Origin of the sequence: Gordonia sp. DT30 (assembly GCF_049844915.1) — a bacterium.
Classification (GTDB): domain Bacteria; phylum Actinomycetota; class Actinomycetes; order Mycobacteriales; family Mycobacteriaceae; genus Gordonia.
Genome location: NZ_JBNCLY010000016.1, coordinates 57,125 through 114,412, shown reverse-complemented (window position 1 = coordinate 114,412; position 57,288 = coordinate 57,125). Strand labels below are relative to the sequence as shown.

General features: G+C 67.2%; 51 protein-coding genes (1 of these 51 running past the window's edge). 21 read left to right on the top strand and 30 right to left on the bottom strand.

The genetic code is table 11. The features are described 5' to 3' along the window. Window positions 1–252: 252 nt before the first annotated feature. The 7 genes from ACLQ3C_RS15535 to ACLQ3C_RS15505 form a co-directional block, all read right to left on the bottom strand. Window positions 253–1,941, bottom strand: coding sequence for an AMP-binding protein (locus tag ACLQ3C_RS15535; protein WP_425705983.1), 1,689 nt, complete (start codon window positions 1,939–1,941; stop codon window positions 253–255). 67 nt (window positions 1,942–2,008) lie between these two features. Beyond that, window positions 2,009–3,181, bottom strand: a complete 1,173-nt coding sequence (locus tag ACLQ3C_RS15530; protein ID WP_425705982.1) for a lipid-transfer protein — start codon at window positions 3,179–3,181, stop codon at window positions 2,009–2,011. Continuing rightward, window positions 3,181–3,603 (bottom strand): MaoC family dehydratase, encoded by a 423-nt coding sequence (locus ACLQ3C_RS15525; protein WP_425705981.1) that lies wholly within the window; start codon window positions 3,601–3,603, stop codon window positions 3,181–3,183. Before ACLQ3C_RS15525 ends, ACLQ3C_RS15530 begins: the two co-directional genes overlap by 1 nt. Then, window positions 3,600–4,619, bottom strand: coding sequence for a bifunctional MaoC family dehydratase N-terminal/OB-fold nucleic acid binding domain-containing protein (locus tag ACLQ3C_RS15520; RefSeq protein ID WP_425705980.1), 1,020 nt, complete (start codon window positions 4,617–4,619; stop codon window positions 3,600–3,602). The genes ACLQ3C_RS15525 and ACLQ3C_RS15520 overlap by 4 nt, the downstream gene beginning before the upstream one ends. After that, window positions 4,616–5,779, bottom strand: coding sequence for an acyl-CoA dehydrogenase family protein (locus tag ACLQ3C_RS15515; RefSeq protein ID WP_425705979.1), 1,164 nt, complete (start codon window positions 5,777–5,779; stop codon window positions 4,616–4,618). Before ACLQ3C_RS15515 ends, ACLQ3C_RS15520 begins: the two co-directional genes overlap by 4 nt. Next, window positions 5,769–6,854, bottom strand: coding sequence for an acyl-CoA dehydrogenase family protein (locus ACLQ3C_RS15510; protein ID WP_425705978.1), 1,086 nt, complete (start codon window positions 6,852–6,854; stop codon window positions 5,769–5,771). Before ACLQ3C_RS15510 ends, ACLQ3C_RS15515 begins: the two co-directional genes overlap by 11 nt. A 106-nt stretch (window positions 6,855–6,960) precedes the next feature. Then, window positions 6,961–9,129: an acyl-CoA dehydrogenase family protein gene (locus tag ACLQ3C_RS15505; RefSeq protein WP_425705977.1), complete on the bottom strand. Its 2,169-nt coding sequence runs from the start codon at window positions 9,127–9,129 to the stop codon at window positions 6,961–6,963. A gap of 127 nt (window positions 9,130–9,256) precedes the next feature. Between ACLQ3C_RS15505 and kstR the strand changes: the two genes are divergently transcribed. After that, window positions 9,257–9,898, top strand: a complete 642-nt coding sequence (kstR, locus tag ACLQ3C_RS15500) for a cholesterol catabolism transcriptional regulator KstR (RefSeq protein ID WP_425705976.1) — start codon at window positions 9,257–9,259, stop codon at window positions 9,896–9,898. Next, a complete protein-coding gene (locus ACLQ3C_RS15495) occupies window positions 9,895–10,047 on the top strand; it encodes a DUF1059 domain-containing protein (protein ID WP_425705975.1) in 153 nt (50 codons plus the stop codon). The genes kstR and ACLQ3C_RS15495 overlap by 4 nt, the downstream gene beginning before the upstream one ends. Before the next feature lie 62 nt (window positions 10,048–10,109). On the opposite strand, the gene ACLQ3C_RS15490 is transcribed toward ACLQ3C_RS15495, so the two are convergent. The 4 genes from ACLQ3C_RS15490 to ACLQ3C_RS15475 form a co-directional block, all read right to left on the bottom strand. After that, window positions 10,110–11,204 carry an alpha/beta hydrolase gene (locus tag ACLQ3C_RS15490; protein ID WP_425705974.1) on the bottom strand — a complete coding sequence of 365 codons (1,095 nt, stop codon included), beginning with the start codon at window positions 11,202–11,204 and terminating at the stop codon, window positions 10,110–10,112. A 259-nt stretch (window positions 11,205–11,463) separates the two neighbouring features. Then, window positions 11,464–12,342: a DUF1266 domain-containing protein gene (locus ACLQ3C_RS15485; protein WP_425705973.1), complete on the bottom strand. Its 879-nt coding sequence runs from the start codon at window positions 12,340–12,342 to the stop codon at window positions 11,464–11,466. Beyond that, complete coding sequence (locus ACLQ3C_RS15480; RefSeq protein WP_425705972.1) at window positions 12,342–13,217, bottom strand: DUF1266 domain-containing protein; 876 nt, start codon at window positions 13,215–13,217, stop codon at window positions 12,342–12,344. The genes ACLQ3C_RS15485 and ACLQ3C_RS15480 overlap by 1 nt, the downstream gene beginning before the upstream one ends. Beyond that, entirely contained in the window at window positions 13,184–13,969 is a 786-nt protein-coding gene (locus ACLQ3C_RS15475; RefSeq protein WP_425705971.1) for a DUF1266 domain-containing protein, read from the bottom strand. Before ACLQ3C_RS15475 ends, ACLQ3C_RS15480 begins: the two co-directional genes overlap by 34 nt. A 315-nt stretch (window positions 13,970–14,284) precedes the next feature. Here ACLQ3C_RS15475 and ACLQ3C_RS15470 point away from each other — a divergent pair, with 315 nt between their 5' ends. The 4 genes from ACLQ3C_RS15470 (at window position 14,285) to ACLQ3C_RS15455 (ending at window position 19,048) form a co-directional block, all read left to right on the top strand. Beyond that, complete coding sequence (locus ACLQ3C_RS15470) at window positions 14,285–14,938, top strand: TetR/AcrR family transcriptional regulator (RefSeq protein ID WP_425705970.1); 654 nt, start codon at window positions 14,285–14,287, stop codon at window positions 14,936–14,938. Window positions 14,939–15,177: 239 nt separating this feature from the next. Next, window positions 15,178–15,825 carry a pentapeptide repeat-containing protein gene (locus ACLQ3C_RS15465; protein ID WP_425705969.1) on the top strand — a complete coding sequence of 216 codons (648 nt, stop codon included), beginning with the start codon at window positions 15,178–15,180 and terminating at the stop codon, window positions 15,823–15,825. A 75-nt stretch (window positions 15,826–15,900) separates the two neighbouring features. Continuing rightward, window positions 15,901–17,178, top strand: a complete 1,278-nt coding sequence (locus tag ACLQ3C_RS15460; protein ID WP_425705968.1) for an MFS transporter — start codon at window positions 15,901–15,903, stop codon at window positions 17,176–17,178. 397 nt (window positions 17,179–17,575) lie between these two features. After that, window positions 17,576–19,048, top strand: a complete 1,473-nt coding sequence (locus tag ACLQ3C_RS15455; protein WP_425705967.1) for an acyltransferase — start codon at window positions 17,576–17,578, stop codon at window positions 19,046–19,048. Between the two features lie 60 nt (window positions 19,049–19,108). Here the strand turns inward: ACLQ3C_RS15455 and ACLQ3C_RS15450 are convergent, their stop codons facing one another. Further along, entirely contained in the window at window positions 19,109–20,038 is a 930-nt protein-coding gene (locus ACLQ3C_RS15450; protein ID WP_425705966.1) for an SGNH/GDSL hydrolase family protein, read from the bottom strand. Window positions 20,039–20,198: 160 nt separating this feature from the next. Then, window positions 20,199–22,745, bottom strand: a complete 2,547-nt coding sequence (locus ACLQ3C_RS15445; RefSeq protein ID WP_425705965.1) for an ATP-dependent Clp protease ATP-binding subunit — start codon at window positions 22,743–22,745, stop codon at window positions 20,199–20,201. Between the two features lie 317 nt (window positions 22,746–23,062). Between ACLQ3C_RS15445 and add the strand changes: the two genes are divergently transcribed. The 4 genes from add to ACLQ3C_RS15425 all read left to right on the top strand — a co-directional run bounded on the left by add (window position 23,063) and on the right by ACLQ3C_RS15425 (window position 26,769). Continuing rightward, window positions 23,063–24,112 (top strand): adenosine deaminase, encoded by a 1,050-nt coding sequence (gene add, locus ACLQ3C_RS15440; protein WP_425705964.1) that lies wholly within the window; start codon window positions 23,063–23,065, stop codon window positions 24,110–24,112. A 144-nt stretch (window positions 24,113–24,256) separates the two neighbouring features. Further along, window positions 24,257–24,799, top strand: a complete 543-nt coding sequence (locus tag ACLQ3C_RS15435) for an LppP/LprE family lipoprotein (protein ID WP_425705963.1) — start codon at window positions 24,257–24,259, stop codon at window positions 24,797–24,799. Window positions 24,800–24,898: 99 nt separating this feature from the next. Next, window positions 24,899–25,426, top strand: a complete 528-nt coding sequence (locus ACLQ3C_RS15430; RefSeq protein WP_425705962.1) for an RNA polymerase sigma factor — start codon at window positions 24,899–24,901, stop codon at window positions 25,424–25,426. After that, a complete protein-coding gene (locus tag ACLQ3C_RS15425) occupies window positions 25,423–26,769 on the top strand; it encodes a VOC family protein (protein WP_425705961.1) in 1,347 nt (448 codons plus the stop codon). The genes ACLQ3C_RS15430 and ACLQ3C_RS15425 overlap by 4 nt, the downstream gene beginning before the upstream one ends. Window positions 26,770–26,797: 28 nt before the next feature. Here ACLQ3C_RS15425 and ACLQ3C_RS15420 read toward each other — a convergent pair whose 3' ends face one another. Continuing rightward, the gene (locus tag ACLQ3C_RS15420; protein ID WP_425705960.1) at window positions 26,798–27,238 is read right to left on the bottom strand and encodes a winged helix-turn-helix transcriptional regulator; all 441 of its coding nucleotides are present in this window, start codon (window positions 27,236–27,238) and stop codon (window positions 26,798–26,800) included. 147 nt (window positions 27,239–27,385) lie between these two features. Between ACLQ3C_RS15420 and ACLQ3C_RS15415 the strand changes: the two genes are divergently transcribed. The 3 genes from ACLQ3C_RS15415 to ACLQ3C_RS15405 all read left to right on the top strand — a co-directional run bounded on the left by ACLQ3C_RS15415 (window position 27,386) and on the right by ACLQ3C_RS15405 (window position 30,812). Continuing rightward, on the top strand, window positions 27,386–28,252 hold the full coding sequence (locus tag ACLQ3C_RS15415; protein WP_425705959.1) for an SDR family oxidoreductase: 867 nt from the start codon (window positions 27,386–27,388) through the stop codon (window positions 28,250–28,252). Window positions 28,253–28,422: 170 nt separating this feature from the next. Next, complete coding sequence (locus tag ACLQ3C_RS15410) at window positions 28,423–29,745, top strand: hypothetical protein (protein ID WP_425705958.1); 1,323 nt, start codon at window positions 28,423–28,425, stop codon at window positions 29,743–29,745. Between the two features lie 257 nt (window positions 29,746–30,002). Further along, entirely contained in the window at window positions 30,003–30,812 is an 810-nt protein-coding gene (locus tag ACLQ3C_RS15405) for a lytic transglycosylase domain-containing protein (protein WP_425705957.1), read from the top strand. Window positions 30,813–30,845: 33 nt separating this feature from the next. Here the strand turns inward: ACLQ3C_RS15405 and ACLQ3C_RS15400 are convergent, their stop codons facing one another. The 4 genes from ACLQ3C_RS15400 to ACLQ3C_RS15385 form a co-directional block, all read right to left on the bottom strand. After that, window positions 30,846–32,144, bottom strand: coding sequence for a M18 family aminopeptidase (locus ACLQ3C_RS15400; RefSeq protein ID WP_425705956.1), 1,299 nt, complete (start codon window positions 32,142–32,144; stop codon window positions 30,846–30,848). Window positions 32,145–32,185: 41 nt separating this feature from the next. Continuing rightward, window positions 32,186–32,866, bottom strand: a complete 681-nt coding sequence (gene purQ / locus ACLQ3C_RS15395; RefSeq protein ID WP_425705955.1) for a phosphoribosylformylglycinamidine synthase subunit PurQ — start codon at window positions 32,864–32,866, stop codon at window positions 32,186–32,188. Between the two features lie 7 nt (window positions 32,867–32,873). Next, window positions 32,874–33,113, bottom strand: coding sequence for a phosphoribosylformylglycinamidine synthase subunit PurS (purS, locus tag ACLQ3C_RS15390; RefSeq protein WP_425705954.1), 240 nt, complete (start codon window positions 33,111–33,113; stop codon window positions 32,874–32,876). Window positions 33,114–33,213: 100 nt separating this feature from the next. Beyond that, complete coding sequence (locus ACLQ3C_RS15385) at window positions 33,214–33,696, bottom strand: glutathione peroxidase (protein WP_425705953.1); 483 nt, start codon at window positions 33,694–33,696, stop codon at window positions 33,214–33,216. A gap of 118 nt (window positions 33,697–33,814) precedes the next feature. Between ACLQ3C_RS15385 and ACLQ3C_RS15380 the strand changes: the two genes are divergently transcribed. Together ACLQ3C_RS15380 and ACLQ3C_RS15375 are read left to right on the top strand one after the other, a co-directional pair. Continuing rightward, a complete protein-coding gene (locus ACLQ3C_RS15380; RefSeq protein ID WP_425705952.1) occupies window positions 33,815–34,315 on the top strand; it encodes a MarR family winged helix-turn-helix transcriptional regulator in 501 nt (166 codons plus the stop codon). Further along, entirely contained in the window at window positions 34,312–35,877 is a 1,566-nt protein-coding gene (locus tag ACLQ3C_RS15375) for a DHA2 family efflux MFS transporter permease subunit (RefSeq protein WP_425705951.1), read from the top strand. Before ACLQ3C_RS15380 ends, ACLQ3C_RS15375 begins: the two co-directional genes overlap by 4 nt. Window positions 35,878–35,954: 77 nt before the next feature. Here the strand turns inward: ACLQ3C_RS15375 and ACLQ3C_RS15370 are convergent, their stop codons facing one another. Next, window positions 35,955–38,132: a S9 family peptidase gene (locus ACLQ3C_RS15370; RefSeq protein ID WP_425705950.1), complete on the bottom strand. Its 2,178-nt coding sequence runs from the start codon at window positions 38,130–38,132 to the stop codon at window positions 35,955–35,957. Window positions 38,133–38,139: 7 nt separating this feature from the next. Beyond that, the gene (locus tag ACLQ3C_RS15365) at window positions 38,140–39,027 is read right to left on the bottom strand and encodes a phosphoribosylaminoimidazolesuccinocarboxamide synthase (protein ID WP_425705949.1); all 888 of its coding nucleotides are present in this window, start codon (window positions 39,025–39,027) and stop codon (window positions 38,140–38,142) included. A 48-nt stretch (window positions 39,028–39,075) separates the two neighbouring features. Here ACLQ3C_RS15365 and ACLQ3C_RS15360 point away from each other — a divergent pair, with 48 nt between their 5' ends. Next, window positions 39,076–39,363, top strand: a complete 288-nt coding sequence (locus ACLQ3C_RS15360) for a SelT/SelW/SelH family protein (RefSeq protein ID WP_425705948.1) — start codon at window positions 39,076–39,078, stop codon at window positions 39,361–39,363. Window positions 39,364–39,490: 127 nt separating this feature from the next. On the opposite strand, the gene ACLQ3C_RS15355 is transcribed toward ACLQ3C_RS15360, so the two are convergent. The 4 genes from ACLQ3C_RS15355 to ACLQ3C_RS15340 form a co-directional block, all read right to left on the bottom strand. Beyond that, complete coding sequence (locus tag ACLQ3C_RS15355; protein WP_425705947.1) at window positions 39,491–39,964, bottom strand: VOC family protein; 474 nt, start codon at window positions 39,962–39,964, stop codon at window positions 39,491–39,493. Between the two features lie 70 nt (window positions 39,965–40,034). Then, window positions 40,035–41,462 carry an adenylosuccinate lyase gene (gene purB, locus ACLQ3C_RS15350; protein WP_425705946.1) on the bottom strand — a complete coding sequence of 476 codons (1,428 nt, stop codon included), beginning with the start codon at window positions 41,460–41,462 and terminating at the stop codon, window positions 40,035–40,037. 48 nt (window positions 41,463–41,510) lie between these two features. Beyond that, window positions 41,511–41,933, bottom strand: coding sequence for a hypothetical protein (locus ACLQ3C_RS15345; protein ID WP_425705945.1), 423 nt, complete (start codon window positions 41,931–41,933; stop codon window positions 41,511–41,513). 43 nt (window positions 41,934–41,976) lie between these two features. Beyond that, the gene (locus ACLQ3C_RS15340) at window positions 41,977–42,579 is read right to left on the bottom strand and encodes a TetR/AcrR family transcriptional regulator (protein ID WP_425705944.1); all 603 of its coding nucleotides are present in this window, start codon (window positions 42,577–42,579) and stop codon (window positions 41,977–41,979) included. 118 nt (window positions 42,580–42,697) lie between these two features. On the opposite strand from ACLQ3C_RS15340, the gene ACLQ3C_RS15335 reads away from it, so the two are divergent. Both ACLQ3C_RS15335 and ACLQ3C_RS15330 read left to right on the top strand, forming a co-directional pair. Beyond that, window positions 42,698–43,462 (top strand): DUF6882 domain-containing protein, encoded by a 765-nt coding sequence (locus tag ACLQ3C_RS15335; RefSeq protein WP_425705943.1) that lies wholly within the window; start codon window positions 42,698–42,700, stop codon window positions 43,460–43,462. A gap of 110 nt (window positions 43,463–43,572) precedes the next feature. Next, entirely contained in the window at window positions 43,573–44,484 is a 912-nt protein-coding gene (locus ACLQ3C_RS15330; protein ID WP_425705942.1) for an alpha/beta hydrolase-fold protein, read from the top strand. A 659-nt stretch (window positions 44,485–45,143) separates the two neighbouring features. Here the strand turns inward: ACLQ3C_RS15330 and purD are convergent. From purD to ACLQ3C_RS15310, 4 genes are read right to left on the bottom strand one after another with little or no spacing between them, the layout of a single operon-like run. Next, complete coding sequence (purD, locus tag ACLQ3C_RS15325) at window positions 45,144–46,397, bottom strand: phosphoribosylamine--glycine ligase (protein ID WP_425705941.1); 1,254 nt, start codon at window positions 46,395–46,397, stop codon at window positions 45,144–45,146. Between the two features lie 10 nt (window positions 46,398–46,407). Beyond that, complete coding sequence (locus tag ACLQ3C_RS15320) at window positions 46,408–47,610, bottom strand: low temperature requirement protein A (RefSeq protein ID WP_425705986.1); 1,203 nt, start codon at window positions 47,608–47,610, stop codon at window positions 46,408–46,410. 50 nt (window positions 47,611–47,660) lie between these two features. After that, entirely contained in the window at window positions 47,661–49,832 is a 2,172-nt protein-coding gene (locus tag ACLQ3C_RS15315) for an ArnT family glycosyltransferase (protein ID WP_425705940.1), read from the bottom strand. Between the two features lie 8 nt (window positions 49,833–49,840). After that, a complete protein-coding gene (locus tag ACLQ3C_RS15310; protein WP_425705939.1) occupies window positions 49,841–51,112 on the bottom strand; it encodes a glycosyltransferase in 1,272 nt (423 codons plus the stop codon). A gap of 99 nt (window positions 51,113–51,211) precedes the next feature. On the opposite strand from ACLQ3C_RS15310, the gene ACLQ3C_RS15305 reads away from it, so the two are divergent. Next, window positions 51,212–53,326, top strand: a complete 2,115-nt coding sequence (locus tag ACLQ3C_RS15305; protein WP_425705938.1) for a RecQ family ATP-dependent DNA helicase — start codon at window positions 51,212–51,214, stop codon at window positions 53,324–53,326. 42 nt (window positions 53,327–53,368) lie between these two features. Here ACLQ3C_RS15305 and ACLQ3C_RS15300 read toward each other — a convergent pair whose 3' ends face one another. Further along, window positions 53,369–53,794: an HIT family protein gene (locus tag ACLQ3C_RS15300; RefSeq protein ID WP_425705937.1), complete on the bottom strand. Its 426-nt coding sequence runs from the start codon at window positions 53,792–53,794 to the stop codon at window positions 53,369–53,371. Window positions 53,795–53,994: 200 nt separating this feature from the next. On the opposite strand from ACLQ3C_RS15300, the gene ACLQ3C_RS15295 reads away from it, so the two are divergent. Together ACLQ3C_RS15295 and ACLQ3C_RS15290 are read left to right on the top strand one after the other, a co-directional pair. Further along, on the top strand, window positions 53,995–54,999 hold the full coding sequence (locus ACLQ3C_RS15295; protein WP_425705985.1) for a DNA adenine methylase: 1,005 nt from the start codon (window positions 53,995–53,997) through the stop codon (window positions 54,997–54,999). A 3-nt stretch (window positions 55,000–55,002) separates the two neighbouring features. Beyond that, window positions 55,003–55,842, top strand: coding sequence for a hypothetical protein (locus ACLQ3C_RS15290; protein ID WP_425705936.1), 840 nt, complete (start codon window positions 55,003–55,005; stop codon window positions 55,840–55,842). A gap of 20 nt (window positions 55,843–55,862) precedes the next feature. On the opposite strand, the gene ACLQ3C_RS15285 is transcribed toward ACLQ3C_RS15290, so the two are convergent. Further along, on the bottom strand, window positions 55,863–57,288 hold the 3' portion of the coding sequence (locus ACLQ3C_RS15285) for a HAMP domain-containing sensor histidine kinase (protein WP_425705935.1). It continues 14 nt past the right edge of the window; only the last 1,426 of its 1,440 coding nucleotides appear in the window; the start codon falls outside the window, past its right edge — the gene reads right to left on this strand; its stop codon occupies window positions 55,863–55,865.

Sequence of the window (57,288 nt, the reverse complement as noted above, 5' to 3'; positions counted from 1 at the left end):
ACAACGTCACCTGCTCATCCGGCGCAAGAGCCGGCAGGTCGATCGTTGTCATTGTCACCCCCCAGTGAATACGACCAAAGTGAATGCGATCAAAGTGAATGCGATCAAACATTTGTTCGTCGCTTGTGCATTCGAGTCTACACCCGATATGACCGATCGACAACCCGCAATCGCCACTTCTTTCGAAACGAGAATCGGTAGACATCTAGTCGCGGTTTCCGCGAAAGATGTCTACCGATTTCGAGGACGGGGTCAGGCCGGCGCCGGCTCCGACGATGCGGCGGCGGTGTTCTTGGCCCAGCGGTAGTCGGCCTTGCCGGCCGGGGTGCGTTTGACGTCGTCGACGAAGACGACGGTCCGCGGAACCTTGTATCGGGCAAGGGATTCGCGACAGTGTTCCTGGATCTCGGCGAGCGTCGGTTCAGCGGCACCGTCGGCGACCCGCACGACCGCGGCCACCCGCTGACCGTAACGTTCGTCGGGCACCGGCACCACCAGGGCATCGGCTACCGCGGGGTGTGCGTGGAGCACCGCCTCGACCTCCTCGGCATAGACCTTCTCGCCGCCGGTGTTGATGCATTGTGAACCGCGACCGAGGAAGACGATCGACCCGTCGGGCTCGACGGTGCCCATGTCACCCAGAACGGAGATGCGCCGGCCGTCGGGCAGGGTCGGGAAGGTGCGCGCGCTCTTCTCCTCGTCCTTGTAGTAGCCGAGCGGCACGTTGCCGATCCGCGCGATGTACCCGACATCGCCGGAGCCGGGCTCGATCTGTTCGAGCCGTTCGTCGACCACCATCATCTTCTCGGTGGGCGGCACCCGCAGATTTCCGTTGTCGTCCATCATGATCTCGCCGTCGTTACCCGACTCGGACGCACCGAAGTTGTCGCGCAGCAGCAGATCCGGTTTGATCGCGACGAACCGGTCACGGTTGTGGTGCGACCAGATCGCACCACCGGAGGTCACCGAGAACAGCGACGAGAGATCAACGTCGTCCTTGCGGCGTTCCATCTCCTCGGCCAGCGGCATGCCCATGGCATCGCCGACGATCAGGATGATCTGGATCTTCTCGTCCTCGATGCCCTTCACGATCGCGGCCGGGTCGAAGTCACGCATCAGGACCAGTCGTCCACCGAGAGTCAGGAAGGTGAACAGCGAATACGAGGCCGCGCCGTGCATCAGCGGGGCTGCGATGTTGAATGCGATCGAACCGAAATCCTTGACGGCGCTGCCGACTTCGGCAAGGTCCTTACGTGCGTCGCCGTACGGATTGCCGCCGGAGATGGGTTTGCGGAAGAAGTCGTCGTGGCGCCACATCACGCCCTTCGGGTATCCGGTGGTGCCGCCGGTGTAGAGCAGGTACAGCTCGTCGCCGGTACGGGGCTCGAAGTCGCGTTCCTCCGACGCGGACGCCTCATCGGCAAAGGACACGACGGCGACGTGCCTGCTCTCCGGTAGGTCTGCGGCGGCCGCCGTGAGTTCGTCGTCGATGCCGCCGATGACGAATACCGTTCGCACCTGCGGCAATTCAGGCAACAAGGTGGCGACGCTGCGCTGATGCTCCGGGAGTTCGACGATGATCCCCCGCGAATCGGAGTTGTCGAAGATGTACTGCAATTCGGAATTGGTGTAGCGGTAGTTGACGTTCACCGGCACCGCACGGATCTTCAGCAGTCCGAGCAGGCTCGTCACGTGTTCGACGCTGTTCTTGAGGAACAGTGACACGTGATCCGCGGCCTCGATGCCGTTGTCGCGCAACAGGTGCGCGACCCGGTTGGCGAGCCCGTCTAGTTCGGCATAGCTGATCTGGCGACCCTCATAGCTCAGGGCGATGCGTTCGGGCACAGAGTCGGCGACCGTCTCGAACACGTCGGCCAGATTGAACTTGTGCGGCTGCTGCCCAGCTCCTGCAGAGTGGGTTGTCGCGGTATCGGTGGTCATTGTCCGAGCTCCTGTGTCGATGGGGATGTGTCACCACTGAAGTCTGAGTATCGAGCCGGCGTGCGCGTCATGTGGTGAGCACCAAACCGCTTGTCGGAACGCCGGTTCCGGCGGTGACCACCACTCGTTCGGCGCCGCCGACCTGATTGACCGACTGGCCGCGCAGTTGCCGCACGCCCTCGGCGATCCCGTTCATACCGTGAATGTATGCCTCGCCCAGCTGTCCGCCGTGGGTGTTGAGCGGCAGCCTGCCACCGACCTCCAGGGCCCCGGGGTCGGCGACGAAATCCTTTGCCTCCCCCCGCCCGCAGAAGCCGAGCTCTTCGAGTTGCAGCAGCGTGTAGGGCGTGAAGTGGTCGTAGAGGATCGCGAGATCCATGTCGTCGGGGCGCAATCCGGATTGCTTCCACAGCTGCCGGCCGACCAGGCCCATCTCCGGCAGGGCGGCGAGTTCGTCGCGGTAGTAGCTGGTCATGATGAACTGATCCTCGGCGCTGCCGGCCGCGGCACCCGCGATGACGGCCGGACGGTGCGGCAGGTCCTTGGCCCGCTCCGCCGACGTGATCACCAGCGCGACACCACCGTCGGACTCCTGACAGCAGTCCAGCAGGTGCAGTGGCTCGGCGATGTACCGCGACGCCTGATGATCCTCGAGGGTGATCGGCTTGCCGTAGAAGAATGCGTTCGGATTCACCGCGGCATGTTTGCGGTCGACCACGGCGATCTGCCCGAAGTCGGCACTGGTGGCGCCGTAGTCGTGCATGTAGCGTTGCGCGATCATCGCGACGAACGCCGCCGGCGTGGACAGTCCATGCGGATACGAGAACGCGTTGTCGGTCCCCGACGAGTTCTCCTGGTTGGCGACGGCCGAATTCACCTGTCCGAAGCGCAGTCCCGACCGCTCGTTGAAGGCGCGGTAGGCGACGACGACGTCGGCGACGCCGGTGGCCACCGCCATGGCCGCCTGTTGCACGGTCGCGCACGCCGCTCCGCCGCCGTAGTGGATGCGCGAGAAGTAGGTCATCTCCTTCACCCCGACCGCGCGGGCGACGGCGATCTCGGCGTTGGTGTCCATGGTGAAGCTGACCAGGCCGTCGACGTCGGCGGGGGTGAGTCCGGCGTCGGCGATGGCCGCGCCGACCGCCTCGGCCGCGAGCCGGAGTTCGCTGCGCCCGGAGTCCTTGGAGAATTCGGTCGCACCGATTCCGACGATCGCCGCCTGCCCCGAGAGTGTGCCCATCAGTTCTTCCCCGTTCGTGTACCGAGGGTGAGCCCCACCGTCGAGATGACATGCTTGCCGAGCGAATTGGTGCCGGTCACCGATACCGTCACCGCGTCGCCGTCGCGGGCGGTCACCTCACCGGTGAAGGTCACCGAATCGTAGGCGTACCACGGCACTCCGAGCTTCAACGTGATCGAGGTGATGCGCGCCGACGGTCCGGCCCAGTCGGTCACGAACCGTTCGACCAGCCCGGTGTCGGTGAGGATGTTGACGAAGATGTCCTTGGAGCCCTTGGCCTGCGCGAGATCCCGGTCGTGATGCACATCCTGGAAGTCGCGGGTGGCCAGCGCGGTGGCAACGATGAAGGTCGGGGCGGCCTCGACCGTCAACGCGGGCAATGTGGTTCCGACCTCGACGGCCGGGGCGGCTTCTACGGTCATCGGCGGCCTCCGGACGTGCGGGGTTCCCAGGCATAGAGCGTCCACGCCGGCGCGCCGGTGTCGGGGTCGTCCGGGAAGTCGATAAACGTTGCGGTGACCGGCATCCCGATCTCGACGGCGTCCGGGTCGACTCCACGCAACTCGCCGAGCATTCGCACGTCCTCGTCGAGTTCTACCAGCGCGACGACGAACGGCAGTTGCCGGCCGGGTACCTTCGGCGCGCGGTGTACGACGTAGCTGTACACCGTGCCGAATCCGGTGGAGACCACGTAGTCGGTCTGCTCGATCGTGCCGTCGGCTGCACGCGGCTTCCACGTCGCCGGGATCGGAGGGTGACACAACGAGCCGTCGGCCACCCGCTGAATGCGCAGCTCGTGCGCGGCGATTCCCTCCCAGAAGAAGGCGGTGTCCCGGGAGACGCTGGGCCGCAGCATCTTCGCCGGATCGAGGTCCTCGGGAACCCCGCCGGAACCGGCCTGCGCCGGCTCGGCCGCCGACCGCTCCGCCGGACGGAACTTGAGGATGCGGAAATCCATCTCGGCGACCACCTCGTCACCGACCGACCAGGTGTTGCGGGTGGTGAAGAACCACCCCTCCCCCAGCGCCGTCGACTTGGGGCCGACGACGTCGACGAGTTCGGCCGACAGTTCGACGTCTTCACCGACCTCGATGTACCGGTGATAGGTGGTGTCGCAGTTGGTCGCCACGACCGAGGTGTAGCCGGCCTCGTCGAACAGTTCGGTGGCCCGCCCGAGTGGGTCGTCGGCGGTGCGTGCTCCGTGTAACCCACGCATCGTCCACACCTGTGCCATCGCCGGCGGCGCGACGATGCCGGGATGACCGGCGGCCCACGCGGCGTCGGCGTCGACGTAGATGGGGTTGTCGTCACCCATCGCCTCGACCCAGTTACGGATCATCGGCAGGTTCACCGGGTCGCGGCCCGCGACCGGGGCGCTCGGGCCGGCGGCCTTGATCTCGTCGGCGGCAGCGAGGATGGCGTCGGCCGATATGGTCATCGCTTGGCCCTCGGCAATCCGAGTCCCGCGGTGGCGATCATGTCGCGCATGACCTCGTTGACACCACCGCCGAAGGTGATGACGACGTTGCGTTTGGCCTGGACGTCCAGCCAGTCGGCGAGTGCCGCGGTGTCGGGATCGGTGAAATCGCCGTAGCGGCCGACGATCTCGTCGATCATCCGATGTATCCCCTGCAGCCGTTCGGTCGCGAACACCTTGGTCGCGGCGGCGTCGGCCATGGAGATGGCCTCCCCGGTCGAGGCCACCTGCCAGTTGAGCAGTTCGTTGATCCGCGCGTAGGCGTCGATGCGGGCGAGTGCGCGACGCACGTCGGGCTGTTCGGCGATGACGGTCCCGTCGGGTCCGCGCCGCTCCGCCCACTGCCGCACCCGTGCGGCGAGGCCCTCGATGCGACCGGCCGGACCGAGCATGACGCGTTCGTGGTTGAGCTGGGTGGTGATGAGCCGCCAGCCGTCTCCCTCTTCGCCGACCCGCATGGACACCGGCACGCGGACGTCGCTGTAGTACGTCGCGTTGACGTGGTGGGCACCGTCGGCGGTGATGATCGGTGTCCAGGAGAACCCCGGATCGGTGGTGTCGACGATGAGGATGGAGATGCCCTTGTGTTTGGGGGCGGCCTTGTCGGTGCGGACGGCCAACCAGATGTAGTCGGCGTCGTGGCCGCCGGTGGTGAAGATCTTCTGACCGTTGACGACGTAGTGGTCGCCGTCCCGCACCGCCGTGGTCGTCAACGACGCCAGGTCGGTGCCGGACTCGGGTTCGGTGTAGCCGATGGCGAAATGCACATCTCCGGTGAGGATTCGGGGCAGAAACCGATCCTTCTGCTCGTCGGTGCCGTGCTCCTGCAGGGTGGGTCCGACGGTTTGCAGGGTGACCGCGGGTAGCGGCACATCGGCGCGGACCGCCTCATTGGTGAAGATCTGCTGCTCGATGTCGCCGAATCCCTTGCCGCCGTATTCTTTCGGCCAGCCGACGCCGAGCCAGCCGTCGGTGCCCATCCGCTTGATCACCTTGCGGTAGGTCGGGCCGTGCCGTTCGGTGAGCATGGTCAGTGCTTCTTGTGGGCTGACCAGGTCGGAGAAGTATTCGCGCAGTTGCCCTTTCAGGGCACGCTGGTCGGGCGTCAGGTCAATATACACGGCTGGCCTCCTGCTCGTCGGCCATCTCGTCGAGCCGTGCGTGCGCGCCGCCGACGAGTCGGGCGAGGTCTTTCGCGATCGAGAAGTAGCGATGCAGCGGATAGGTGAGGTCGACGCCCACGCCGCCGTGCAGATGCGTCATCGTCCGTAACGTCGCCGGGATCTCGGCGGCCAGCCAGTACGCGCCGATCGCCAGATCCTGTTGCGCATCAAGCCCTTCAGACAGCCGCCACGCCGCGGACGTGGCGGCGAGGTTCATCGATCGTCCGACGACGTAGATGTCGGCGAGTTGTTGGCCTACGGCCTGGAACAGCGCGATCGGCTTGCCGAACTGATTGCGTGCGGATACGTGGTCGGCGGTCAGCCGCGTCGCACCGCCGATCAGGCCATCGGCAAAGGCACACAGCGCGATTCGGTAACGGTCGCGCAGCACCGCCAGGTCGGCGGTGAGCAGGTCGGCGTCGTCGACGGCGACATTGTCGAACCGGACCGTGTACTCACCCCAGCCACTCGACGAGACGGTGCGATGCACCGAGACGCCCGGCGCGTCGGGGCGAACCGCGACGACGCCCGCGTCGGCGGCCACCAGCAGTGCCGACGCCCCGTCGGCGTGCAGGACGCCGGTCTTGATGCCATCGAGCCGCCCATCGCGCAGCCGGGTCCGGGGTGCCTCGGTCAGCGGATCGCCGACCTCGCCGATGGCCACGGCGTGCCAGGCCCCGTCGGCGAGTGTGGCCGCCCACCGGCGCCGTGGACCGGAATCGGAAGCCTCCGGATCGAGGTGCGCCAACACCAGCGCCGAGGTCAGCGAACCGATCACCGGCAGAACCGCCGCCGATTCCCCCAGCCGACGCAGCAGCGGGAGCAGCGCGAGCACACCGAGGTCGTCGCCACCCAGCGACGACGGCAACGCGAGCACGCCGAGCCCGGCGCCACCCATCGCCCGCCACAGGTCGGTGTCGAACCCGCCGACCTCGCTGTCGAACTTGGATTCCCAATGCGTCTCGTGGCGAGCGAGCACGTCTGCGGCCACGTCGCCGACGGCGATCGCTTCGGCATCGACGGCAAAGTCCACCCCGGAACCTCCTATCGAAATTAGAACTTGTTCTAGTTGTATCAGAGATGGTCTTCCGGCGGTCGCCTTTGCCACACGATCTGCGGGTTCGGCCTCTGCTGCCGGGTCAGGATCGGGGCAGTCCGAGAATGCGTTCGGCTGCGGCAGTGCGCAGGATCTGGGTGGTGCCGCCGGCGATCGACAGGCAGCGGTTCTGCAGAGCGAGGTCGGAGGCGTCGCTCGCTGCGATGCCGCCCACACCGAGCAGGTCGGACGCGAACTCGGGCACCGACTGCCGATGTGCGACGCCGATCAGCTTGCGGACATTCGACAGGGCGCCGGGGTCGTGGCCGGCCAGTCGGCGGGTGACGGCCCGCGCATCGAGGACGCGTCCGATGTGGGCGTCGGCGACCAGCCGTCCCAGCTCGGCCGCCTCGGCGGCGCTCGGTTCCCGCGGCATCGCGTCGATCTGGCGCAGCAGCGCGTCCATCTCCTTGCCGAGACCCGATCCGCCCATCGCGACCCGCTCGTTGGCCAGTGTCGTCCGGGCCAGCCGCCAGCCGCCGCCGACGTCGCCGACCACGCAGTCGTCGGGCACGAACACGTCGTCGACGAACACCTCGTTGAAGTTCGCGCGGCCGGTGAGTTCCCGTAGTGGGCGGATGTCGATGCCCGGAGCGCTCATGTCGACCAGGAAGTACGTGATGCCCTTGTGCTTCGGCACATCGTCACCACCGGTGCGCGCCAGGCAGATTCCCCACTGCGCATGGTGGGCCTGCGAGGTCCAGATCTTTTGCCCCGTCAGTGTCCAGCCGCCGTCGACGCGTGTTGCCCGGGTCCGTAAGGATGCGAGGTCGGAGCCCGCCTCGGGCTCGCTGAACAACTGGCACCACACGATGTCACCGGCGAGTGTCGGTGCGACGAAGCGCTTTCGCTGAGCTTCGGTGCCGTGCTCGAGGATGGTCGGAACCGCCCAGGCACCGATCACCAGGTCCGGACGCACGACGCCGGCGCGCTCGAATTCGGAGTCGATGAGCAGTTGCAGCGCCGGGTCGGCACCGAGGCCGTGCGGCGGCGGCCAGTGCGGGGCGAGGTAGCCCGACTCCGCGAGGACGCGGCGCTGCTCGGCTTCCGGTGTGGCGACGATCTTTTCGGCCATGGCCCGCACCTCGGGGCGGCGATCCTCGACCGCCGACAGATCGATGTCGAAGTCGCGGCGGTCACCTTGCAGGCCACGCCGCGCCAGCTCGGTGCGGGCCGAATGCCCCTGCCCGAGGCGGGCACGCACCGCCAGCGCCGAGCGCAGGTACAGGTGCGCGTCGTGCTCGAAGGTGAAGCCGATGCCGCCGAGTACCTGGATGCAGTCCTTGGTGATCGCGGCCGGGAGGTCTGCCACGAGGACGTCGGCGGCGAACCCGCTCAGCGCCAGTTGTGCACGCGTGCTCTCGTGGTCGTCACCGTCGGGCGCCGCGGCCGCGGCATCGACGGCGCGGGCGAGATCCCACGCGGCCGCCTCGACTTGCTCGGTGCGGCAGAGCATGTCGGCGCAGATGTGCTTGATCGCCTGAAAGGATCCGATCGGCACGCCGAATTGGGTGCGCACCTTCGCATAGTCGACGGCGGTATCGAGGGCCCACCGGCTGACGCCGCTCTGAAATGCGTTGCGCACCAACGCCAGTACCCCGGTGATGAGCTCGGCGTCACCGCAGGCGATGACGTCGTCGGCGCCGAGTCCATCGATCGCCACCCGTGCGACAGGGGTGGCACCGTCCACCGGCACCTCCACACTGACCTCACGGGTCCCGGTCCGCGGCGCGACGATGCGCCAGCCGGCTGTGGTGGGCACGAGCAGCACCGCATCATCGACGTAGCCGGCCACCATGAGGTCGAGGTGGTCGCCGATCTCGGCGATCGGCGCCCCGATGACCGGCACGACGCCCGGGGCCGCACCCGCGCTCACCGCGGCCAGCAGCCCCTCGGCACGCGGATCGTCGCTCAGGCCGAGTGCCAGTGCCGTCGCGACCGTCTCCCCGATCGGCCCGGGCACCAGATCATGGCCGCAGCGCTCGAGCATGGCCGCGACGTCGGCGAAGCTCGCACCGAGACCGCCGTGAGTTTCCGGCAACGCCGCGGCGAACACCCCGAATTCGGCCAGTTGGTGGAACAATTCCGACCAGTCGTCACTGCCGGGTTTGTCGATCTGGGCGCGGGCGATGTCTGCGGTGCCGACCTGCGCCGCCCAGGCTGCGATGGCGTCGCAGACGGCGAGCTGTTCGGCGGACGTGGCGAGAGTCACGGAGATCCTTCGGTGTCGAAAGGTGACCAAGAAATAGAACCTGTTCTAATATGCCATGAGGGTCGCCTGTTCGGTACCCACCAACCGCAAGACAGCACACCGACGACGTGAGGATGTCCGAGAGCACATGGCTGCATCTGACAACGCCGCAACCGCGACGGAACTCGTCGCCGACACCGGCGGCGAATCCGGTTCCGCGGCGCAGCGTGACCGACGGCGTCGAATCCTCGACGCCACCTTGACCCTGGCGTCCAAGGGCGGCTACGACGCCGTCCAGATGCGCACGGTGGCCGAGAAGGCCGATGTCGCGGTGGGCACGCTCTACCGCTACTTCCCGTCCAAGGTCCACCTGCTGGTGACGTCGCTGGCCCGCGAGTTGGCGCGCGTCGAGTCCCGCGTCGACCGATCACAGCTCCGCGGCGAGAACTCCGTCGAGCGATTGCGGCACGTCCTCGACATGATCACCTTCGCCATGCAACGCGATCCGCTGTTGACCGAGGCGATGACCCGCGCATTCATGTTCGCCGACGCCTCGGCCACCGCCGAGGTCGATCAGGTCGCGGGCATCATCGACCGGCTGTTCGCCGGCGCCATCGTCGACGAGGGTGAACCCACCGCCGAGGACCTCGCCATCGCCCGCGTCCTCGCCGACGTGTGGATGTCGAACCTGGTGCAGTGGCTCACCCGCCGCGCATCGGCGACCGATGTCACCAACCGCCTCGAACTCACCGTCCGACTACTCCTCAAGGATCGGGTGACCCAGAAATGAAGACAAAGTCCCGTCTCACCTGCCCATGTGGCGAGATGCTGCGCGGTTCCACCGAGGACGAGCTCGTCGACAACGTCCGCAAACACCTCGCCGAGAACCATCCCGACCACGAGTACTCCCGCGACGAGATCTTGTTCATGGCCTACTGAGCTTTCATGGCCCAGTGGGCGCCGGACCTCGCGGCCTCACAGCGGCTGACGGTATGCCCTGATCATCGGGTGGCCGGACGCGCGGCGAGGTCTGCGGCGATCATCGGCCACGTGTCGTGCAGGTCCTGCTCCCAGTACTCCCACGAGTGGGTCCCGGTGGGGCGGAACATGACCTTGTTGTCGACGCCGAGTTCGTTCATGCGCTGGGCCATCTGCTCGGTGCACTGATTCACCGCCGCCTCGATGACGCCACCCATGACGATCTGGTTGCCGAGGGTCACCGGATCGCCGTTGATCAGCGGCGAACCGAGCTGATCATTCGGACCGGGCAGGCCGCTGCCGCTGGTCATATACACCTTGGTGCCCTTGAGTTTTGCGGCGTTGACGTACGGATCGTTGGCCACCCAGCCCGGGCCGCCGGGCACACCCCACATGTTGACGATGTTGCCGTGCCCGCGGTCGCCGACAACCATGCGAATGTAGGCCAGGCCCAGCGGATCACTGGTGCGGGCACAGCCGCTGTAGGCGGCGACGGACTTGTAGAGGCCCGGAGCCGCGATCGCCAGATTCAGCACCGAGGTCCCGGCCATGGAGATACCGGCGATCGCGTTGGTGCCCGTCGTATCGAACTGCTTGTCGATCAGCGGCGGCAGCTCCTTGGTGAGGAAGGTCGTCCACTTGTTGCGTCCCAGCGCCGGGTCGTCCTTCTGCCAATCCGTGTAGTAGGAGAAGGCGCCACCGATCGGGGTCACCACGTAGACGTTCTTGTCCGCGAAGTACTGCGCATAGCTGGTCTTGGCTGCCCAGGTCGCCGAGTCCTCGCCACCACCGGCACCATTGAGCAGATACAGCGTCGGGGCCGGCTTGCTCTTGTCCTTGGGCAGCAGGATGGTGACCGGAATCAGCTTGTTCATCGACGCCGAGTACACGATCGCGGTGACCTGCTGCGGCGAATCATGCACCAGCGTCTGGATCTTCGACGAGTTCATCGGTGCGGGATTCGCCGGGTTGGTCGGGGTGGCCGACTCTGCGGCCGGGGATGTGGCGGTGGGTGCCGGGTCGGTGTCCGCCACACCGACACCCGCGCCGGTGACAGCACCGACGGCCACGGCGGTCGTCATCGCCGCCAGGACTCGCATCCAACTGCTACGCACCATTTGCCCCTTAAATCACATCAGTCACATTCGTAACAAGCGTAGCTCTCGTGGCCGCTGACCCGGAAATCGTGGGAGAGGTTGTTAGCCAGTTGTGACGATGCACCATCAGGGGCCGTATTGCCAGGTCGGGCTGGTGGCTCCGGACACACACATGATGGCCTTGCCCGCAGGCGTCTGCGAGACGGGCGGACCATCCGGGTCGCACGGGAGTTGCTACAGGGAGTGATCTGCGACGGACGTCGGTACAGAGCAGCGCCCGCTACTGGAGCGGTTCGGTCGGGAACGGGAGATGATTCCACGGTGAGTGGACGGAGTCGAGGAAGGGGCGGAGCCATTCGATGACGGCGACCACTTCTTTGCCCCAGGTGTCGGGGTAGGTGACGATACGGCCCGCGCTCATACCCAATCCGTATGCGCGCCATGATGAATAGTGCTCGATCGCGGAGTCCCGCGACGCGAGCGCGACGTTGCGCACGATGTTGATGTCGCCCCAGCCTTCGATGACACCCCAGCGCGCCAGGTTTCCGGCGCGCACGTAGTCGTAGGCGTCGAGTGCTTCGACCTCTTCGTCGGGCGCCAGGAGGCGGGCTCGGCGGAGCGTTTCCTCGGCTGCGCGGATGCCCGGGATCGAGGCGACGAGCACATCGGCGTATTCGGTCGATGCCTCCAGTCGCGCGGCCTCGTCCCGGAGGGCGCGCTCCCAGGTCGCGTCGTCGAGCGTCGGCACGTCGCGGGTCGCTCGCGCGGCGCGGCGGATGTCGGCGGCGTGGTAGGCCACCGAGTCGCCGTATCGGGAGGACACCAGACGGTTGAGGCGATCCATCCACACCTCGGCGTCCTCGATGCCCCACACGTCGTTGAGGATGTATTTCACGTTGCCGGGGGTGAGGTCGCCGATGTCGGTCAACGAGTTCCACCTGCCGCTGTTGGCGGCCACCATCGGCCCCGACATCGCCAGTCCCTGCGCGACCGGGCCGTACAGGTAGCCGTCGACGTCGACGGGCAGTGCCGCGGACGTGAAGTCGCGTGCCATCACATCGGCGAGCTTCTCGGGGCTGTCTTTCGCGCCCCATTCTCGTGGCGAGTCGTCTTGTGCCGCATCGTCGGCCGCTTGTCGCAAACGGCGCCGGAAGGCCATCAGTCGTCTCCGAACCAGTCGGGCAGACCGGTGAGGTCTGCGGTCAGCGGGAAGTCGAGGTTGCGCCACGGGCTCTCGACGGCGGTGAGCAGCGTCGCGAGTGCGGAGAGTCCGGCGTCCCACGCGGCACGACGCCGCTCCGGCGCCTCATGCAGCACCCACCCGGCGAGAGTCGACGTGCCGAACTCGGCCCAGTCGGCGAAGTCTGCGCCGGCCAGGTCACGTGCGGCGAGCAGCCCCTGCCGGACGGCCGCCCGGTCGCCGTAGCCCGACTGCTCACCCCAGCGGACCGCCGTTACGACGCGCGCGCATTGCATCCCGGTCAGCGAGCGCAATGCCGTGCCCTCGGGGAGGAGTCCCGTCTCGGCGATCCACTCGTCGACCTCGGCCACGGCCGGGCACAGGCTCTCGACGGCGTCGTGCGCGGACCGATCTTGTTCGCCTGCCGACAGGAACTCGTGCAGTTCACCCAGCCAATGGTCGAGGCCGATGGTGTGGCCGTCGCGCCGCATCATCTCGGCGCGGGCGCCCAGGACGAACCCGAGGTCGCCGAACACCCGGGGTTCGAGGCACTCGCCGAGGTGCGCCACCCAGTCCGCCGTGCTGTCGATGTGGTTGCGCGACAGAATGACTCGCGCCTCATACGTCGACAACCCACTGATCAGGAGACTGTTCCAGGCGGTCCCGCCGTCGACGGCCGACATCGCGTCGAGGGCGAGCGCCTGCGCATGCTCGTCGTAGAGCGGGCCGTTCGGGTCGGTGACGACGGTCGACGTCGCCGCCGCGTACACCCCGGCGCCGTATCTGGTGTTCGCGGTGCCGCGAACCATGCCGCGGTCGATCACGGCCGGCCCGGGAACGGCACGTTGGTCCACGGGCTCAACGGATCGGTCCCGAGCAGCTTCATCACCGCCACCGCGCCGGTATACGGTTCGTCGACCGGATAGCCGCCGTACAGCATGGTCGAGGCCATCGCGTACGACGCGGCGAACGACGCCCACGAACCGAACACGCCAGAAGCGTTGTGCCCGATGGCATCGACCATCTGTTGCACGGTGGCCGGGTCGGTATATCCCATCCGTGCGCCCGCCTGCGTCAGGTAGGCGGCAGTCGCCAGGTCGTGGCCGAACATCGTCACGACGCGTTCGCCTGCGGGCAGCATGTCGTCGGCGGCCAACTGTTGTTCGGCGTAGAAAGCCTTGACCGCCAGCCGCATCACGAGATCGGTGCGGTCGGGCTCCCAGCCGGCCTGCTCGGCGTGGTCGCTGATCGCGCGCAGCCAGTCGTCGACGTCGAGGTAGGCGGCACCGCTCCGTTCGAGTACTTCGTCGCGCAGGTCGAGGGCCGTCTCCGCGGCCTGTTCCCGGATGTGCTCGCCGCGGATCAACCGGTCGGTGACCGTCAGCCACGTGGCGGTGCTGTTGATCTGCCAGCGGCGAGCCAGGGTCATCTTCTCCTCGACTGATGCCTCGACGACTCCGGCCGGGGCGCCCGGGCGTTCCGGACTGTTCCAGAACACACCCAGTCCGACCGCGAGCGGCGTGCCGAGCGCGAGGACCGCCGCGTGCGGGCCGTGCGTCGGACCGTTCGGCGAGGTCAGGATCGGCGGTGCGAATCCAGGTGTCACGAGCTGCTCCTCGACAGACGCGGAGCGTGACTCTCAGCGCCCCCGAGTGAACTTATCGCACCGCCCCAGGACGTGCCGTTCACCCTTGATGCGACGACGAGTGATCAGTGCGGGCCGTGCCGCGCCGATGAACTCACTCCAGACTCGGCGAACAGATTGTGCAGCCGCCCTTTCCGTTGCCCGCGATTCTTACTCGGCGGCAACCTCCGCAGAGCTGGGCACGACCCGATGACGTTGACAAATATGATGGTCGCGTATTACCGGCGGAATACCCGGCGATTTCGCGCGCCGAATCAGGCCGATACGCTGGCCCCCATGGGCAGGGAAACGGGGACGTCGTCGACACCACGGAGTCGCACCGAACGCCAGCGCGCACGCAATCGCGGAAAACTGGTCTCGGCGGCGGCCGAACTCCTTGCCACCGCAGGCCCCGAAGGCCTCACCGTCACCGCGGTGACCGAGCGCGCCGACCTCGGGACCGGCACGTTCTACAACTACTTCCAGACTCGCGAGGAGATCACCGCGGCGGTGGTGCATGACGCCCTCGAGTCACTCGGTGCGCGCCTCGACCTGTTGACCGAGCCCATGACCGATCCCGCCGAGATCAATTCGTGCGCAATGCGTCACATGGTCACCAGCGCGGTCGGCGATCCACTCTGGGGCTGGTTGCTGGTTCGGCTCGGGATCGGGCAGCAGGAACTCCGCAACACCATCGGGCCGTTGCACCGCCGCGATGTACGCAAGGGCGTCGAGGCCGGACGGTTCTCCATCCCCGATGCCACGGTGGCGACCGCCATCTACTTCGGTGGTCTCCTCGCCACGATTCAGGCAAAGCTGAGCGGGGACGGCTCCGACAATCCGGACAGTGTCTTCGCCGAATACATGCTGAGGGCATTCGGCCTGTCCGACGAGGAAGCGCACGAGATCGCGTTCCGCCCGCTTCCGCCGCTCCCCGAACTCCCCGACTAAACACAGCCCCGACCACACCGCCCCGACCACACAGCCCCGACCGACACCGCGCCGCCGGTCCTCACCCGATCACATCCCGATAGCGGTATTCCGTTGCGACAGAGGCATTTTCACGAAGTTCGATCGCGCCACGCTGTCGCGGCTCGACCCGCAACAATTCTTCCCGAGACCCAACCTTTCCCGAGACCTATGCCCCAGTCACCGACCGATCGCCACCGAGAACCCAGGAGCGCAGACCAATGGCCGTCCGGCCCCCACGCATCGAGCCGCACACACCGGCCGACCACGAGGCCGGCGATGCGGCCGACCTGATTGCGGACGCCGAGATCGAGGGGGCGTCATTTCACGGGATCGACCTCACCGACCGCGCTCTCATGGGCCTCTCGCTCGCCGACTGCGAGCTGCGGGGGGCGACTCTCGACGGCGCCGATCTCACCTCCGCGCGCATTGCCGACTCACTGTTCACCCACCTGCAGGTACCGCGGTTGTCGCTGCCCCGCAGCTTCCTTCGTAACCTGCGCCTGGACAACAGCCGGATCGGCGCGTTCGACCTCTTCGACGCCCGAATCCGGACGATGGTGGTCACCGGCTGCAAACTCGAGCTGGTGAACCTGCGCGGCGCCGACGTCCGCGACGTCGTGTTCCGGGACTGCACCATCGGCGAACTCGACCTCGGCGAGGCGACGGTGACCCGGATGGCCTTCGACGGGACTTCGGTCGGCGCGATCGACACCCACCGCGCACACCTGTCCGATTTCGACCTTCGTGGTGCACGAGTCGGTGGCCTGCGGCATCTCGACGGATTGCGTGGCGCCGTCATCGACGACAGCCAACTCATCGAATTCGCCGGTACGTTCGCCGCCCATATCGGCGTTCGCGTCGAATAGTCCGGCGCGCGTCCCGCCGGTTGCGACTGCTGACGGTGTCCGTCGCAAGCTGTGGGCCGTCCTAGACTGGGACGGATGTCCGACGACCGCAACGAGCTGAGCGCCACCGTTTCTGCGTCGGCGGACCCCGATCGAGGCATGTTCTCGTCGCTGCGAATCCACAACTATCGCCTCTACTTCGGTGGGCAGGCATTGTCGTTGGTCGGCACCTGGATGCAGGCCACCGCACAGGCGTGGCTGGTCCTGACCCTGAGCGACTCGGCGGCGGTACTCGGGTTGATCGTCGCGTTGCAGGCCTTGCCCGTCCTGTTCTTCGGGCCCTATGCCGGCGTCATCGCCGATCGGGTCGACCGACGCCGACTCATGGTCGTGCTGCAGTCGGTCATGGGTGCCCTCGCCGCGGTGCTGGCGGTGCTGACCCTCGGCGGCTGGGTGCAGGTGTGGCAGGTCGGGGTCCTCGCGGTGCTCCTCGGCCTCAACAACGCCTTCGAGAATCCGGCGCGGCAGGCCTTCATCCATCAGATCGTCGGCGAATCCCGCATCCGCAATGCGGTGACCCTCAACTCGGTCATGGTCAACGCCGCGCGGGCGGTCGGCCCGGGCGTCGCCGGTCTGGTACTCGCCGCGGTCGGGTCTGGCTGGTGCTTCGCGATCAACGCGGCCAGTTTCGTCGCCGTGGTGGCGTCGCTGCTGGCGATGCGCACCGCCGAGATCTCCGTGGAAGTTCCGGTCAAGCGCGGTAAGGGACAGCTCCGCGAAGGCCTGCGCTACGTTGCCGGACGTCGGCTGCTGTGGGTACCGCTGGTGATGATGGCACTGGTCGGAACCCTCGCCTATGAATTCCAGGTCTCGCTGCCGGCCGCGGCGAAGGATGTCTTCGACGGCGGGCCGCAGGCCTTCGGATTCATGACGTCGGCAATGGGGGCCGGTGCCGTCGTCGGTGGTCTTCTCGTCGCTGCGCGCGGCACGACCGGATTGCGCACCCTGATCCTCGCCGCAGTCGGATTCGGCATCACCATCGCCGTCACCGCATTTGTTCCGCATCTGTGGATGGCCATACTCGCCCTGTTCTTCGTCGGCTGGCTCAGTGTGTCTTTCCTGTCGACCGGAAACGCGACCCTGCAGCTCAATTGCGAGCCGCAGATGCGCGGCCGCGTGATGGCACTGTGGTCGGTGGCATTCATGGGATCGACGCCCATCGGCGGCCCGATCATCGGATGGATCAGCGAATCGGCCGGACCCCGCACCGGCCTCGCCGTCGGCGCTGCGGCGTGCTTCGTCGCGGCGGGCATCGGGCTTGCGGTGCACCGGCGACGCGGACCTCATATGCCCCGGATGGAACCGAACACCTGAGTCTCTCCCGCACACGCCGTCGCAGTGGAATATCTCACGCCGCCCGGGCGATGAGTACCGTGCCCTGCGCCGGCCGCACCGGGCAAAACACCGTGCCCGGGTTGCACCTCTGCCAGGTGTTTTGGTGACACGATGGCAACGACGCAGCCCGAACCGGCCACCGTCGCCCGGTGGTCACGCCACCGCGTCGAACGCCTCTGACAGACCGAGTGACCGCTCGGGCCGACTTCGGAACTTCCAGCGACAGGGAGTAGCCTCACCCTCTGCGACGTGCGAAGAATTGGACGGAGGACTTCCGATCGTTACCGAACAGCCATCGACCGGTACCCCGGCGTCCACGAAGCGACCCCGCTCGAAGCCGGAATCACCCGGCAACGGTCGCCGTGACCCCGAGTCGATGACCGAACAATCGGTGGGCCCCCCGGCGGTGGCCGGACAGGCAGTCGACGCGCAGGCGGTGGACGGACAGACGGCGGACGGACAGGCGGCGGTGAGCGCACAAGCGGGCTCCTCGCGTCCGGCGAACAGCGCCGACCCCGCGCCCGTCAAACGCGACAAGCACCTCTACCAGATCGATCTGGTCCGGCTCGTCACCTTCGGCAGCGTGATCCTCGATCACGTGATGCTCAGCGTCACCGCGCCGACCAGCGTGGCCGCCGGTGCGGTCGAGGTGTTCCTGCGCTACACCCGCTACGGCTTCTTCACGCTCACCGGCTTCGTCCTGACGTATCAGTACCGCAACCGCGAACTGAAGGCCGTCCCGTTCTGGAAGCGCCGCTACAAGCTCATCGGTCTTCCGTTCGTGGTGTGGAGTCTTTTCTATTGGTTCTTCGTCCGCTACCACTTCGGTGGCGTCGGCGCGGTCGCCGACGGGTGGAACAGTTTCGACGCCGCCAAGCGATCGGTGAAGTCGATCGTCTACGACCTCATCACCGGCAATGCGTCGTACCACCTGTACTTCCTGTCGGTGAGTATGCAGATCTATCTGTTGTTCCCGCTGGTGCTGTGGATTCTCAAGCGCACCTGGGGTTCTCACCGCTACCTGCTTGCGGTGAGCTTCATCTTCCAGATGGTGATGATGTATGCGATGGTGCGTGCACCGATCTCATTCTTCACCTGGGGCGTGCAGGGCGAGATCTGGAGCCACCTCGTGGTGACGGTCATCCCCTACCAATTCTTCATTCTCGCCGGCTGCGTTGCCGCCATGCACTATGAGGCCTTCCAGGCGTTCATGAAGCGCTTTCGGTGGTACCTCATCGGGCTCAGCGCGGCGGTGATCGTCGCGACGTGGCTCTACTACCTGTATGTGGTCGACCGCGGTGAGGACCTGTTCCGCGCCACCAACGTCTTCATGCTCCACAACATGTGGTCGTTCATCGCGATCATCGTGATCCTGTATGGCATCGGCACGATCTGGCAGGAACGCCGACACCCCGGCTCGATCCCGGACCGATTCATGAAGACCGCGTCGGATCGCTCCTTCGGCATCTACCTCGCCCACGCGCTCGCGCTGTACGCATTGCTCCCCCGGATCGACGCCGAGTCCATCCCGGCCTTGCCGCGCGTCATCCTCGCCTACCTCGCAACCGTCGTGGTGACCGTGTTCATCGTCGAGACGTTGCGCCGCAGCCCGATCAGCCTAATCACCACCGGGCGCAACCGCATCGACTGGCGTAGCCAGAACGCCGGCACCTCGGCCCTGGCCGGCGTGGCGGGCATCGTCATCGGACTGGTCGTGCGCCTCGGCTTCGGTTGGTGGGTCGGCAACCTCATCGCCGCGACCGGCGCCTTCCTGGTGTTCTCGATGGCCCTGGTCTACTGGCGACAGCTTCACCACCGCGACGCGGAGTTCGTCGAAGAAACCGTGTGACACCCCGGCCCGGCCGGCAGTCTGAGTCGGTGATCCGATCAGCGCGGTGACCCGATCAGATCATCGACGCAGCGCGTCGATGACGAGTTGCGCGACACCGGCCTTGCCTGCCGCGTTCGGGTGATACGGCACCGGCAGCTCGAAGCCACGCAGCCACGGGTCGGCCGAGCACACCGTGTGCTCTGCGCCGACTGTGGCGGTTCGGATGATCTCGGCCCCGGAGATCTGGGCCGCCTCGGCGGTCGCCGTCGCGAGTTCGTCGTAGACCCGGATCGTCGCGTCGACCTCTTCCGGCGACAGCGCGAGCTTCGCGCACGTCGGGCCGCCGGCCACGACCACGGGCGGGTAGTCCACGAATACGATGCGGGCGGCGGGAGCCCGCGTCCGCACCGCGAACGCCGTCTCGATCATCTTCTGCTCGACCGCGGCGAAACGTTCGTAATCGGGCTCGGGGGAGATCCGCCGCCCCAGACCACAGATCCGCTCCGCGGCCGCCTTCAGCGCGTCGTGCGCCGAATTGCGGCAGCCCATCGCCGTCAGGCGCTGAACGTAGCCGACATCGTTGCCGCCGGTGGTGATGGTGACCAAGGACGTTCCGGGGGTCACTGCATCGATTTGAGGTTGCCGGACGAACCGTTGTGGCCGGTCGAGGATGTGGTCGGTGGTCGAGCCCGAACAGGTGGCGTCGACGAGGCTCATGTTCAACGCCGCGGCGACCTGATGCGGATAGTTGTCCGGACTGCGCAGGCACCGGTTACCGACGGAGTCGAGCCCGTCGGGCCCTGACGCGTACGAACTTCCCAGCGCCACGTACTTCTGCGGCGCAGCAGCGGTCGTGGCAACGGCCTCGGGCTGACGCTGAGCGGCGGTCTGTACCGTCGTCGAGTCAGCCGCCGACGGCACCGTCGCACTCCCGGGGAGTACGACGACGGCGGCAGCAGCCAACGCGGCGACGGCCGTCGCAACACGGCCGATGAGGACTCGAGACATCGTCGTACAGTTTCACACACGATCGCGCGGGTTGCGACGATCGCCCCGAGTTGAATTCGTCTCTCGGCTCAGAACCGGACACAGATGCCAGAAACGCGCCCGCCGCATCCGATTTCGGATGCGGCGGGCGTGTTCGCGATGTGATGGATGGGTACCGGCGTCAGCTCGCGTCGCTGCCGGCGTCGCCGGCCTTGCTCAGCTCGACGGGGGCATCGGGTAGCTCGCGCGGCTTGTCGGAGCCGACGAAGGTGAACTTGGCGTCTTCACCCTCACTCTCACCGTCCCAGCCCTCGACGTCGACCAGCACGATCTGTCCGGGGGTCAGCTCGTTGAAGAGAATCTTCTCCGACAGCTGGTCCTCGATCTCGCGCTGGATCGTCCGGCGCAGTGGCCGCGCACCGAGCACCGGATCGAAGCCGCGCTTGGCCAGCAACGCCTTCGCCTTGTCGGTGACCTCGATGGCCATGTCCTTGTTCCGCAACTGCGTCTCGACCCGGGTGATCATCAGGTCGACCATCTGGATGATCTCGTCCTTGGTGAGCTGGTGGAAGACGATGACGTCGTCGATACGGTTGAGGAACTCGGGCCGGAAGTGCTTCTTGAGCTCGTCGTTGACCTTGAGCTTCATCCGCTCGTAATTCGACTGCGCATCGTTGCCCTTGGAGAAGCCGAGTCCCACCGCCTTCGAGATGTCGGCGGTACCGAGGTTCGAGGTGAAGATCAGCACGGTGTTCTTGAAGTCGACCGTGCGGCCCTGGCCGTCGGTGAGACGACCGTCCTCGAGGACCTGCAACAGGGTGTTGTAGATCTCCGAATGAGCCTTCTCGATCTCGTCGAACAGCACCACCGAGAACGGCTTGCGGCGCACCTTTTCGGTGAGCTGGCCGCCCTCTTCGTAGCCGACGTATCCGGGAGGCGCACCGAACAGGCGCGACGCGGTGAACCGGTCGTGGAACTCGCCCATGTCGATCTGGATGAGCGCGTCGTCCTCGCCGAACAGGAAGTTGGCCAGCGCCTTGGACAGCTCGGTCTTACCGACGCCGGACGGGCCGGCGAAGATGAACGAGCCCGACGGGCGCTTGGGGTCCTTCAGGCCGGCACGGGTACGGCGGATGGCCTTCGACACGGCCTTGACCGCGTCCTCCTGGCCGATGATCCGCTTGTGCAGCTCGTCCTCCATGCGAAGCAGACGGGTGGTCTCCTCCTCGGTGAGCTTGAACACGGGGATACCGGTCCAGTTGCCCAGCACCTCGGCGATCTCCTCGTCGTCGACCTCGGCCACGACGTCGAGATCACCACTGCGCCATTGCTTTTCACGATCGGCACGCTCGGCGACGAGCTGCTTCTCCTTGTCGCGCAGCCCGGCGGCCTTCTCGAAGTCCTGCGCGTCGATGGCGCTTTCCTTCTCCTTGCGGGCCTCGGCGATGCGCTCGTCGAACTCACGCAGGTCCGGCGGTGCGGTCATCCGGCGGATGCGCATGCGCGCACCGGCCTCGTCGATCAGGTCGATCGCCTTGTCCGGCAAGAACCGGTCGTTGATATAGCGGTCGGCCAGAGTCGCCGCGGCGACGAGGGCACCGTCGGTGATGGACACGCGGTGGTGGCTCTCGTAGCGGTCGCGCAGACCCTTGAGGATCTCGATGGTGTGCTCCACCGACGGCTCACCGACCTGCACCGGCTGGAACCGGCGCTCGAGGGCGGCGTCCTTCTCGATGTACTTGCGGTACTCGTCGAGGGTGGTCGCGCCGATGGTCTGCAACTCGCCACGGGCGAGTTTCGGCTTGAGGATGGACGCCGCGTCGATCGCGCCCTCGGCGGCACCTGCGCCGACGAGCGTGTGCAGCTCGTCGATGAACAGGATGATGTCGCCGCGGGTGTTGATCTCCTTGAGGACCTTCTTCAGGCGTTCCTCGAAGTCACCGCGGTAGCGGCTGCCCGCGACCAGCGAACCGAGGTCGAGGGTGTAGAGCTGCTTGTCCTTCAGCGTCTCGGGCACCTGGCCGTTGACGATGGCCTGCGCGAGCCCCTCGACGACGGCGGTCTTGCCGACGCCGGGCTCACCGATCAGCACCGGGTTGTTCTTGGTGCGGCGGGAGAGCACCTGCATGACCCGCTCGATCTCTTTCTCGCGCCCGATGACGGGATCGAGTTTGCCCTCGGACGCCGCGGCGGTCAGGTTTCTGCCGAACTGGTCGAGGACCAGCGAGGTCGACGGGGTGCCGGACTCGCTGGAACGCCCGCCGGTACCGGCCTCCTGCGGCTCCTTGCCCTGGTAGCCGGAGAGCAGCTGGATGACCTGCTGGCGCACGCGGTTGAGGTCGGCGCCCAGCTTGACGAGCACCTGCGCGGCGACGCCCTCACCCTCGCGGATGAGTCCGAGCAGGATGTGCTCGGTGCCGATGTAGTTGTGGCCCAGCTGCAGCGCCTCGCGCAGCGACAGCTCGAGCACCTTCTTGGCGCGCGGCGTGAACGGGATATGCCCCGACGGCGCCTGCTGCCCTTGGCCGATGATCTCCTCGACCTGACTGCGCACGCCCTCCAAGGAGATGCCGAGCGACTCGAGCGCCTTGGCGGCCACTCCCTCGCCCTCGTGGATCAGGCCGAGCAGGATGTGCTCGGTACCGATGTAGTTGTGGTTGAGCATCCGCGCCTCTTCTTGGGCGAGCACGACAACCCGCCGAGCGCGGTCGGTGAACCGTTCGAACATTGTTCTCCCTCATTTCGCTTTCGCCCCCGGTCGCCCGCGTTCCGGTGTCACCACCGTGATCGGTGACCTTGATGGGCGACCACTGCAGATGGTGTCGGGCTACACGACGACCAGCTTGGTTCCACTCTAGAGGTCGTGCGGTGTGCACCTGCAGTTAACGCCCACCAGAAGTCATCGATCAGACGCCGACGACGGGGGTCTGCGCGGTACAACCGCCCAGCACACGGGCATGTTCCGGCTCGGCGCGCCCAGGGCTACGCCCAGAGCGAACGCAGGTGGCGGCGCGGCGCCGGCCGCTTGCTCATAGGGTGACGGTCATGCCCGCACCTGCCACGCCCACGCCCGCATTCGTCGCCGGACTCCCCAAGGCCGAGCTCCATGTGCACCTCGAGGGCACGCTGGAACCGGAACTGAAACTGGCGTTGGCGCAGCGCAATGGTGTCCGTCTGGACCAGACGACGATCGAGGACGTCCGCGCCTCCTATCGGTTCGACTCGCTGGCGAACTTCCTCGCGGTCTACTACCCGGCCATGACCGTGCTCGAACGCGAACAGGACTTCTACGACCTCGCCTACACCTACCTGCAGCGGGCCGCCGCCGAGGGCGTCGTCCACGTGGAGATGTTCTTCGACCCGCAGGCACACACCTCACGCGGCGTGCCCCTGGCCGACGTGGTCGGCGGTTACCACCGGGCCGCCGTCGACGCCGCCGGGCTCGGGGTGGATGCGGCCCTGATCATGTGTTTCCTGCGCGATCTGCCGGCCGACGGCGACGACCACAGTGCGGCGGCGACCCTCGACGCACTGTTGGCGTCACCGGAACTGACCGCGATGGTCGTCGGCGTCGGCCTCGATTCCGATGAGCGCGACAATCCGCCGGCAAAGTTCGCCGACGTCTTCGCCAGGGCCCGTGCCGCGGGCATGCACCTGACGATGCACTGCGACATCGATCAGCCCGACAGCATCGAGCACATCCGCCAGGCGGTTTTCGAGATCGGGGTCGAACGGATCGATCACGGCACCAACGTGGTCGAGGACGACGACCTGGTCGACGAGGTCGCCCGCCGCGGGCTGGGCCTCACGTGTTGTCCGGTGTCCAACGGTTTCGTCACCTCGGACATGAAATCGGCCGAGATCACGCAGTTACTCGGCCGCGGCGTGCCGGTCACGGTCAACAGCGACGACCCGGCGTACTTCGGTGCGTATGTGGCGGGTAACTACACCGCACTCGCCAAGCATGCCTCACTGTCGACCGAGCAGGTGATCACCCTGGCGCGCAATTCGTTTCTCATCTCCTGGATCGGTGACGAGCAGCGCGCCGGGTATCTCGCCGACATCGACGCCTACGTCGACGGTTTCACCGGCTGACGCGCCTGACATCGGCCGACGGCACGTATAACGCTCGAATGACAATCCTTACGCAACGCTAACGAGACTGCCGCGGCCCTCGATCACACCCATACGGAAGCCCACTTCCGAGGTCGGGAACCTGACAACCAGGAAGGCCGCATCATGACACCCACTCATATCTCGCTCAGGATCAAACGACTTCTCGTACTCTGCCTCGCCGTGGTCGGTGCGCTCGCCGGCACGGTGTCGGCCACCGCACTCGGCACCGGCACGGCGTCGGCCGCCCCATACGGCAGCGGCCACGGACTGTGCTTCGACATCAACTCGCCGCTCGCCCGCGACTCGCTGTCCCGGATCGGGCGCGACGTCAACGGCGGGAGCTGGGAGCCGGCCCGGGCCAGCACCAATCCGCTATCGGGCGGTTGCGATCTCGACTGGATGCTGGTCAACGGCAACGGGGTCGGCGACGCCACCTATCAGTCGCGGGTCCTGCTGTTCAGCAACGGACGGTTCCTCGGCACCGTCGACCCCAAGCCCTACTCCTATACCTCGATCGCCGGCGGGACACGCGGTTACGTGACGGTACGATACCGCTGGCTGCGTCCCGGTGACGCATTCTGCTGCGCGAGCGGCGGGCCGACCGACGTCACCGCATTTGCGCTCGGCGGCAACGTGATCCGACTCGGATCCTTCCCGCCGGCCTGACCGGCTCGACCCACACCGCAATCGTCGGGGAGCCCGGCGCCGGCAACTTTTTTCGCGATCCGGCGTCGGGTTTCGCGCATCGGCGACGACGATGAGGGTGTGAGTGGCGAACACAGCGGCCCCGGGGCTCTCCTCGAGGTCTACGACGCGGCCCTGCCCGCGGTCTATGGGTTCGTCGTGCGACGCTGCGCCGACCAGCGCATCGCCGAGGACGTGACCTCGGAGACGTTTCTGGCCGCGATGGACACCGTGCGGCGCGATCCCGGCACCGTGCCCAGCGTGCCGTGGCTGATCGGCGTCGCGCGGCACAAGCTCGCCGATCACTGGCGGCGGGCGCAACGCACTCCCGAGCCCGTCGAGAACCTGCCCGAACATCCCGGCGAGGATCTCGCCGACGCGCACCTCGACCGCTTGGTCGCCCACCACACCCTGGCGCAGTTGGCCCCGATCCATCGGTCGGCGCTCACCCTGCGCTACGTCGACGACCTCCCCGTCGCCGAGTGCGCCGAGATCCTCGACCGGACCATCGGCGCCACCGAAGCACTGCTGACCCGGGCCAAGCGGGCCTTCCGCGCGGCCTACCCCGACCAACCGTCCCGCCGAATCCGGGAAGGAGGACGCGCATGATTCACGACGACGCGGGCTTCGGCCCGGGCGCCGACCCGTTCACCGTGTTGCGCGCCTCGGATGCACCCGGGTGGGACGAGCCGGTGGCCCCCGACCCGGCCTTTGCCGCCCGACTGCGGGACCGGCTGGCGCGCGGGTCCACTCTTCCGAACGGAATCATCATGTCCGACACCATGATCGACGACCTCACCGCGTCGTCGACGGCCCCCGAGCAGACCACCCCGTCCCCGGTCGAACGCCCCGGAGCGCTGCCCTACCTCACCGTCCGCGACGCCGCCGCGGCGATCGACTGGTACCGGGATCATCTCGGTGCCCGAGTGCGCGGTGAGCCGATCCGCATGGGCGACAACCGGATCGGCCACGCCGAACTCGAGATGGGCGGCGGCGCCGTCTATCTCGCCGACGAGTTTCCCGACATGGGTCTGCGCGCACCGCAACCCGGCGGCGTCTCGGTGAGCCTGATGCTGCCGGTCGACGACACCGACGCCGCACTCGTCCGCGCCCAGCGCGGTGGCGCGGCGGTGACCCGCGAGGTCTACGAATCACATGGCAGCCGCAACGCCACCATCGTCGATCCCTTCGGACACCGGTGGATGCTCACCGGCCCGGTGAGCTCGGCCGTCGGCGTCACCGACCGCATCCGGCCCGGCGACATCGTCTACATGTCGCTGCAGACCCCCGACCGCGCCCGCGCGGCGAGGTTCTACGGCACGGTCCTCGGCTGGGAGTACGACCCGCAGACCCGCCAGGTGACCAACATCGGTCATCGGCTCGGGATCTTCGACGGTGACGGCTACGGGCCCGCAGGCACGCTGTACTGCGTGTACGCGGTCGACGACTTCGATCGCGCGCGGGCCGACATCCTCGCCGCGGGCGGCCGGGCCGGTGAGGTCAGCACCGTCGCGCGCGACGGCTACCGCGTCATGGAGGCCACCGACGACGAGGGCACCGCCTTCGCCGTCCACGTGCCCGGCACCGCGGAGCCCCGTCCGGACCAGCATCCACGCACTCCGGGCGCGATGTCGTATCTCACCGTGCACACACCCGACTCCGCGCGATTCCGGGATTTCTATGGGCGGGTGCTGGATTGGCGCTTCACCGCCGGACGAATCGGCGACGGCTGGGAGGTCGACGGGGCACATCCCCAGGTCGGCATCGCCGGTGGCGCCGACCGCACGATGACCGTACCGATGTGGAACGTCGCCGACATCGACGCCGCCGTGGCCCGCGTCCGCACGGCCGGCGGCACGGTGCTCGACGAGCCCGAACGGCAGGCCTACGGAATGACGGCGCGCTGCACCGACGATCAGGGTGCGCAGTTCTACCTCGGCCAGTTGTTCTGAGGGCGGGCCGCCGCCCCGTGCCGCGACGCTATCGCGGCCCGGGGTGCGACGCGTCGTACGCGTCCCGCGCCTCGACGACGACCGCAAGATTGCCCTGGACCAGGTCGATGAGCGCCCGCAGTCGTTGGGCGGCCTCGACACCGAGGTCGGTGAGCGAATACTCGACCTTCGGCGGGATCGATTGCAGCACAGTACGTGTGACGAATCCATCACGCTCCAGCGTCTGTAGCGTCTGGGACAGCATCCGCTCGCTGACCCCGTCGACCCGTCGACGCAGGCTGCTGAAACGCAGGTCCCCCTCGGCCAGTGCCGCAAGCGCCAGCACACCCCAGCGGCTGGTCACGTTCTGCAGGATGTCGCGGGATCCGCAGTCGCGGGCGAAGACGTCGGCCTCCAACCCTGCGTCGGCGGCCTCGGCATCCGCCGCGCCTGCCGCGGCGTCGGTGTCTCGCTCGAGTGCAGAACTCATGGCCGTCATTCTAGGGAAGACATACCGCCGGCGCTAACTTTTCGTCTGTGCACCCTGGCTTCTATTGCGCAGCACTAATCGTAAGTGCATTATGTTTGAGAAGCCGTTGATCTCGAACGCCGCCCCGCGGCGGACATAGGAGAAGTCATGACCACTTACGCCGTCACCGGAGCAACCGGAAAACTTGGCGATGCCGCTGTGCGCGCACTGCTCGATCGGGGCGTCGCCGCCGCTGATGTCGTCGCCATCGTCCGCGATCCGGCCAAAGCGGCGCCATTGCGTACCAAAGGCGTGGACGTGCGAACCGCCGACTACGGCAACCCCGGCGCTCTACGCGCAGCACTGTCCGGTGTCGAGCGACTGCTCCTGGTGTCCGGTTCGGAGGTGGGGCAGCGAGTTGATCAGCACCGCAACGTGATCGAGGCAGCAAAGGCCGCGGGCGTCGCACTGATCGCCTATACCAGCATCCTGCGCGCCGACACCTCACCGCTTTCGCTGGCGACCGAACATGTCGCCACCGAAGAGCTGCTCAACGATTCCGGCATTCCCTCGGTGTTCTTGCGCAACGGGTGGTACTGGGAGAACTATCTGGCCTCGGCCCCCACGGCGGTCGAGACCGGGACCCTGTTCGGCAGCGCCGGCGACGGAGTGATCGCGGCCGCGTCCCGCCTCGACTACGCATCCGCCGCGGCGGCGGCACTCGTCGACGCGACCGGCGGCGAGGTCTACGAACTCGCCGGCGATGAGCACCTCACATATGCCCAGATCGCGCAGGCGATCGCAGAGATCTCCGGTAGGCCGGTGGGCTACCGCGACCTCGCCGAAGCCGACTATGCCGCGGCCCTGACCGATGCCGGCATACCGGCACCGATGGCCGCGGTCCTCGCCGATTCGGATGCCGGAGTCGCCACGGGCGCCCTCGATTCCGACTCGACCGATCTACAGAAACTGATCGGGCGCTCCTCGACTCCGCTGGCCGAGGTGCTGCGGACGGGCCTGGCCGCCACCGACTGATCCGTGTCACCGACTGATCCGTGTCACCGACTGATCCGTGTCACCGACTGATCCGCGCCACCGACTGATCCGCGTCACCGACTGATCCGCGCCGGCACCCTCCCCACGTATGGCCGCGTGATTGACTGGTCGCCATGTGTGTGCCAGTGGTCCATGGGGGACGGTGACCGGTGTCGAGAGCACTCACCTCGTCGCTTCGTCGAGCGCGCCGTCGACTCCCGTTCGGCATCGGCACCGTCGCCATCGTCGCGGCCGTGGCGCTCGTCGCGGCGGTGGGGGCGGTCCTGGCCATCGGGACCCCCGATCGGCCGTCGACCCGACACGACTACGGTCTGCTGCGCTCGTATGTCCACGAACCCGATGTGGCATGGACGATCTCGAACACGACGCTGCCCGATTACACCTCGGGCGATCGCATCGAGGTCGTCGCGACCCGAGGTGATCGCTGGTTGGTGAGTTACCCGTCCGGGATCGGGCGGGCCTATCTGTTGCTCGACCGCGACAACGGGCACCAGGTGTGGGACCATCCGCTGCGGGCCGGCACCGGCAGTTGCGGGATGACCGCCGACGGCGTCGTCGGATGCGCGGTCAACGCCAACAGTGAGCTCGATCGCGGCTTCTATCTTCTCGACGAGGACGGCAACCACGGTGATCGGATGCCCCTCGAGGACACCGAACTGGTCACCGGGGTCGGCCCGAACTTTCTGCGGATCTCCTCGTCGGGGCACCAGGCCTCGATGTTCACCCCCGACGGCCACAAATTATGGTCCCGATCGTTCGCACAAGCGGCCACGGCGACCGTCCTCGACGATGGCCTGCTGCAGATCAGCACCAGCGACGCCGGGCGTTTCATCGTCGATCCCGCATCCGGCGCCGACCGTCTGCACTGCACCGACTGCACGATCACCGCGTTCGGAACCGGTGTCACCGTCGAACACACCGATCCGGATAATCGCATGTTCGACTCCTATGCGGTCACCGACGGCGTCCTCGACCCCCGACCCGTTGCGCACGTCGCCGGCATGCACGTCCTCACCGGTCCGTCCACGCTGGCCGTCTTGACGCGGACCGGCGACGCGCAGATGCAAGCAACCCAGGGCACCTATGTCGTGGTCGATCCGGCCAGGCCGGGCGCGTTGTGGCAGATCTCCGACGAAGAACTGTCCAAGGCCAACACCCGGCCCTGCGGCGACGCGGTGGCATTCGCCCTCAAGAGCCGGGCGCGGTCGATCTACGCACTCGCCGACGGCACGCATCTCGGCTCGCTGCCCGCCCCGGAGTTCGGCGACCCCGACGCGAACCTCGACAATCTGCGGTGCGTCGGGTCGAGTGGCAAGGACCTCATCTTCGCCAGCAACACCCGGATCAGCGCCGTCGACCCGGCCGCGGGTGGCTTCGCCTGGTCGGTCGACGTCAACGGGCAGGTCGATGCCGTCGACGGCTTCCTCGTCGCCCGAGAGGGGTCGAGCATGCGGGTTTTCGCGCCGAACTGACAGCCGAACTCCTACCGAGCACCCGACCACGTCGCCGCGACCTCAAACCTCGCTGTGGGCGGACTCACATCTGGGTGTCACTCGTCGGCATGACCTGCAATGGCCGTGCCTGCGCTCAGTGAACTCCCAGATTCGGTAACGAGCAGATAACGGAATGGACACGAAAGCCTGTACCGTCGGCCGCGGCCCATTTCCGGAAGGGATGGCCGAGATGTACCGATCTGCGAGCAATCCGAGTCTGTATTCGAGGTCCGAAGTTGGGGAAGCACTCCAAATCACGCGCGGCATTCCTGCCGCGCTCACGCAAGTCCATGCTTGCCGCCGCAATGATCCCGATGGTCGGCGTATGCGCAGCAGCCGCGGCCGCCGCCACCGACGACGCCCACGGGAGCGCGGCGTCGGCCCCGCCGTCGGCGGCCGCATCGGCGCCACAATCGCCCACCCAGTCGTCGGCACCGACTCGCACCAACACCCCGACGTCGCTGCCGACCCGTCCCGCAGCCGGCCCCACGGTGGCCCCGGTCCGAGCCGACACGGCACCACTGCCGGCGAGCGTGACCGACGGAGCGGTGCCGTCGATCAACTACCGCGCCTACAAGGCAGCGGCGGACAACATCGCCCGCACCCAACCCGCCTGTGGCATCGACTGGCGACTGATCGCGGGCATCGGGAATGTCGAATCCCATCACGCCAACAACGGCGACGCCGACTCGTCCGGTCGTCTGCGCGATCCGATCTTCGGGCCCACGCTCGACGGTTCGCTGGCCGGCAATGAGGTCATCACCGACACCGACGGCGGAGCCATCGACGGTGATCCGGTCCACGACCGCGCGGTCGGACCGATGCAGTTCATCCCGGCGACCTGGAAGAAGTACGGCGCCGACGGCAACGGCGACGGCGTGATCGACCCACAGAACGTCTTCGACGCCGCCCTGACCACCGCGCACTACCTGTGCGACGGCGGCCTGAACCTGCGCGACGTCGCCGGCCAGACGACGGCGGTGCTGCGCTACAACAATTCGATGACCTACGTCAGCGACGTCCTCGGATTTGCGCACGGGTACTGACGGGCACAGCCACCCGCAGTCGCCGGGGGGCGGCTACTCTGCGCCCAGAAAGGCCTGTAGCGCAGCGGAATACATCGGGACGTCGGCGGCACCCATGAGTTCGCGCGCGCTGTGCATGGCCAGTTGCGGAGCGCCGACGTCGATGGTCCGTAGCCCGGTGCGCGCGGCCGTGATGGGGCCGATCGTCGACCCGCACGGCAGATCGGCGCGGTGGACGTAGCGCTGCATCGGAACGCCGGCGGTGTCGCAGGCCAGCGCGAAGATCGCCTCCCCCACCGCATCCGAGGCGTAGCGGAGATTCTGGTTCACCTTGAGCACCGGACCGCCGTCGAGGGCGATGTGATGGCCGGGTTCGTGCCGCTCCGGATAATTCGGGTGGGTGGCGTGGGCCATGTCTCCCGACAGACAGACACTGCCCGCGACCGCCTGCAGATAGTCGGCCCGTGTTCCGCCACGCGACAATACGATTCGCTCGAGCACCGTGGCCAGCAAGTCCGATGCCGCGCCCCGCTCGGACCCGCTGCCCACCTCCTCGTGATCGAACAGCGCCAGCACGCGCGTGTGGCTCGACGGCGTGCCGTCGAGCAGCGCCCGCAGTCCCGCGTAACAGGTGCCCTGATTGTCCAGGCGCGGCGCGCTGAGCATGGACTCGTCGATGCCGATCAGCCCCGACGGCGTGACGTCGTGCGTCATCAGTTCCCAGCCGAGCAGCGAATCCGGTGCCACCGCAGCGTATTCGGCTACCCAACTCAGCACGTCGGGCGCATCTGCACCGAGCGACCACAGCCCGTCGAGATGCCGCTGTGGATCGAGCGTGACGCCCTTGCGGTCGGCCGACAGGTGAATCGCCAACTGCGGCACCCGGATCACCGGTTCGGCCACATGCACCAACGTGTGCTCGACACGGTCTCCCACGCGGTAGGCCAACCGGCCGGAGAGGCCGAGGTCGCGGTCGAGCCAGGAGTTCAGCCAGGCACCGCCGTAGGGTTCGAGGGCCACCGTCGACACGCCGGCACCGACCCGGTCGGGCCGTTGTTTGACACGGAGGTTGGGGCTGTCGGTGTGCCCGCCCACGATGCGGAAGTCGCTGCCGTCACCGAGATCCCACGCGATGATCGAACCGCCGCGGATCACGTAGTGGCGCTGCGGCACCACATCCGGGCTCTGCGCGGCATCGAGATTCCACTCGTGATCTTCGTGCAGCCGTCGGAAACCGGCCTCCGCCAACGTCTCCGCCACCGTGGCACAGACATGAAACGGCGACGGCGAGGCGTCGATGAACGCGCCGAGACCGGCGGCGGTCGCGGTGGTGGACAGGCGTGGTGTGGTCATATCTCCCAGACGTTCTCAGCCGGTCACGGGGATCTTGGTGCTCACGCGTTGGCGAGCACCGCGTCGATCGCCGAATAGAAGAGTCCGAGGCCATCGTCGCTCGGACCGGTCAGCGCCTCGGTGGCGTGCTCGGGATGTGGCATCAGTCCGACGATCCGCCCGTCCGGACTGCTGATGCCGGCGATGTCGAGGGCCGAGCCGTTCGGGTTGCCGCCGGCGTAGGTGAACGCGATCAGGCCTTCGCCCTCGAGTTCCTCGAGTTTGCGCTGCGGCGCGACGTAACGCCCTTCCCCCGACTTGAGCGGAATCAGGATCTCCGCACCCCGCTCGAAGCGAGTGGTCCAAGCGGTGGAGGTGGATTCGACGCGCAGCCACTGGTCGCGGCAGATGAAGTGCAGGCCCTCGTTGCGCGTGAGCGCGCCCGGCAGCAATCCGGCCTCGCACAGCACCTGAAAGCCGTTGCAGATACCCAGGACCGGCATACCCTTGCCCGCGGCCTCTAGTACCGATCCCATGACCGGGGCGAATTTGGCGATCGCACCGGCGCGCAGGTAGTCGCCGTAGGAGAAACCGCCCGGGACGATGACGGCGTCGACGCCCTTGAGGTCGGCGTCGCCGTGCCACAGCTCGACGGCCTGCGCACCGGCGAGGCGGACGGCGCGAGCGGCGTCGGCGTCGTCGAGGCTGCCGGGAAAGGTGATGACCCCGATTCGTGCTGTCATCGCGGCGCTACCCGGAGATCCGGGAGACGCTGAAGTTCTCGACCACCGTATTGGTGAGGAGTTCCTCGGCGATCTTCTCCAGCGTCACGTCGTCGACGGCGTCGTCGACCTCGAGCTCGAAACGCTTGCCCTGGCGGACATCTGCGACCCCGGCAATCCCCAGGCGCCCCAGCGCACCGACGATCGCCTGTCCCTGCGGATCGAGGATCTCGGCCTTGGGCATCACGTCGACCACCACTCGTGCCATCGGCAATTGCTCCCATTCGGTTTCTCCGACGTCTCACAAGGGCGTCGAAGGTTGGCTGAACACCGGTTACCTTACCGGTTGGGGCGAATGCCCGGTGCGGTCAGAGCACCGCCTCGATGGCCGCGACGACCTCGGGCGCGGTGGGTTCGGTCCGCGGACGGAATCGGGCGACGGGTTCGCCGTCGGCACCGACGAGGAACTTCTCGAAGTTCCATTGGATGTCCCCGGCCTCGCCGTCGGCGTCGGCGAGGGCGGTCAGTTCGGCATACAGCGGATGCCGTCCGTCGCCGTTGACGTCGGTCTTCTCGAGCAGCGGGAAGGTGACGCCGTAGTTGGTGGAGCAGAAGGTGGCGATCTCCTCGGCACTGCCGGGCTCCTGGCCCATGAACTGGTTGCAGGGCACGCCGACGACGGTCAGACCACGATCGCCGTAGGTCGTGGCCAGTTCCTCGAGTCCGGTGTATTGCGGGGTCAGACCGCATTTGCTGGCGACGTTGACCACCAGCAGCGGACCCTCGAAATCTGCGAGGGACAGTGCCGATCCATCGAGGGCGGCCACAGGGATGTTCTTCACATTGCTCATGACCGTCGAGGGTAATCGTCCGACCGCTATGCCACAGCTCACCGTCCCGGGGAGATATGACACAACTCACCAATAATTGTGTTCGCGCGATAGTTGCGTGGCCGTTAGTATTTTTCGAGTGTCCTCTTCCATCGATTCCGCGTGCCGTGCGCTGCACGAGTTCTTGGATCGACTGACCTGTCTGGGCAAGGCCGCCGCGATGGACGACCTCGCCACCACCGACCTCACGTTCTCGCAGATCCGAGTGGTATTCGCCGCCGGTGACGCCCAGGTGCCGATGTCGGTCCACGAGATCGCCGACGTCATCGGCCTCTCGCTCGCCGCGACCGGACGGACCGTCGACCGGCTCATGCGGCTCGGCTTCGTCGACCGCCGCGAAGATCCCGCCGACCGCCGGGTCAAGCGGATCAGTCTCACCGACGGCGGCCGACGCTTCGTCGACGAACAATTGAGCATCCGCCAGGAGGTCATCACCGACTTCGTGGCCCGGTTGCCCGCCGCACACCGCGAAGCATTGACCGACGCGCTACGGCCCATCATCGACTCCCCCACCGACTACTTCGATCCGACCCGTCCCGCCCACGAACAGACCGCCCACGAACAGAGAGTCTCGTCATGACCAGTACCTCCACCGGCGATCACGCCCACGCCGGCCCACCGGATACCAAACTCGACCGGCACGTGCTGACCGTCGCCGGCGTGGTCGTGCTCGGCGCCATCATGTCGATCCTCGACGTGACCGTGGTGTCGGTGGCGCAGAACACCTTCCAGGAGACGTTCAACACGAATGCCGCCGGTGCCGCCTGGACGATGACCGGCTACACCCTGGCACTGGCCGCGGTCATCCCGCTCTCGAGTTGGGCCGCAGCACGTTTCGGCACCAAGAAGGTCTACATGACCTCGCTGGTCCTGTTCCTCGTCGGCTCGGCGTTGTGCGCGGTCGCGTGGAACATCGGTTCCCTCGTCACCTTCCGCGTGATCCAGGGCCTCGGCGGTGGTCTGCTGATGCCGATCGGCATGATGATCCTCACCAAGGCCGCGGGTCCCGAACGCGTCGGCTCGGTGATGGCCGTCCTCGGCATCCCGATGCTGCTCGGCCCGATCGCCGGCCCGATCCTCGGTGGTCTGCTGATCGAGAAGGCCAGCTGGCACTGGGTGTTCCTGATCAACGTCCCGATCGGTCTCGTCGCACTCGTCTATTCATGGCTGGTGCTGCGTGACGACGAGGAGAAGACCCGTCCGACGTTCGACATCTTCGGCTTGCTGATGCTCTCGCCAGGCCTGGCGCTGTTCCTCTACGGCATCTCCTCGAGCACCGACGCGGGCACGTTCATGGACACCAAGGTGCTGGTCACGACGATCATCGGCGCCGTGCTGATCATCGCGTTCGTCTTCCACGCACTGCGGGCTAAGAATCCGCTGCTGGATCTGCGGCTGTTCAAGAACAAGACCCTCACCATCGCGGTGCTCACCATGACGACCTTCATGATCGCCTTCTTCGGTGCGGCACTGCTCTATCCGCAGTACTTCATCGGTGTGCGTGGCGAGTCCACGTTGATGGCCGGCCTGTTGCTGGCGCCGCAGGGCCTCGGCGCGATGCTCACCATGCCGATCGCCGGTCGCCTCACCGACAAGATGGGACCGGGCAAGTTCGTCCTCGGCGGCATCGTGCTGATCTTCCTCGGCATGGGCTACTTCGTCTTCCTCGGTGCCGACACGCCCTACTGGGCGGTCTGCCTGGCGCTGTTCGTGCAGGGCCTCGGCATGGGCATGACGATGATGCCGATCATGTCGGCTGCCCTGGCGACCCTGAGCAACTCGCAGGTGCCCGACGGTTCGACGTTGATGAACGTGGTCCAGCAGACCTCGTCGTCGATCGGCACCGCCGTGATCTCGGTCGTCCTGGCCAACATGTTCAAGTCGCACCCGGAATCGCTGCTGGCGATCAGCTCGAACGCGGCCCCGGACAAGTACCAGGCAGCGGTCAAGGCCGGGCAGGCACCGGCACAGATCGACCACCAGTGGTTCGACTGGGCGGCAAGCGCATTCGGACAGACGTTCATCGTCTCCGCGGTGCTGGTCGCAGTGACCGTGATCCCCGCGTTCTTCCTGCCCCGCAAGAAGATCGCCTCCCCGCTCGTCGAGGAGGACATGGATCGCGCACCGACGCTGATGCACTGAGCGCCCGGCATCGCGAACAAGGAGGCCCGCACCCGTCACCCTGGGTGCGGGCCTCCTTGTTCGATGGCTGCGGCGTATCAGGCCGTGACCGCTCCGGTCTGCGCCAGGATCCAGGCGATCTCGAAGGCGATCTCCTCCCACTGCTTATAGCGGCCGGAGACACCACCATGACCGGCCGACATCTCGGTCTTGAGCAGGATCGGATTGTCGGAGGTGCTCAGTTCCTGAAGCCGGGCAACCCATTTCGCCGCCTCGGTGAACAGCACGCGGGTGTCGTTGAGCGATGTCTGGGCGAGAATGGCCGGATACGGCTTGGCGGTGACGTTCTCGTAGGGCGAGTACGACTTCATGTACTCGTAGACGACCGGATCGTGGAGCGGGTCGCCCCACTCGTCCCATTCGATCACCGTCAACGGCAGTGACGGGTCGAGGATCGAGTTGAGTGCATCGACGAACGGCACCGACGCGAGGATGCCGTGGAACAGCTCGGGTGCCAGATTCGCGACCGCACCCATCAACAGACCACCGGCCGAACCACCTTCGGCCACCATCTGTTTCGGTGTGGTCCAACCACGTTCGACGACGTAGCGGCCGGCGTCGACGAAGTCGGTGAAGGTGTTCTTCTTGGTGAGGGTCTTGCCGGTCTCGTACCAGTGCCGGCCCATCTCGCCGCCCCCGCGGACATGGGCGAGCACGAACACCACCCCGCGATCGAGCATCGACAGCCGCGACACCGAGAACGACGGATCGAAACTGGCTTCATACGAGCCGTAGCCGTAGAGCAGCAGCGGCGCCGGTGCCGCGCCCTGTGCACCGGGTTCCGCCACGAACTTGCGGCGCACGATCGAGAGCGGGATGCGCGTGCCGTCGGCGGCGGTCGCCCATTCCCGCGACTGCACGTAGTCGTCGATGTCGTAGTCGCCGAGCACCGGCTGCCGTTTGAGCAGAATCCGCTCCCCGGTCGTCACGTCGAGTTCGAACAGCTCCGACGGTTCGATGAAGCTCCCGTACCCGAAACGCAGCCTCGGCGTGGCCCACTCACGATTCCCCCCGAGACCGAGGGAGAACAGTTCCTGCGCGACGGCGACCTCGATGAAGTCCTCGGCCACCGGGACGCCGTCGATCCGACGCAGGTCGGCGATGGCCGCCCGCGGCAACGCGTCGGCCCGATAGCTCAGGACCAGGTAATCCCGGAAGGCGTCGACGTCCTCGATCCGGAAGCCCCGGCGATGCCCGATGAACTCGGTCCGGGAGCCCGGATCGTCGGCAGGCGCGATGTCGACGGCAAAGTCCTCGGCCTTCTCGCCGTCACGAATGTCGTTGTGCACGATCAGGAAGTAGTCACGGCCGTCGATCTCGGCATGCTCGACGTTGTACTCCACGCCGTCGACCCGTGGTGCGACGCTGCGGAATTCGCCGGTCGGATCGTCGGCCGCGAGAACGAAGCATTCGGAGGTGATCTTGGAGCCGACCGCGATCACCAGGTACTTGTCGCTGCGGGTCGCGCCCATGCCGACCCAGTACCGCTCGTCGGGTTCGTAGAAGACCTTCACATCCGGCGTACCGGCACCGATGTCGTGGCGCCACACCGTGTCCGGGCGCCACGCGGCGTCGACGGTCTGATAGAAGACATGCTTGGTGTCGGCGGACCACACGGCGCCGCCTGCGGTGTCGGCGATGACATCGTCGAGCAGCTCGCCGGTCCGAAGGTCCTTGAACCGCAATGTGTACCGTTCGTCACCGACGACGTCGGTGCTGTAGGCCAGCCAATTGCCGTCATGGCTCACCGTCAGCGCACCCACGCTGAAGAAGTCGTGGCCGTCGGCCTCGGCGTTCGCGTCGAAGAGCACTTCCTCATCGGGCAGCGGCGTATCCTCCGACACGGTCGGCGGGGTCCAGTCATCCGGATCGCCGATCGGGCAGCGGCATTGCGTCCCATACTGTTTGCCCTCGAGCGTCCGCGCGAAATACCAGTAGTCCCCACGCCGCGACGGCACCGACATGTCGGTTTCCTTGGTGCGCGAGCGGATCTCGTCGAAGATCGTCGATCGCAGGTCCGCGAGCGGGGCGGTGTGTTCCTCGGTGTAGGCGTTCTGCGCCTCGAGGTAGGCGATCACCTCGGGATCGTCCTTGTCGCGCAACCACTCGTAGTCGTCGATCACGGTGTCGCCGTGATGCACACGCTCGGTGGGAACCTTCTTCGCCGCGGGTATCGCGGTACGAGCGGCAGGTTGCGACGTCGATGAGTCGGTCACGGAACTCCTATCCCTGCGGCCAGTCATCGAACGATTTCTGCGAAATCCATTCGTAGGCCTCGATGTAACGGTCTCGGGTACGGCTCACCACTTCGGGCGGGAGAGCCGGCGGTGTCTCGTCGGAAGCGCGGTCCCAGCCGGATTCCGGCGAGGTCAGCCAGTTGCGGACGATCTGCTTGTCGAAGCTCGGTTGCACCCGCCCGGGCATATAGGTGGCCGCCTCCCAATACCGCGACGAGTCCGGGGTGAGGACTTCGTCGGCCAGTACCAGCGATCCGTCGGCATCCTGCCCGAACTCGAACTTGGTGTCGGCGAGGATGATTCCGCGCTCCGCGGCCAACTCGGACGCGCGCCGGTAGATGTCGAGGGTGGCGTCGCGCAGCGCGCCGGCCAGGCGGTCCCCCACGTGGGCGGCGACGGTCTCGAAGCTGATGTTCTCGTCATGATCACCCTGTTCGGCCTTGGTGGCGGGGGTGAAGATCGGCTCGGGCAGTCTGTCGGACTCGTCGAGACCGGCAGGCAAGGCCACCCCGCACACCGCACCGCTCGCCCGGTAGTCGACGAGGCCCGAGCCGGTCAGGTAGCCGCGGGCCACACATTCCACCGGCACCATCGGCAGCTTGCGCACCACCATCGAGCGACCCACGCAGTCGGCGGGGATGCGATCGTCGGTGGGCCCGCCGACGAGATGGTCGGCGACCCCGAGCGCATCGAACCAGAAGAAACTCATCGCGGTCAGGATGCACCCCTTGTCGGGGATCGCGGGGCTCAGGACGTGGTCGTAGGCCGAGATCCGATCGCTGGCCACCATCAGCAACGTGTCGTCGTCGATCTGATAGATCTCGCGGACCTTGCCGGAGGCGAGGAAGGTGTACGAGTCGAGGGCCGGACGCATGGTCTCGACCATAGTGCGCGGCAGCGATGTCTGGCAGGCTGGGTGGCCATGGGCGCCCCGCAGATCACCATCACCTACTGCACACAGTGCAACTGGCTGTTACGGGCGAGTTGGATGGCCGCCGAACTGCTGTCGACGTTCGGCGCCGACCTTGCCGCGGTCACCCTGCGTCCGGGCACCGGCGGCATCTTCGTCATCGACGCCGACGGCCGGCAGATCTGGGAACGCAAACGCGACGGCGGATTTCCCGACGCGGCCGAACTCAAACGCCGCGTCCGCGACTCGGTGCTGCCCGACTGGCAGTTGGGGCACGCCGAACGGCCGGAAGTCGAATAGGCGGAAGTCGAATAGGCGGAAGTCGAATAGGCGGAAGTCGAATAGGCGGAAGTCGAATAGGCGGAAGTCGGATAGACGGAAGTCGGATAGACGGAAGTCGGATAGGCGGCCATCCGACTGCTCCGGCTCAGTCGAGGCAGAACTCGTTGCCTTCGGGGTCGGCCATCACGAGGTGTCCGTTCTGCAGCGGCGGCGCCGGTTCGTGCCGCGCGATCCGGGTGGCACCGGCGTCGATCAGCTCCGCGCACCTACGCTCCAGGGCGGCCATCCGCTCGTCCCCCGACAACCCGGGTGCGGCCCGGACGTCAAGGTGGACACGGTTTTTGACGGTCTTGGTTTCGGGAACCCGTTGAAAGAAGATCCGCGCGCCCACGCCTGAGGGGATTCGGCCCGCTCGCTGCGCTCCCGGCGCGGCGGGGTCGATGAGCGCCGACGCATCGTTGCGCCGATCCTCGGGGATGCCCATCGCATCGAGCGCGGCATCCCAGGTGTCGAAGCCCGGCGGCGGGTCCTGGAGCCGATAGCCCAGCACCTCGGCCCAGAACGCGGACAACGCCGCCGGATCGGCAGAATCGATGGTGACCTGGAATTCGAATGTCATGCCGGTGACGGTGCCACACATTGCGGACATCCCCGGTCCGCAACAGCGAATCGCTGTCAGAGAATCGGCGTCAGAGAATCGGGGCCGGCGTGTACGCGGCGGCCTCGGGGTTGCCTGCGATGATCTTCTCCGCGGCGGCGATGACGTCGGCCACCTGACGGCCGGCCGCACCGACGAAGGCCTCCTTGTCGCCGAGCAATGCGTCGAGCTGTGCCCGATCGAGCGGGATGCGGTCGTCGGCGGCGAGGCGATCGAGCAGGTCGGGGCGGCGACCCTGTTCCCGCATCGCGAGCGCGACGGCGACGGCGTTCTCCTTGATGGCCTCGTGCGCGGTTTCGCGTCCGACCCCGGCGCGTACCGACGCCATCAGCACCTTGGTGGTCGCCAGGAACGGCAGGTACCGATCGAGTTCGTTGGCGATCACCGCCGGGTACGCGCCGAATTCGGCGAGCACCGTCAAGAAGGTCTCCATCAGTCCGTCGATGGCGAAGAACGCGTCGGGCAATGCCACGCGACGCACCACCGAGCAGAAGACGTCACCCTCGTTCCACTGGGCGCCCGCGAGCTCGGCGGTCATCGACCCATACCCGCGCAGCACCACCTGAAGTCCGTTGACGCGTTCGCAGCTGCGGGTGTTCATCTTGTGCGGCATCGCCGACGACCCGACCTGCCCGGGCTGAAAACCTTCGGTCACCAGCTCATGGCCGGCCATCAGCCGGATCGTGTGGGCCAGCGACGACGGTGCCGCGGCGAGCTGGACCAGCGCGGAGACCACATCGTGGTCGAGCGAGCGAGGATAGATCTGCCCGACCGAGGTGAACGACCGCGAGAATCCGAGGTGCGTGGCGACGCGTGCCTCGAGGTCGGCGAGCTTGGCGGCGTCGCCACCGAGCAGGTCGAGCATGTCCTGGCTGGTGCCCATCGGGCCCTTGATCCCGCGCAGCGGGTAGCGGTCGATGAGCTCGGCGAGTCTGGTGAGTCCGATCATCAGCTCGTCGGCGGCCGAGGCGAATCGCTTGCCCAGCGTCGTCGCCTGCGCGGCCACGTTGTGGCTGCGGCCGGCCATCACCACCGACGAATACTCCGCAGCACGTTCGACGAGCCGTGCGAGCACCGCGACACCGTGTGCATGCACGTACCGCAACGACTGCAGGATCTGCAGCTGCTCGACGTTCTCGGTGAGATCACGGCTCGTCATCCCCTTGTGGATCTGCTCGTGGCCGGCCAGCGCGTTGAATTCCTCGATCCTGGCCTTCACGTCGTGGCGGGTCACGCGCTCGCGCTCGGCGATCGAATTCAGATCAACCTGGTCGACGACCCGCTCGTAATCGGCGATCGCATGCTCCGGCACCTCGATCCCGAGGTCGCGCTGCGCCCTGAGTACCGCGATCCACAGCTGCCGTTCAGCGATGATCTTGTTGGTCGCCGACCAGATCGAGACGAGATCGGCCGACGCATAGCGGCTCGCAAGGACATTGCTGATGGCAGGTTTCGACACGTCAACAGTGTAGTTTGCGGCGCGCGACAGCGGTCAGCGCTGTCGGCGTCAGAGTGCGAAGCAGAGACCACCCGAGCCGTAGCCCTGATGGACCCGCGCGACGGTGGTCGGCGACTTCTGCCCGTTCTGTACCGCATAGAGCGTGCGGTCGCCGAGGTGACGCGGTACCCAGATCACCGTGGCGCTCAGCTGATACGCCGGCGTCTTGCCGATGAAGATCGGCGGAAAGCCCTTGCGCTGCTCGTAGAAGGAGACCATGCCGACCGAGTTCACCGGCACGGTCAGGCTATAGGCGCAACCGGTGCCGTAGACAACCGACGAGAACGGAATTCCGGGGTCCGGCTGGCCGCTCGGCGCCGCCTGCGCCGCCCCGGCGCCCAGTCCGCCGATCAGTGCGGCAGCCATCACCGCCGCCGTCGCCGAGATCGACAGCATTGCGCGCCGCCACCGTGTCACCGAGCGTTCCCCCATGGACTCCTCTTTTCTCACGTCATATGTCTTGTCTTGCGCCACTTCATATTCGCGGTGCGAGTAGGTCGACGACCCCGCCCAGTGCCGCCCGGGCCGCCTCGAACGGTGATCCGTCCGAGCAACCCAGGGACCCGACCACCGCCCCATCCTCCACCGCGATGAGCCAATCCACCTGTCGCGGGTCGCAGCTCCGCCCCGATTTGGCCAGCACCCCTTCGTGGATCTCGGACACGTGCTGCCTGCGCTCCTCGACGATGTCACAGAGCAGCGGATACCGGGGTGCCAGCGCGATCAGTTCATAGCGTGCGGCGAGATCCTCGATCGGGGTCTGCGATCCGACGAACACCGCCGACAACGCCTCCGCGGTGGCCGCGACACCACGCCGCCGACGGGTGAGTGCCGCGCCGCGGGCCGCGATGGCCTCGTCGGCGCTCCGGGTGATGTACTGCGCGGCCTCGGCCATCAGGTCTTCGAGCGATGCGAAGTAGTACGTCGTCGAGGCCAGCGGAAGCTTCGCGCGATCTGCCACCGCGCGGTGGCGGACCGCGTCGAATCCACCTTCGAGCAGCAATGCGCCGGCGGCCTCGATGAGTCGAGTGCGCCGGCGCGTGCCCTTCGGGGTGGCGGCCGATGTCATGGCGACCATGCTGCCAGGGTGACCTGGATCACCATGCGCTTTTCGGCGGATCTGCCGTCGTGAGGGCGGTCGTTCGATCACCCGACAGAACGATCGCGGGGGTCGTCGGCCGGCTTAGCGTGGCCGCATGTCTCTCGACGGTTTGCGCGCAGTGGCCGACTGCGGCGCGTGGTACGCCGAACTTCGCCGCACGGCACTGCAGCACCACCTGACGCGCGAACTCGGCGAGTACACCTGCAACATCGTCGGCACTGCGGCGGTGTTCACGGCGATCGACGATCCGCTCCGGCAGATCCGGGCCCACCGCTCACCGGTGGCGTCGGTGGGTGACCCGGGACGCGCGGGCGCCACGATCCGGTGGGCGTGGGCCGCCCCCGATCCGGACCTTCCCGCCGACCTGCGGGTCGCCGAGCTGCGACGCGCCGGCGAACGCCTGAATGTGGCCGAACTGCTCGCACCCGAACTGCCTCTGCCCTGTCCTCCGGAGTCCTTGGCCCCCAACGTGATCGCCGCAACCATCGGCGCGGTGGCCGTACAACTCACCGGTGCCGGTCCGGATCTGCGCGTGGACAGAGCCGACGGCGGCTTCGACGTGATCATGGTGACCGGACTTGCACTGCCCGAGCCGACGTTCGCCGATCTCGTCGCCGCATTGCCCACGTTGCTCGACGCGGTGCCGGTCGGCGATCACCGGGTGGCGCTGCACGGTGTGGCCGTCCGACTCGGCTGGCATGTGGTGTGGCAACGGATACCGGAGGTCGGAATCGACGCCGGCGAGGTCTCGCACTGCGTCGTCACCGACGGCTCGTCCGAGATCTCGCTGTCGTTCGACGTCAACGGGCAACCGCTGGATGCACAACCACCGCACCGCGATCGGGCGTTGCCGGCCTGAGCGGAGCCGTCGAGGTTCCCGCTCATTCATTTGCTTCCCGCTCACCGAGATCGGAGCGCGGGAAGCAAATGAGTGAGCGGGAAGTCTGTTCCTCACCTAGCCTTGTCGCGATGACCGTCGACAGCGCCCCCACCACAGCCGGGCTGACCCGCCGCGGTCTGCTCGGCGGCGGATTGGCCGCCGCAGCGTTGGGGCTGGCGGCCTGTGCCGAGCGGACGGTCCCGGTCAACAGCCGACGTTCCACCGACGCCGCCGACGACCTGTTGCCGTCGACGACCTCCACCCCACCGATCGGCGACGGGCCGCCGTTGACCACCGGCAGTTTCGTCTCGACCCACATGCTCGGGCGGGAGACCCGATGGGTGATGGCCCGCCCGCATGGCGTGAGCGGCGTCCTGCCGGTGGTCGTGGTGCTGCACGCGCTCACCACCGACGAGATGACGATCTTCACCTCGCCACTGGCGATACACAAGCAATTGCAGACCTACGTCGACGCCGGCAACACACCGTTCGCGATCGCCGCCGTCGACGGCGACCGCAACTACTGGCATGCCCGCGCCGACGGCACCGATGGTGCGGCGATGGTGATCGACGAATTCATCCCGATGCTGGAGACGAATCCGGACCTGGGGTTGTCCACCGATCGGATCGGACTCTTCGGGTGGTCGATGGGCGGATACGGCGCGCTGCGCATCGGGGCGACGCTGGGGGCTTCGCGCGTCGCGTCGATCGCCGTGAGCTCACCGGCACTGTGGGCGGACCCACGCAACTTCCCGCGCCGAGCCTTCGACAATGTGGCTGACTACCAACGGAATTCGCTGTTCGGCCAGCAGGATGCCTTCCGTCGGATTCCGCTCATGATCGCGGTCGGCTCCGAGGACCAGTCCTTCTCCTACACCCAGCAGTGGGCGGCCGGACTGCATCCGCCCGCCGCGTTCACGACCGGTCCGGGCGGGCACGACAACCGCTACTGGCGCGGCGTGCTGCCCGAGCAGATCGAATTCCTCGGGCGCAGTCTGTAGTAGATCACCGGCCTACGTGAAGACTGTCCACCGCAGGGAAACCCGTTCACCACTGTGGCAACTGTTCACTGGTGTGGCGAAAGTAGTTGCAGCCCTTGTGAAATCGATGCCACCACGCCTTCGGCTTCACGGTCCGCAGACCTTTCTGCCGAACTGTTCGCGGGCCTCATCGCACAACTCGACGACCGGACGGTCCGCGCGGACATCGGTTCGCGGGAAGCGTTCACGGCGATGCAGCAACTGATCATCTTGCGCAACAAGGTCGATCACCTCGCCGCGACGTTGACCGGTGAGTTCGACCGTCTCATGGTGACCGCACCCCAAGGCCGTCCGGTGCGGCAACTGTTGATCACCATGGGAATCGCGCCCGCTGTCGCCGGCCGGCTTGTTCGCGTCGGAACCGCCACGGATATCGACGCGGTTTGCGTATTCACACCGTCGACGGTGCGATATCCCTCGACCACGCCGACGCCATCGTTCTCGGACTCGGCCACATCGACTACCTCGACAGCGCGGCCTGAATCCAGCCGCCCGCAACTACTTTCCGACCCTGCACCCGCCTGCCGGGACCGCAACCGTACCTTGAGAACTTCACAGGGCGCCGGCCCCCCGAACGCGGGCTTCACCTGGCCTCGCCGATCACCCCACCGAGGTGGCGGTCACAGCGAGATCGCGCCGTCGAGCGCGGCCTTACCGATATCGGTGCGGTGATGCGATCCGGCCAGCTTGATCGCGGCGACCCGCTCATCGGCCTGCGCTCGTGCCGCGGCGAGGTCTGCACCGACCCCCACGACGCCGAGGACGCGACCACCCGCCGATACAACGTTGCCGTCGGCGTCGCGCCTGGTTCCCGCGTGCAGCACGCCGGGCCCCTCGGCGCCGGTGATCACGTCGCCGGTGCGGGGGCTGCCCGGGTAGTTCTCGGCCGCGATCACCACGACGACGGCCGCCCCCTCGGCCCACTCCAGTGGCGCCAGGTCGGCGAGCGTTCCGGTGGCGGTGGCGTGAAGCGCTTGCCCGAGAGGTGATTTCAGCAGCGCCAGCACCGCTTGTGTCTCCGGGTCACCGAAGCGGCAGTTGAACTCGACGACCGCAGGCCCGTCGGCACCGATGGCCAGCCCGGCGTAGAGCAGACCGCTGAACGGGCAACCGCGCCGCACCATCTCGACGGCCACCGGCTCGACGACCTCGGTGACGATCTGCGCGGTGACCTCCGCGGGCAGCCACGGCAGCGGCGTATAGGCGCCCATTCCGCCGGTGTTGGGCCCGACGTCGCCGTCGCCGACGCGTTTGTGGTCCTGGGCCGGGATCAGCGGAACCACGGTCTCGCCGTCGACCAGGCAGAACAGTGAGACCTCCGGGCCGTCGAGGAAGCTCTCCAACAGCACCGGATGCCCGCTCTCGAGACATTCCGCGGCGTGATCGCGGGCTGTGGCGCGGTCGGTGGTGACCACCACGCCCTTACCCGCGGCCAATCCGTCGTCCTTGACCACCCACGTCGGTCCGAAGCGGTCGAGGGCGGCGTCGAGGTTCGCCGGACTGTCGACGACCTCGGCGTGCGCCGTGCGCACCCCGGCCGCGGCCATGACGTCCTTGGCGAATGCCTTGGAACCCTCGATGCGGGCGGCGTCGGCGCCCGGACCGAAGGTGGCAAAACCGGCTGCCCGCAACGCATCCGCGACCCCGAGCACCAGCGGCACCTCGGGGCCGATGACGACGAGGTCCGCCGCGATCGTGCGGGCCAGACCCACCACCTCGTCGGCGGAGGCGACGTCGACCGCATGGTTGGTGGCGACGGCCGCGGTACCGGCGTTGCCCGGGGCAACATGCAGATCGGTGACCGACGGATCGTCGGCGAGTCCGAGGAGCAGGGCATGTTCGCGGCCGCCCGAGCCGATCACGAGTACGCGCACGCCCACGACTCTAATTCGTCGGGTTCGGACTCGTCCGAGCGCGTCGGCGTACCCCGAAGATCTCGTCGACCACCACGATGAACACGGGCGCGCACGCCACCAAGACCACGGCCGCCGACAACGACAGTCCGGCGTCGGCCGACCAGACCGCGGCCACCAGGAAGGCGATGGCCCCTGCTCCGCCGAGCAGCGTGAGCGGCTCGAAGGGCAGCAGGTAGTCGTACATCACGAGCAGTCCGACGCAGTAGATGCCGAGTGGTACGGCCAGCGTCGCCACGACCGCGCCCGGTCCGATCGAGGCCTCGTGTTCGGTATGCAGCGCCGACACCTCCAGCCCGGCGCCGGTGGCCGCGGCGGCGATGAAGACGACGATGTGACCGTATCCCCACGGAAAGCACTTCTCCGGGTGCGCATGCAGCCGATCGCCGACCGGGATGACGAAATACATCCACCACATCGCGAACGTGATGACGATCGCCGCGATCCCGAAGACCGCGGACTGCACCGACCAGCCCTGCGCCGCGATGGTGGCCTGCATCACCGCCACCGTGCCGACCACGCCCTCACCCAGGGTGATGATCGTCAGCAGCGAGTAGCGCTCGGCGATGTGATGGGGATGCCAGGGCGTCCGCTTCACGAAGTTCTCGGCGATGATCGGCCCCAGCAACTCGATCAGCGCACAGCACGCGATGGCGACGAAGGTGGACCACAGAGACAGCGGGATGATCGCGACGACCACCCAGGCGACCTGAGCGACGAAGACGGCACCGGCGTAGGTGAAGCAGGTGTTCCGATATTCGGCGCTCTGGACCCCGGCCCGGATCCATTGGGTGAGCAAACCGACGCGCATCACCACGTAACCGATGACGAGTACCCGGATGTCGACGTGCGCGTGGTGCTCGATGGAGGTGAACGCCGGGGCGACCCCGAGTGCCAGGATCGCCACGCCGATCATCTGGACGAGGACGACACCGCGGAAGAACCAGTCGTCGGTGTCGAACGCCGACGCGAACCAGCTGAAGTTGATCCACGCCCAGATCGCCGCGAAGGTGCAGAACACATAGCCGAATATCGCAGTGCGGTAATGCCCTTCGGCGAGATAGTGCGCGACTTGCGTCCCGGCGACGGAGAACACGACCACGAAGACGAGGTCGTAGAAGAGTTCGAGATTGGTCGCGGCCCGCCCCTGTTGGCGCGGGTCGCGACCGGTCATCCGTACGAGACGATGTCCGATCCGTGATGCCACCTGGGCACCCTAACGGATCAGATGGGCGACGTCAGGTCATACAAGGTGACATTGTCAATCGTCAATTTGTGGAAATGTTGTTCCACCCAGTCGGTGATCTGGGCCGAATTGCCATCGGAGCGACCACCCATCATGCCGCCACCGCCGATGAAGTAGTGGATCTTCTTCTGCTCCACCAGGTTGCGGAACCCGGCAAGGGTCGGCGACGGGTCGGTGCCGTTGAATCCGCCGATCGGCATCACCGAGTACCCGGTTTCGAGCTGATAGCCCGAGGCGGTGTTGGAACCGATCGCTGCGGCCACCCAGGTGAAGTCGGCGGCGTTGCTGCTCAGTGTCGCCACCATCTCGGCACTGGGCTTGGACCCCGTCAACAGCCCGCCGCCCGGGCCGTTCATCCGGCCCATGCCGCCGGAGCCGTCGGAGGTCGGCGTGCCGCCGAAGCCACCGGGCACCCCCGGCATCCGGCCACTCCCCGGCATCTGACCCATCGGACCCTGACCCGGGCCACCCATCTGCCGGCCGTGACGGCCGTGGAATCCGGGACCGCCGAACCCGCCCGGGCCGTCACCCGCTACGCGCGGACCGGCGCTGATGATCGAGCCCTGCTTGGCGGTGGTGATGGTGTCGACCGTGTAGGCCAACGGCCCGGCCAGGCCGGCGACGAGCGCGAACACCAGCGCGGCCGCCGACATCGGGCCCCGCTGGGCGAGGAGCATCACCGCACCGCCGACGAGACCGACGAACAGCACCGCCCAGCGCAGCCATGGCACAAAGTCCGGTGCGCGGCCCAGCAACACGAATCCCCAGATAGCGGCCGCCCACACCGACGCGGCGAGCAGCACACGCACCCACGGCGTCTCCCGCGCCCGCCACGCCACCGCCCCGCCGCCGGCGAGAACCGCCGCCACCGCCGGTGCCAGCGCCGCGGTGTAGTAGCTGTGGAAGATCCCCGCCATGAAGCTGAAGACCGCCATCGTGACGACGAGCCACAGTCCCCACACCGACAGGTAGGCGCGGCGCAGGTCGGTGCGTGGGGCCCGTCCGATGATCACCAGCGCACCGATCCCGAGGATCAGCGCGCTCGGGATCAGCCACGCGATCTGGCCCCCCTGGGCGGGCTCGAACATCCGCAGGACGCCGGTCTGGCCCCACATGCCGCCGCGGCCGCCCGGCCCGCCCGGACCACCACCGCCGGGGAACGCCATTGCACCGAGCTCGCCGGCGCGAGCGCGCCCACCGCCACCCGGCGTGACGCTGCCGGTCTCATCGCCGCTGAGACGCCCGAAGCCGTTGTACCCCAAGGTGAGTTCGAGAATCGAGTTGTGCTGCGACCCGCCGATCCACGGCCGGGAGGACGCCGGCCACAGTTCGACGGTGAGAAGCCACCACCCCGCGCTGACGATTAGCGCAGCCAGTGCGGCGAACAGATGGCCGACGCGCCTGATCCACCCGTGCGGCCCACATGCCAGATACGTCACCGCAAGTGGCGGCACGATGAGCATGACCTGCAGCTGCTTGGTGAGGAAGCCGAATCCGACGAACACACCGGTGAGGATCATCCACCGGATACGTCCGTCCTCGACCGCCTTCAGGCAGGCCCACACGGCGGCAATCATCAGCAGGATCAGCAGGGCCTCAGGGTTGTTGAAGCGGAACATCATTGCCGCAACCGGTGTCAGCGCGAGTACCGCGCCGGCGAGGATGCCCGCCCAGTGACCCAGATGACGACGGGTGATCACGTACAGCAACGCCACCGAGGCGACACCCATCAGTGCGTTGGGCACCAGGATCGCCCAGGGGTTGAGACCGAAGATCCGCACCGAGATCGCCGGAATCCACAGCGAGGCAGGCGGTTTGTCGACCGTGATGGAGTTGGCCATGTCCGAGGACCCGAAGAACCATGCCTTCCACGATTGCGATCCGGCCTGGATCGCCGCCGCGTAGAAGGAGTTGCCCCAGCCGTTGAGCGACAGGTGCCACAGGCCGATGATGGCGGTGACCACGAGCAGCGCGGCCAGCGATGACCACTTCCACAGTGCCGGCGGAACGTCGAGTACTGCGAGACCGACGCGGCCCCGGGGATGAACATCCGGGGCCGTCGCCGCGCCGGTCGCGTCTGCGGGCTCGCTCGGCGAACCGGGGTTCGCGCCGTCGTCGGGAGTCGCGAAAGCGGAAGCGGGGTAAGTCATCAGATCTTTCATCGGACGGTCTCGGTGGCGTGACGGCGCGATTGGGGTGACCGGAACACCCACCGCAGCCCGACGAATCGGGTGGCGGTCGCGACCAGGTTGGCAATCACCAGCACGAGCAGTTCGACGTGCTTGTCGGCACCGGGGGCGAATCGGTGCAGACCGACCAGCGACAGCGCCGTCACCGCCCAGCCGAACACGAACACGCCGAGCCCGAAGACCTGGTGTTTGACCGCGTTCTCGCGGCCCTGCACACCGAAACTGAAACGCCGGTTCGCGGAGGTGTTGAGCACGGCCGTGACCGCCAGGGCAAGGAAGTTGGCGACCTGCGCACCGACGAGCTCGTGCAGGACCAGGTAGAGCACGGCATAGGCGATGGTCGAGACGACACCGACGACGCAGAATCGGGCGAGCTGGCCGACCAGGCCGGGTGGCACACCCGCGATCGCCGGTCCGGGCGCCCGTTCCCGGCCGATCATCGTGCGCAGGTCCGCGATGGGGAGTGTGCCCATGGCGAGCGCATAACCCACACGCGCACATCCCTTCAGGTCCTCGACGGCGGTGGCGACGACGTCGACGGTACTGGCGGGATCGTCGATCCAGTCGACCGGCACCTCGGCGATCCGCAGTCCGACGCGCTGGGCGATGACGAGGAGTTCGGTGTCGAAGAACCAGCCGGTGTCGGTGATGTAGGGCAGCACCTGCCTGCCGATGTCGGTGCGCATCGCCTTGAAGCCACATTGCGCGTCGGAAAACTTGGCGCGCATCGTGGTTCGCAGGATCAGGTTGTAGGAGCGCGAGATGAACTCCCGCTTGGGTCCACGCACCACCCTCGCGTCCTTGGCGAGCCGGGACCCGATCGACAGGTCGGAATGTCCGGAGATCAGCGGCGCGATGAGTGGCATCAACGCGTTGAGATCGGTGGAGAGGTCGACGTCGCAGTAGGCGACTATCTGGGCGTCGCTGCGGCTCCACACGGCCTTGAGCGCTCGACCGCGACCCTTCTCGTCGAGATGTATGACGCGGATGCCACCGATCTCCGCGGAGATCCCGGCCGCGATCGCCACCGTCGAGTCGGTGCTCGCGTTGTCGGCGACGGTGATGCGCGCCGAGAAGGGCACCTCGTTGCGGAGGTGTTCGCGGAGCCGTTGCAGGCAGCGCGCGATGTCGTTCTCCTCGTTGTACACGGGGACCACGATGTCGAGGACCGGGGCGGCGTCGGAGCTGTCGGCGACCACCATGATCGGAGCGGCGGCCTTCGAGGCCGCTTCGGACGTCATGGCAATGAGCTTCGCCGCCGCGGCTTCGTCCACTCTGCACCCGACCTGTCGGTTTGCTGTGAGGCACGAGTGTCGGAGCGTGACGATAGATTGGGGCGCATGCCGGGTACCCAGACACTGAGCTCCTCAGATCTCGCGGCGGCCGACGCGGTGATCACCAGCCTCGCCGGCCCCGGCGCCGAACTGCGCGATGACCAGCTCGAGGCGATCACCGAGTTGACCACCCGACCGGCCGCGCGGGTGCTGGTCGTCCAGGCCACCGGATGGGGCAAGTCGGCGGTGTACTGGGCAGCCACGGCGATTTTGCGTGGTCGGGGCAGCGGGCCCACCTTGATCGTTTCTCCGCTGCTGTCGTTGATGCGCGATCAGGTGGCCGCGGCGGGGCGGGCCGGGCTGCGGGCGGCCACGCTGAACTCGTCGAATGTGTCGGAGTGGAACGAGATCGAGGCGCAGTTGCGGGCCGGTGATCTCGACGTGTTGCTGGTGTCGCCGGAGCGGCTGGCGAATCCGGGTTTCGGACGTCGGGTGCTCGATGCGATGGCCGGTCATCTCGGCCTGCTCGTCATCGACGAGGCGCATGCGATCTCCGATTGGGGGCACGATTTCCGGCCGGATTATCGGCGGGTCGCCGATGTGCTGCGCACCCTGAATCCGCAGACACCGGTGCTGGCGACCACGGCGACCGCCAACGAGCGGGTGACCGACGATGTGGCGGCCCAGCTCTCCGCCGGCGGCGATACACACACCGAGACCTTGGTGCTACGTGGTCCGTTGGCACGTAAATCGTTGCACCTCAACGTGATCGACGGCCTGTCGCCGATTCAGCGGTACGGCTGGGTGGCCCAATACCTGCCGGAGCTGCCCGGCTCGGGGATCGTCTACGTCCTCACCGTCGCCGACGCCGACCGCCTCGTCGGCGCGATCGGTGCGGTGCACGGTGACGACTTCCCCGTCGCCGCCTACACCGGTCAGCTCGACGCCGACCGGCGTCACGAGCTCGAGGACGCGTTGCTGCGCAACGAGGTCAAGGCGCTGATCGCGACATCGGCACTGGGTATGGGATATGACAAACCCGATCTGGGTTTCGTCGTGCACGTCGGGTCGCCGCCGTCGCCGGTGTCGTACTACCAGCAGGTGGGCCGTGCCGGGCGCGCCCTCGACGAGGCGGTGGTGATGCTTCTGGCCTCGGCCACCGACGACGCGATCTGGGAGCATTTCGCCACCGCCACGATCCCCGACCCGAAGCGCATGCAGGTAGTACTCGATGCGCTGGCCGAAGCCGGCGAACCGATGAGCGTGGTGTCACTGGAGGCGCAGACCGGATTGCGGCGCGGGCGAATCGAATTGATGCTCAAGCAACTCGCCGTCGACGGGGCCACCGAACGCGGACCGGACGGGTGGTCGGCGACCGGACGTGACTGGACCTTCGACGCCGCCCACTACGACGGCGTGCTCGCGGTGCGGCGCCGCGAGGCCGACATCATGCGCGACTACATCTCGTCGCGGCGCTGCCTGATGCAGTTGCTGACCGAGTCGCTCGACGATCCGGCGGCCGGGCCGTGCGGGCGGTGTTCGGTGTGCCTGGGACACCTCACCGAACCGCTCGACGACGCCGTCGATCCGGCGGTGGTCCGGTCGGTGACGGCGACGCTGCGCCGCTCGGCGCAGGTCATCGAGCCGCGCAAGATGTGGCCCGGTGGCGAGATCGGGCGCGGCCGCATTCCGGCCGGACGGCTCGCCGAGCCGGGCCGGGTCCTCGCGCATGCCGACGCACCGGAGTGGACCGACCTCCTCGCGGCGGCCCGCGGCCACGACCCGCAGGCACTCGCCGACCTCGGCGACGCGGCGGTGGCGACGCTGTCGGCCTGGGTGCGTCAGAGCGGTCGCCGGCCGGATCTGATCTGTTCGCTGCGGCTGACCGGCACGACCCTCGCCGAGGATCTCGCCGCGCATCTGCGCACGGTGGGCAGGCGCGACGGTACCGCCATGCCGGTACGCATGGGCGACGAGCCACCCCGGGACGCGCCGGGCGCGGCGGAGGCGCTCTTCTGGCGGGACCGCCTCGGCGATCCGCCCGCCGACGTGGCCGGCCACTCGGTGCTGCTGGTGGTGGACGAATCGCGCTCGGGCTGGCCGATCACCCTGGCCGCGGCCGCGTTACGCGATGCCGGCGCGACGGCGGTCCTGCCGTTGCTGATCCACCGGACGGTGTGAGGTCCGCACCGTGTGACCCGTCGGCGGCACACCGAAATGTGCTCAGTCGTCGACGTATTCGGAGTACCCGGTCGAACGGAGCGCGGCGCGGATCTTCTCGGCGTCGGCGTCGAGTTCTTCGGGGGTGATGTCCTTGCGGGCGTTGGCGAGATCGAAGGTCTCCATGCTGGCCGCCGGGAACACGTGCACGTGCACATGGGGCACCTCGAGACCGGCGATCAGCAGGCCGATCCGCGGTGCGCCGAAGGCCTCTTTGACCGCACGGCCGACCTTCTGTGCGACGTCGGTCAGGTGGGTGAAGGACGCAGTGTCCATCTGCTCCCAGTGATCGACCTCTTTGCGGGGCACCACCAGCACGTGTCCGGGGGCGACCGGCTCGATGGTCAGGAACGCGACGGCCTGCCCGTCGCGCCAGACGAATCGTCCGGGCAGTTCCCCATTGATGATCTTCGTGAAAACCGACGACATGGCCCACAGTCTAGGGCTCGTCCCGAGCGTTCCCGTCCGGCCGCCGCCGAGAAGTTCATCGACGTGTTGGCGAATCGTTGTCGTGGGTCCGTGACATCCTTTCTGCTGTGAGTCCCGCAGAGTTCCCCGCCGCATCCGGTCGACGCGCCGGTTCCGTCGACATCGTCGGTGCCGCGCAGCGTTTCCCGCGGCTGCGTTACATGGGCTCCAAGTACCGCCTGATCCCCCACCTCGAGCGCACCTTCGCCGAGATCGGCGGCGTCACCGCAGTGGACGCGTTCTCCGGCTCCGGGGTGGTGTCCTACCTGCTCAAGGCGCAGGGTTTTCGGGTCGCCGCCAACGACTTCCTCAACTTCCCGCACATCATCACCCGCGCCACCGTCGTCAACTCGTCGGTTCGGCTCGAGGCGGATCTGATCGAGGAGATCTGCGGGCCGGCCGCCGACGACCGCGATTTCATCTCCGCCACCTTCGACGGCCTCTACTTCGATGCCGCCGATCGTGCCTTCCTGGACTCGGCATGGTCACACATCGCGAGGCTGCGCGGTTATCGTCGCGATCTGGCGATCTCGGCGCTCGTGTTGTCGGCGGCTCGCAAGCAGCCGCGTGGTGTGTTCACCTTCACCGACTCCAGCCGCTACGCCGATGGCCGCCGCGATCTGACGATGTCGCTGCGTGATCACTTCCGGCTGCGGGCCACCGCCGACTACAACGCGACGGTGTTCAGCAACGGCTCGCGCCACCACAGCTCGTGCGGCGACGTCTTCGACCTCGATGCCACCGCGGTACTGGGATCCGCACCGGATCTGGTCTATCTCGACCCGCCCTACGCGCCGCCCGCCGACGACAACGACTACATCAAGCGCTATCACTTCCTCGAGGGGCTCTCGGCCTATTGGGAGGGGATGAGCATCATGGAGAACACCAAGACCAAAAAACTCCCGAAGCGCTACACCCCATTCGCCTACAAACACAGCATCGACGACGCGCTGGTCCGCACCTTCGATCATTTCGAGGATGCGGGCGCGATCGTGTTGTCGTACTCGTCCAACGCGCTGCCCGGCCCCGACCGCATCGTCGACCTACTCGGCAAGGTCAAGCCGCACGTCGAGGTGATCGCCATCGATCACAAGTACAGCTTCGGCACCCACGCCGCGGCCACCCGGCGCGACGTCAGCGAATTCCTCTTCATCGGCCGGGACTGACCGATGGCCGACGCGCCGGATTTCGACGAGTACCTGACGACGTTGGGGCGCTTGACCTCTCACGTCGATCCGACCGCGTCGACTCCTGCGGCCGAGCACATCGCGGCGGCCACCGCCGGTCTCGGCGAGCTCATGGCCACCGACGTGGCCGGGCTGGCCGCATGGGTCCGGGAGAATCCGGCCGACGTTCCGATCCTGGGTCTGGCGATCGGCCTCTCCCAGGAGAAGCTGAAAAACGTCCTGCGCGACCGCTTCGACACGTCGGGCTGGCATGGACTGGCCCGCAGCCGGCCCGTCGAATTGGTGAGCTGGCTGGACGAAGAGTTCGACCTGGTACGGATGCTGAGCGCCCAGATGCATCGCACCTACACCTTCGCCGACGTCCTCATCGCCCGCGCCGGCACCCGGGTGACCGCGACCCGGGCCGGCGCCTCCGGCCGTCGCATCGAGGACGAGATCGAGGACATCGCGCGCGACCTCGGACTCGACTACGTGACACGCTCCCGGTTCTGCGGCCGCAACGGCCGTACCGCACCCGCCGACCTCATCGTCGGAGACCCGCAGACGCCCGACATCGTCGTCGCCGCAAAGGGTTTCGATTCCACCGGCTCCAAATTGACCGACGCGGTCCGGGAGATCGAGGAGATGGCGCAGGTCCGGCTGCCCCGGCAACTCGTGCTCGCGGTGATCGACGGGATCGGCTGGAAGTCGCGCCAGGCCGACCTCCGGCGCATCCACCAGTTGTGGGTGGATCGGGAGATCGACGGCATGTACACGCTGGTCACCCTCGACCGATTCCGTGCCGACATCACCGAGTTCGCGCGCCTGCGTCAATTGATCTGAGGGTCAATTGATCTGAGGTCTCACTCGGCGAGCCGGGGCAGCCGCACCCAGAAGCAGGCCCCCTCCCCCGGCGCCGAATCGACCCCGACGCGGCCGCCGTGCGCGCCGACGAGGGCGGCCACGATCGACAATCCGAGTCCACTGCCGCCGCCGACACCCCTGGACCGGGAGGTGTCGCCGCGGTAGAACCGCTCGAAGACGTGCGAGCGTTCCTCCGGGGTGAGGCCCGCGCCGGTGTCGCCGACGGTGAGGACCACCTCGTCCGACCCGTCGGGAACCGCGATCCCGACGGTGATCGCCGCGTCGCCTGGCGTGTGCACGACCGCGTTGTTGATCAGGTTGCGGATCACCTGTACGAGTCGCGCCGAATCGCCCCACACGATGGGCGGCTCCTCGGTTGCGGCAACCTCGAGCCGGATGTCGCGATCGGGGGCCGCGGCACGCGCGGCATGCACGGCGTCGGCGGCGAGCATCAGGATGTCGACGTGCTCGAAGTCGAGGGGCCGGTGGGCGTCGAGACGCGCGAGTACCAGCAGATCCTCGACGAGCAGCGCCATCCGGCCGGCCTCGTCGTCGATGCGCCGCATCGCATCGCCCGGATCGTCGACCGCGCCCTGTCGATACAGTTCGGCGAACCCCTTGATCGAGGTGAGCGGTGTGCGCAGTTCGTGGCTGGCGTCGGCGACGAAGCGCCGCATCTCCTCCTCGGATCGACGTGCCTGCTGCTCCGACGCCGCCGTCGTCGCAAAGGCGTGCTGGATCTGCCCGAGCATCGTGTTGAGCGACGCCGACAAACTGCCGACCTCGGTATTGGGCGGACCGGTGGCCACCCGCATGTTGAGGTTGCCCGCGGCGATCGCATGGGCGGTCTCCTCCACGCGGTGCAGTGGCCGCAGACTCGAGCGCACCACCAGGTAGCTGAGCACTCCGAGCACCACCACGACACCCGCACCGATCCCGAACTGCAACCACATCAACCGCGACAGCGTCTTGCTGACGTCGGTCAGCGGAACGGCCACCACCGAGACGCCCGCGGGTCCGGTGCGTTGGATCACCCGCCACTGCGGTCCGTCACCGCCGTCGGAACCGACGGTCGTCGGCTGCACGTCGCCCGAACCCAGCCCGTCGATGTCGGGAACGTGGGCAAAGTCGGTGGAGTTGGTGATCACCTGACCCGAATTGAGCACCGTCATCACGAAGAACGACGACGGCGGACGCCGTGGACCGATGGGCGGACCCGGCTGCTGCGCCATCTCGGGGCTCCGGGGTTTGGCCCAGGTCGCTATCGCCGAGTCCAGCCCTTGGTCGGTACGCGAGAGCAGATCGGAACGCATCGCCGAGGTCACCGAGATCCCCGAGACCAAAAGCCCGACCCCGACCAGTCCCATCGTCAGTACTACCAGCGAAATACGCAGCGGAACACCACGTTTGGCGATGGCAGTGCGG

Coding starts and splice junctions, on each gene's coding strand:
- ACLQ3C_RS15340 (WP_425705944.1), bottom strand. CDS start 42,579: ATGGTCGCCATGACATCGGCCGCCACCCCGAAGGGCACGCGCCGGCGC.
- ACLQ3C_RS15445 (WP_425705965.1), bottom strand. CDS start 22,745: ATGTTCGAACGGTTCACCGACCGCGCTCGGCGGGTTGTCGTGCTCGCC.
- ACLQ3C_RS15300 (WP_425705937.1), bottom strand. CDS start 53,794: ATGTCGTCGGTTTTCACGAAGATCATCAATGGGGAACTGCCCGGACGA.
- ACLQ3C_RS15385 (WP_425705953.1), bottom strand. CDS start 33,696: ATGAGCAATGTGAAGAACATCCCTGTGGCCGCCCTCGATGGATCGGCA.
- ACLQ3C_RS15525 (WP_425705981.1), bottom strand. CDS start 3,603: ATGACCGTAGAAGCCGCCCCGGCCGTCGAGGTCGGAACCACATTGCCC.
- ACLQ3C_RS15345 (WP_425705945.1), bottom strand. CDS start 41,933: ATGGGGGAACGCTCGGTGACACGGTGGCGGCGCGCAATGCTGTCGATC.
- ACLQ3C_RS15360 (WP_425705948.1), top strand. CDS start 39,076: ATGGGCGCCCCGCAGATCACCATCACCTACTGCACACAGTGCAACTGG.
- ACLQ3C_RS15455 (WP_425705967.1), top strand. CDS start 17,576: ATGACCGAACAATCGGTGGGCCCCCCGGCGGTGGCCGGACAGGCAGTC.
- ACLQ3C_RS15320 (WP_425705986.1), bottom strand. CDS start 47,610: ATGACCGGTCGCGACCCGCGCCAACAGGGGCGGGCCGCGACCAATCTC.
- ACLQ3C_RS15530 (WP_425705982.1), bottom strand. CDS start 3,181: ATGGGCACACTCTCGGGGCAGGCGGCGATCGTCGGAATCGGTGCGACC.
- ACLQ3C_RS15435 (WP_425705963.1), top strand. CDS start 24,257: ATGACACCCACTCATATCTCGCTCAGGATCAAACGACTTCTCGTACTC.
- ACLQ3C_RS15310 (WP_425705939.1), bottom strand. CDS start 51,112: ATGACGTCCGAAGCGGCCTCGAAGGCCGCCGCTCCGATCATGGTGGTC.
- ACLQ3C_RS15375 (WP_425705951.1), top strand. CDS start 34,312: ATGACCAGTACCTCCACCGGCGATCACGCCCACGCCGGCCCACCGGAT.
- add (WP_425705964.1), top strand. CDS start 23,063: ATGCCCGCACCTGCCACGCCCACGCCCGCATTCGTCGCCGGACTCCCC.
- ACLQ3C_RS15470 (WP_425705970.1), top strand. CDS start 14,285: ATGGGCAGGGAAACGGGGACGTCGTCGACACCACGGAGTCGCACCGAA.
- ACLQ3C_RS15465 (WP_425705969.1), top strand. CDS start 15,178: ATGGCCGTCCGGCCCCCACGCATCGAGCCGCACACACCGGCCGACCAC.
- kstR (WP_425705976.1), top strand. CDS start 9,257: ATGGCTGCATCTGACAACGCCGCAACCGCGACGGAACTCGTCGCCGAC.
- ACLQ3C_RS15295 (WP_425705985.1), top strand. CDS start 53,995: ATGGGCTCCAAGTACCGCCTGATCCCCCACCTCGAGCGCACCTTCGCC.
- ACLQ3C_RS15305 (WP_425705938.1), top strand. CDS start 51,212: ATGCCGGGTACCCAGACACTGAGCTCCTCAGATCTCGCGGCGGCCGAC.
- ACLQ3C_RS15365 (WP_425705949.1), bottom strand. CDS start 39,027: ATGCGTCCGGCCCTCGACTCGTACACCTTCCTCGCCTCCGGCAAGGTC.
- ACLQ3C_RS15485 (WP_425705973.1), bottom strand. CDS start 12,342: ATGGCCTTCCGGCGCCGTTTGCGACAAGCGGCCGACGATGCGGCACAA.
- ACLQ3C_RS15425 (WP_425705961.1), top strand. CDS start 25,423: ATGATTCACGACGACGCGGGCTTCGGCCCGGGCGCCGACCCGTTCACC.
- ACLQ3C_RS15535 (WP_425705983.1), bottom strand. CDS start 1,941: ATGACCACCGATACCGCGACAACCCACTCTGCAGGAGCTGGGCAGCAG.
- ACLQ3C_RS15355 (WP_425705947.1), bottom strand. CDS start 39,964: ATGACATTCGAATTCCAGGTCACCATCGATTCTGCCGATCCGGCGGCG.
- ACLQ3C_RS15420 (WP_425705960.1), bottom strand. CDS start 27,238: ATGAGTTCTGCACTCGAGCGAGACACCGACGCCGCGGCAGGCGCGGCG.
- ACLQ3C_RS15330 (WP_425705942.1), top strand. CDS start 43,573: ATGACCGTCGACAGCGCCCCCACCACAGCCGGGCTGACCCGCCGCGGT.
- purQ (WP_425705955.1), bottom strand. CDS start 32,866: ATGACAGCACGAATCGGGGTCATCACCTTTCCCGGCAGCCTCGACGAC.
- ACLQ3C_RS15450 (WP_425705966.1), bottom strand. CDS start 20,038: ATGTCTCGAGTCCTCATCGGCCGTGTTGCGACGGCCGTCGCCGCGTTG.
- ACLQ3C_RS15290 (WP_425705936.1), top strand. CDS start 55,003: ATGGCCGACGCGCCGGATTTCGACGAGTACCTGACGACGTTGGGGCGC.
- ACLQ3C_RS15400 (WP_425705956.1), bottom strand. CDS start 32,144: ATGACCACACCACGCCTGTCCACCACCGCGACCGCCGCCGGTCTCGGC.
- purS (WP_425705954.1), bottom strand. CDS start 33,113: ATGGCACGAGTGGTGGTCGACGTGATGCCCAAGGCCGAGATCCTCGAT.
- ACLQ3C_RS15315 (WP_425705940.1), bottom strand. CDS start 49,832: ATGACTTACCCCGCTTCCGCTTTCGCGACTCCCGACGACGGCGCGAAC.
- ACLQ3C_RS15520 (WP_425705980.1), bottom strand. CDS start 4,619: ATGACCATATCGGCCGACGCCATCCTCGCTGCCGCCGACGAGATCAAG.
- ACLQ3C_RS15495 (WP_425705975.1), top strand. CDS start 9,895: ATGAAGACAAAGTCCCGTCTCACCTGCCCATGTGGCGAGATGCTGCGC.
- ACLQ3C_RS15415 (WP_425705959.1), top strand. CDS start 27,386: ATGACCACTTACGCCGTCACCGGAGCAACCGGAAAACTTGGCGATGCC.
- ACLQ3C_RS15335 (WP_425705943.1), top strand. CDS start 42,698: ATGTCTCTCGACGGTTTGCGCGCAGTGGCCGACTGCGGCGCGTGGTAC.
- ACLQ3C_RS15460 (WP_425705968.1), top strand. CDS start 15,901: ATGTCCGACGACCGCAACGAGCTGAGCGCCACCGTTTCTGCGTCGGCG.
- ACLQ3C_RS15490 (WP_425705974.1), bottom strand. CDS start 11,204: ATGGTGCGTAGCAGTTGGATGCGAGTCCTGGCGGCGATGACGACCGCC.